This is a genomic window from Allobosea sp. Root670 (genome assembly GCF_001429415.1).
Classification (GTDB): domain Bacteria; phylum Pseudomonadota; class Alphaproteobacteria; order Rhizobiales; family Beijerinckiaceae; genus Allobosea; species Allobosea robiniae.
In genome coordinates, this window is the sequence record NZ_LMJU01000003.1 from 1 (window position 1) to 56,119 (window position 56,119).

Annotated in this window: 52 protein-coding genes and 1 pseudogene (1 of these 53 cut by a window edge); 18 read left to right on the plus strand and 35 right to left on the minus strand. The window is 66.1% G+C overall.

Annotation, left to right across the window (positions count from 1 at the left end):
* Positions 1-499 precede the first annotated feature (499 nt).
* The 11 genes from ASE61_RS06840 to ASE61_RS06890 all read right to left on the minus strand — a co-directional run bounded on the left by ASE61_RS06840 (position 500) and on the right by ASE61_RS06890 (position 12,567).
* Positions 500-1,891, minus strand: coding sequence for an aspartate aminotransferase family protein (locus ASE61_RS06840; protein WP_061966086.1), 1,392 nt, complete (start codon positions 1,889-1,891; stop codon positions 500-502).
* A gap of 35 nt (positions 1,892-1,926) precedes the next feature.
* Positions 1,927-3,444, minus strand: coding sequence for an NAD-dependent succinate-semialdehyde dehydrogenase (locus ASE61_RS06845; protein WP_061966271.1), 1,518 nt, complete (start codon positions 3,442-3,444; stop codon positions 1,927-1,929).
* Between the two features lie 126 nt (positions 3,445-3,570).
* Positions 3,571-4,350, minus strand: a complete 780-nt coding sequence (ehuA, locus tag ASE61_RS06850) for an ectoine/hydroxyectoine ABC transporter ATP-binding protein EhuA (RefSeq protein ID WP_061966088.1) — start codon at positions 4,348-4,350, stop codon at positions 3,571-3,573.
* Complete coding sequence (gene ehuD / locus ASE61_RS06855; protein WP_061966090.1) at positions 4,347-5,039, minus strand: ectoine/hydroxyectoine ABC transporter permease subunit EhuD; 693 nt, start codon at positions 5,037-5,039, stop codon at positions 4,347-4,349. Before ehuD ends, ehuA begins: the two co-directional genes overlap by 4 nt.
* 10 nt (positions 5,040-5,049) lie before the next feature.
* The gene (gene ehuC, locus ASE61_RS06860; RefSeq protein WP_061966092.1) at positions 5,050-5,715 is read right to left on the minus strand and encodes an ectoine/hydroxyectoine ABC transporter permease subunit EhuC; all 666 of its coding nucleotides are present in this window, start codon (positions 5,713-5,715) and stop codon (positions 5,050-5,052) included.
* Between the two features lie 80 nt (positions 5,716-5,795).
* Positions 5,796-6,647 carry an ectoine/hydroxyectoine ABC transporter substrate-binding protein EhuB gene (gene ehuB, locus ASE61_RS06865; protein WP_061966094.1) on the minus strand — a complete coding sequence of 284 codons (852 nt, stop codon included), beginning with the start codon at positions 6,645-6,647 and terminating at the stop codon, positions 5,796-5,798.
* A gap of 106 nt (positions 6,648-6,753) precedes the next feature.
* Complete coding sequence (doeB, locus tag ASE61_RS06870) at positions 6,754-7,767, minus strand: N(2)-acetyl-L-2,4-diaminobutanoate deacetylase DoeB (protein ID WP_061966096.1); 1,014 nt, start codon at positions 7,765-7,767, stop codon at positions 6,754-6,756.
* A gap of 4 nt (positions 7,768-7,771) precedes the next feature.
* Complete coding sequence (gene doeA, locus ASE61_RS06875; RefSeq protein ID WP_061966098.1) at positions 7,772-8,950, minus strand: ectoine hydrolase DoeA; 1,179 nt, start codon at positions 8,948-8,950, stop codon at positions 7,772-7,774.
* Positions 8,947-9,960 carry an ectoine utilization protein EutC gene (eutC, locus tag ASE61_RS06880; RefSeq protein WP_061966100.1) on the minus strand — a complete coding sequence of 338 codons (1,014 nt, stop codon included), beginning with the start codon at positions 9,958-9,960 and terminating at the stop codon, positions 8,947-8,949. The genes doeA and eutC overlap by 4 nt, the downstream gene beginning before the upstream one ends.
* On the minus strand, positions 9,957-10,985 hold the full coding sequence (gene eutB / locus ASE61_RS06885; protein WP_061966102.1) for a hydroxyectoine utilization dehydratase EutB: 1,029 nt from the start codon (positions 10,983-10,985) through the stop codon (positions 9,957-9,959). Before eutB ends, eutC begins: the two co-directional genes overlap by 4 nt.
* 127 nt (positions 10,986-11,112) lie before the next feature.
* Positions 11,113-12,567, minus strand: a complete 1,455-nt coding sequence (locus ASE61_RS06890; RefSeq protein WP_061966272.1) for a PLP-dependent aminotransferase family protein — start codon at positions 12,565-12,567, stop codon at positions 11,113-11,115.
* Positions 12,568-12,627: 60 nt separating this feature from the next.
* Between ASE61_RS06890 and ASE61_RS06895 the strand changes: the two genes are divergently transcribed.
* Positions 12,628-13,101, plus strand: a complete 474-nt coding sequence (locus ASE61_RS06895) for an Lrp/AsnC family transcriptional regulator (protein ID WP_061966104.1) — start codon at positions 12,628-12,630, stop codon at positions 13,099-13,101.
* Positions 13,102-13,170: 69 nt separating this feature from the next.
* Here ASE61_RS06895 and ASE61_RS06900 read toward each other — a convergent pair whose 3' ends face one another.
* From ASE61_RS06900 to ASE61_RS06910, 3 genes are read right to left on the minus strand one after another with little or no spacing between them, the layout of a single operon-like run.
* The gene (locus tag ASE61_RS06900) at positions 13,171-13,416 is read right to left on the minus strand and encodes a hypothetical protein (protein ID WP_061966106.1); all 246 of its coding nucleotides are present in this window, start codon (positions 13,414-13,416) and stop codon (positions 13,171-13,173) included.
* A 28-nt stretch (positions 13,417-13,444) separates the two neighbouring features.
* Positions 13,445-14,419: a quinone oxidoreductase family protein gene (locus tag ASE61_RS06905; RefSeq protein WP_061966108.1), complete on the minus strand. Its 975-nt coding sequence runs from the start codon at positions 14,417-14,419 to the stop codon at positions 13,445-13,447.
* A gap of 45 nt (positions 14,420-14,464) precedes the next feature.
* Positions 14,465-15,316 (minus strand): Bug family tripartite tricarboxylate transporter substrate binding protein, encoded by an 852-nt coding sequence (locus ASE61_RS06910; protein WP_162260076.1) that lies wholly within the window; start codon positions 15,314-15,316, stop codon positions 14,465-14,467.
* Positions 15,317-15,794: 478 nt separating this feature from the next.
* On the opposite strand from ASE61_RS06910, the gene ASE61_RS06915 reads away from it, so the two are divergent.
* Positions 15,795-16,532 carry a GntR family transcriptional regulator gene (locus ASE61_RS06915; protein ID WP_061966112.1) on the plus strand — a complete coding sequence of 246 codons (738 nt, stop codon included), beginning with the start codon at positions 15,795-15,797 and terminating at the stop codon, positions 16,530-16,532.
* A gap of 18 nt (positions 16,533-16,550) precedes the next feature.
* Here the strand turns inward: ASE61_RS06915 and ASE61_RS06920 are convergent, their stop codons facing one another.
* Positions 16,551-17,309 carry an enoyl-CoA hydratase/isomerase family protein gene (locus ASE61_RS06920; RefSeq protein ID WP_061966114.1) on the minus strand — a complete coding sequence of 253 codons (759 nt, stop codon included), beginning with the start codon at positions 17,307-17,309 and terminating at the stop codon, positions 16,551-16,553.
* A gap of 103 nt (positions 17,310-17,412) precedes the next feature.
* Here ASE61_RS06920 and ASE61_RS06925 point away from each other — a divergent pair, with 103 nt between their 5' ends.
* Positions 17,413-18,294 (plus strand): SDR family oxidoreductase, encoded by an 882-nt coding sequence (locus ASE61_RS06925; RefSeq protein WP_061966116.1) that lies wholly within the window; start codon positions 17,413-17,415, stop codon positions 18,292-18,294.
* A 75-nt stretch (positions 18,295-18,369) separates the two neighbouring features.
* On the opposite strand, the gene ASE61_RS06930 is transcribed toward ASE61_RS06925, so the two are convergent.
* The 8 genes from ASE61_RS06930 to ASE61_RS06965 form a co-directional block, all read right to left on the minus strand.
* The gene (locus ASE61_RS06930; RefSeq protein WP_244492747.1) at positions 18,370-19,299 is read right to left on the minus strand and encodes a hydroxymethylglutaryl-CoA lyase; all 930 of its coding nucleotides are present in this window, start codon (positions 19,297-19,299) and stop codon (positions 18,370-18,372) included.
* Between the two features lie 4 nt (positions 19,300-19,303).
* Positions 19,304-20,113, minus strand: a complete 810-nt coding sequence (locus ASE61_RS06935; RefSeq protein WP_061966118.1) for an enoyl-CoA hydratase/isomerase family protein — start codon at positions 20,111-20,113, stop codon at positions 19,304-19,306.
* Positions 20,110-21,516 (minus strand): MmgE/PrpD family protein, encoded by a 1,407-nt coding sequence (locus tag ASE61_RS06940; protein ID WP_162260077.1) that lies wholly within the window; start codon positions 21,514-21,516, stop codon positions 20,110-20,112. The genes ASE61_RS06935 and ASE61_RS06940 overlap by 4 nt, the downstream gene beginning before the upstream one ends.
* A 26-nt stretch (positions 21,517-21,542) precedes the next feature.
* Complete coding sequence (locus ASE61_RS06945) at positions 21,543-22,706, minus strand: acyl-CoA dehydrogenase family protein (RefSeq protein ID WP_061966122.1); 1,164 nt, start codon at positions 22,704-22,706, stop codon at positions 21,543-21,545.
* Between the two features lie 26 nt (positions 22,707-22,732).
* Positions 22,733-23,923, minus strand: coding sequence for a CaiB/BaiF CoA transferase family protein (locus ASE61_RS06950; RefSeq protein WP_061966124.1), 1,191 nt, complete (start codon positions 23,921-23,923; stop codon positions 22,733-22,735).
* 110 nt (positions 23,924-24,033) lie between these two features.
* Positions 24,034-25,635 (minus strand): AMP-binding protein, encoded by a 1,602-nt coding sequence (locus ASE61_RS06955; RefSeq protein ID WP_082617268.1) that lies wholly within the window; start codon positions 25,633-25,635, stop codon positions 24,034-24,036.
* Between the two features lie 7 nt (positions 25,636-25,642).
* Positions 25,643-26,863, minus strand: a complete 1,221-nt coding sequence (locus tag ASE61_RS06960) for an ABC transporter substrate-binding protein (protein ID WP_200959608.1) — start codon at positions 26,861-26,863, stop codon at positions 25,643-25,645.
* A gap of 66 nt (positions 26,864-26,929) precedes the next feature.
* Entirely contained in the window at positions 26,930-27,808 is an 879-nt protein-coding gene (locus ASE61_RS06965; protein WP_244492748.1) for a MaoC family dehydratase, read from the minus strand.
* Between the two features lie 185 nt (positions 27,809-27,993).
* Between ASE61_RS06965 and ASE61_RS06970 the strand changes: the two genes are divergently transcribed.
* On the plus strand, positions 27,994-28,908 hold the full coding sequence (locus ASE61_RS06970) for an SDR family NAD(P)-dependent oxidoreductase (protein WP_061966129.1): 915 nt from the start codon (positions 27,994-27,996) through the stop codon (positions 28,906-28,908).
* A 49-nt stretch (positions 28,909-28,957) separates the two neighbouring features.
* Here ASE61_RS06970 and ASE61_RS06975 read toward each other — a convergent pair whose 3' ends face one another.
* Both ASE61_RS06975 and ASE61_RS06980 read right to left on the minus strand, forming a co-directional pair.
* Positions 28,958-30,112, minus strand: coding sequence for an acyl-CoA dehydrogenase family protein (locus ASE61_RS06975; protein ID WP_061966131.1), 1,155 nt, complete (start codon positions 30,110-30,112; stop codon positions 28,958-28,960).
* 27 nt (positions 30,113-30,139) lie between these two features.
* Positions 30,140-31,294: a CaiB/BaiF CoA transferase family protein gene (locus ASE61_RS06980; RefSeq protein WP_061966133.1), complete on the minus strand. Its 1,155-nt coding sequence runs from the start codon at positions 31,292-31,294 to the stop codon at positions 30,140-30,142.
* A gap of 166 nt (positions 31,295-31,460) precedes the next feature.
* Here ASE61_RS06980 and ASE61_RS06985 point away from each other — a divergent pair, with 166 nt between their 5' ends.
* From ASE61_RS06985 to ASE61_RS07020, 8 genes are all read left to right on the plus strand, one after another.
* Positions 31,461-32,558: a CaiB/BaiF CoA transferase family protein gene (locus ASE61_RS06985; RefSeq protein WP_061966135.1), complete on the plus strand. Its 1,098-nt coding sequence runs from the start codon at positions 31,461-31,463 to the stop codon at positions 32,556-32,558.
* Between the two features lie 74 nt (positions 32,559-32,632).
* Positions 32,633-33,052, plus strand: coding sequence for a Zn-ribbon domain-containing OB-fold protein (locus ASE61_RS06990; RefSeq protein WP_061966137.1), 420 nt, complete (start codon positions 32,633-32,635; stop codon positions 33,050-33,052).
* Positions 33,049-34,191 carry a thiolase C-terminal domain-containing protein gene (locus ASE61_RS06995; protein WP_061966139.1) on the plus strand — a complete coding sequence of 381 codons (1,143 nt, stop codon included), beginning with the start codon at positions 33,049-33,051 and terminating at the stop codon, positions 34,189-34,191. Before ASE61_RS06990 ends, ASE61_RS06995 begins: the two co-directional genes overlap by 4 nt.
* Positions 34,192-34,249: 58 nt before the next feature.
* The gene (locus tag ASE61_RS07000; RefSeq protein WP_082617269.1) at positions 34,250-35,821 is read left to right on the plus strand and encodes an ABC transporter substrate-binding protein; all 1,572 of its coding nucleotides are present in this window, start codon (positions 34,250-34,252) and stop codon (positions 35,819-35,821) included.
* Positions 35,822-35,854: 33 nt separating this feature from the next.
* Entirely contained in the window at positions 35,855-36,811 is a 957-nt protein-coding gene (locus tag ASE61_RS07005) for an ABC transporter permease (protein WP_061966143.1), read from the plus strand.
* Positions 36,808-37,698 (plus strand): ABC transporter permease, encoded by an 891-nt coding sequence (locus ASE61_RS07010; RefSeq protein ID WP_061966275.1) that lies wholly within the window; start codon positions 36,808-36,810, stop codon positions 37,696-37,698. Before ASE61_RS07005 ends, ASE61_RS07010 begins: the two co-directional genes overlap by 4 nt.
* Before the next feature lie 20 nt (positions 37,699-37,718).
* Positions 37,719-38,510 (plus strand): enoyl-CoA hydratase/isomerase family protein, encoded by a 792-nt coding sequence (locus ASE61_RS07015; protein ID WP_061966145.1) that lies wholly within the window; start codon positions 37,719-37,721, stop codon positions 38,508-38,510.
* 296 nt (positions 38,511-38,806) lie between these two features.
* On the plus strand, positions 38,807-39,535 hold the full coding sequence (locus ASE61_RS07020; protein WP_200959609.1) for an MBL fold metallo-hydrolase: 729 nt from the start codon (positions 38,807-38,809) through the stop codon (positions 39,533-39,535).
* On the opposite strand, the gene ASE61_RS07025 is transcribed toward ASE61_RS07020, so the two are convergent.
* Genes ASE61_RS07025 through ASE61_RS07040 form a run of 4 tightly spaced genes read right to left on the minus strand, consistent with a single transcriptional unit; the run spans position 39,536 to position 43,645 of the window.
* On the minus strand, positions 39,536-40,786 hold the full coding sequence (locus ASE61_RS07025) for a M20 family metallo-hydrolase (protein ID WP_061966149.1): 1,251 nt from the start codon (positions 40,784-40,786) through the stop codon (positions 39,536-39,538).
* A 2-nt stretch (positions 40,787-40,788) separates the two neighbouring features.
* Positions 40,789-41,670: an alpha/beta fold hydrolase gene (locus ASE61_RS07030; protein ID WP_061966151.1), complete on the minus strand. Its 882-nt coding sequence runs from the start codon at positions 41,668-41,670 to the stop codon at positions 40,789-40,791.
* A 13-nt stretch (positions 41,671-41,683) separates the two neighbouring features.
* The gene (locus tag ASE61_RS07035; RefSeq protein ID WP_061966153.1) at positions 41,684-42,466 is read right to left on the minus strand and encodes an SDR family oxidoreductase; all 783 of its coding nucleotides are present in this window, start codon (positions 42,464-42,466) and stop codon (positions 41,684-41,686) included.
* A 45-nt stretch (positions 42,467-42,511) separates the two neighbouring features.
* Positions 42,512-43,645: a pyridoxal phosphate-dependent aminotransferase gene (locus ASE61_RS07040; RefSeq protein ID WP_061966155.1), complete on the minus strand. Its 1,134-nt coding sequence runs from the start codon at positions 43,643-43,645 to the stop codon at positions 42,512-42,514.
* Between the two features lie 236 nt (positions 43,646-43,881).
* Between ASE61_RS07040 and ASE61_RS07045 the strand changes: the two genes are divergently transcribed.
* The 4 genes from ASE61_RS07045 to ASE61_RS07060 are packed head-to-tail and all read left to right on the plus strand — an operon-like array spanning position 43,882 to position 47,445.
* Positions 43,882-44,976: an ABC transporter substrate-binding protein gene (locus tag ASE61_RS07045; RefSeq protein WP_061966157.1), complete on the plus strand. Its 1,095-nt coding sequence runs from the start codon at positions 43,882-43,884 to the stop codon at positions 44,974-44,976.
* A gap of 28 nt (positions 44,977-45,004) precedes the next feature.
* The gene (locus ASE61_RS07050; RefSeq protein WP_082617283.1) at positions 45,005-45,880 is read left to right on the plus strand and encodes an ABC transporter ATP-binding protein; all 876 of its coding nucleotides are present in this window, start codon (positions 45,005-45,007) and stop codon (positions 45,878-45,880) included.
* 8 nt (positions 45,881-45,888) lie between these two features.
* Positions 45,889-46,719, plus strand: coding sequence for an ABC transporter permease (locus ASE61_RS07055; RefSeq protein WP_061966159.1), 831 nt, complete (start codon positions 45,889-45,891; stop codon positions 46,717-46,719).
* A gap of 33 nt (positions 46,720-46,752) precedes the next feature.
* Entirely contained in the window at positions 46,753-47,445 is a 693-nt protein-coding gene (locus ASE61_RS07060; protein WP_162260078.1) for a GntR family transcriptional regulator, read from the plus strand.
* A 32-nt stretch (positions 47,446-47,477) separates the two neighbouring features.
* Here the strand turns inward: ASE61_RS07060 and ASE61_RS07065 are convergent, their stop codons facing one another.
* Positions 47,478-48,134, minus strand: a complete 657-nt coding sequence (locus ASE61_RS07065; RefSeq protein ID WP_061966164.1) for a TetR/AcrR family transcriptional regulator — start codon at positions 48,132-48,134, stop codon at positions 47,478-47,480.
* A 143-nt stretch (positions 48,135-48,277) separates the two neighbouring features.
* Between ASE61_RS07065 and ASE61_RS07070 the strand changes: the two genes are divergently transcribed.
* Positions 48,278-48,916: an isochorismatase family protein gene (locus tag ASE61_RS07070; RefSeq protein WP_061966166.1), complete on the plus strand. Its 639-nt coding sequence runs from the start codon at positions 48,278-48,280 to the stop codon at positions 48,914-48,916.
* 59 nt (positions 48,917-48,975) lie between these two features.
* Here the strand turns inward: ASE61_RS07070 and ASE61_RS07075 are convergent, their stop codons facing one another.
* From ASE61_RS07075 to ASE61_RS07095, 5 genes and pseudogenes are all read right to left on the minus strand, one after another.
* Complete coding sequence (locus ASE61_RS07075; protein WP_061966168.1) at positions 48,976-51,894, minus strand: FAD-binding and (Fe-S)-binding domain-containing protein; 2,919 nt, start codon at positions 51,892-51,894, stop codon at positions 48,976-48,978.
* Positions 51,891-53,426 (minus strand): tripartite tricarboxylate transporter permease, encoded by a 1,536-nt coding sequence (locus ASE61_RS07080; protein WP_061966170.1) that lies wholly within the window; start codon positions 53,424-53,426, stop codon positions 51,891-51,893. Before ASE61_RS07080 ends, ASE61_RS07075 begins: the two co-directional genes overlap by 4 nt.
* Positions 53,427-53,436: 10 nt before the next feature.
* Positions 53,437-53,937: a tripartite tricarboxylate transporter TctB family protein gene (locus tag ASE61_RS07085; RefSeq protein ID WP_061966172.1), complete on the minus strand. Its 501-nt coding sequence runs from the start codon at positions 53,935-53,937 to the stop codon at positions 53,437-53,439.
* A gap of 178 nt (positions 53,938-54,115) precedes the next feature.
* A complete protein-coding gene (locus tag ASE61_RS07090; protein ID WP_061966174.1) occupies positions 54,116-55,096 on the minus strand; it encodes a Bug family tripartite tricarboxylate transporter substrate binding protein in 981 nt (326 codons plus the stop codon).
* Positions 55,097-55,267: 171 nt separating this feature from the next.
* Positions 55,268-55,897: pseudogene (locus ASE61_RS07095) on the minus strand (GntR family transcriptional regulator); the annotation flags it as partial.
* Between the two features lie 219 nt (positions 55,898-56,116).
* On the opposite strand from ASE61_RS07095, the gene ASE61_RS07100 reads away from it, so the two are divergent.
* Positions 56,117-56,119: the 5' portion of a pyridoxal-phosphate-dependent aminotransferase family protein gene (locus tag ASE61_RS07100; RefSeq protein WP_061966178.1), read on the plus strand. Its footprint extends 1,191 nt past the window's final position; 3 of the gene's 1,194 nt are visible here — the first part of the coding sequence; the start codon lies at positions 56,117-56,119; the stop codon falls past the right edge of the window.

Consider the following 56,119-nt stretch of genomic DNA (forward strand, 5'->3'; position numbering starts at 1 on the left):
CAATAATCTGCTCTTCCGTGAATCGTGAGCGCCGCATCGTCCGTCTCCGTGAGTGACGGACTCTACTCAAATCTGGAGGAAGATCAGGGGCTCAGGTCACCCGGCGGCGGCCCCTTCCGGAAACACTTCATCACCAATACGCGAACGACACCGTTATCGACCTCGAGGCGGTCGATAACGACGTGTCGCCGGGGTGATGTTTTCGCGCTTGGTCGACCGAAGCTTTCGCTACCGACGTGATCGAAAGCTGGGGCGGAGCAGTCTCAAGTCCAATCCAGCGCGCCGACGATCTTGATACCATCGACGATGCACGCGCTGCTCCTTTTGAGCGAGACATCGCTTCTGGCATCGTCCTCCAGTAGCTGTTCCTCTCATGATACTTGAGGCCGAACGATCGGAGATCGTTCGGCCTCCATCATTCCGAGAGACGGCCACCCGACATGGCCGATCGCCAAGCACCGGCCCGTTACGGCATCCAGGTCAGGTTTTGCGCGTAGCGCTACAGCGCTTTGACCACCGCTTCCACGGCTCGCTGCGTTGCATCGACAACCTGATCGGCCTCCTGCTTCGTCAGGCAGAGCGGCGGTGCGAAGCCGAGGATGTCGCCCTGCGGCATGGCGCGGGCGATGACGCCTTGCTCCAGCAAAGCGGCGGCGATGCGTGGACCGACCTTCTGCGAGGCGTCGAAGAAGACGCGATCATCCCGGTCGCGGACGAACTCGACCGCCGCCAGCAGGCCCTCGCCGCGAACCTCCCCGACGTGGGCGTGGCTGCCGACGGCCTCCTTCAGCGCCGCGTTGAAATAGGCACCGACCTCGCCGGCATTGCGCACGAGGTCGAGCTCATCGACCAGCTCGAGATTGGCGACGCCGGCGGCCGCGCAGAGCGGATGCGAGGAATAGGTCCAGCCATGGCCGATCGGGCCGTATTCGTCCGAGCCCTGTTCCAGCGCGCGCCACATCTTCTCCGAGACGATGACGCCCGAGAGCGGCGCATAGGCCGAGGTCAACCCTTTCGCGATGGTGATGAGATCGGGCTCGATGCCGTAATGGTCGGAGCCGAACATGCTGCCGAGACGCCCGAAGCCGGTGACGACCTCGTCCGCGATCAGCAGGATATCGTGCTTCTTGAGCACCGCCTGGATCTTCGCCCAGTAGCCGGCGGGCGGCGGCACGATGCCGCCGGTGCCGAGCACCGGCTCGCCGATGAAGGCGGCGATCGTCTCAGGTCCCTCGGCCTGGATCAGCTCCTCCAGCTTGTCGGCGCAATGCTGCGAGAACTGCTCCTCGCTCATGCTGCGATCCTCGCGGCGGTAGTAGTACGGCGCCTCGGTGTGCAGGACCGGCGCCTTGGGCAGGTCGAAGAGGTTGTGGAAGGCTGCAAGCCCGGTGAGGCTGCCGGTCATCACGCCCGAGCCGTGATAGCCGCGCCAGCGCGAGATGATCTTCTTCTTCTCCGGCCGCTTCAGCACGTTGTTGTAGTACCAGACCAGCTTGAGGTTGGTCTCGTTGGCGTCCGAGCCCGAGAGGCCGAAGAAGACCCGGCTCATGCCCTTGGGCGCGCGTTCGACCACCATCTTGGCGAGCCGGATCGAGGGTTCCGAGCCATGGCCGACATAGGCGTGGTAATAGGGCAGCTTCGCCGCCTGCTCGGCGATCGCGTCGGTGATCGATTTGCGGCCATAGCCGACATTGACGCAATAGAGCCCGGCGAACGCATCGAGGCTCCGCTTGCCCTCGCGATCGACGATGTAGACGCCCTCGCCACCGGCGATGATGCGGTTCGGCGTCTCGCCACGGGCATGCTGGCCCATATGCGTCGAGGGATGAAAGAAGTGGTCGCGGTCCCAGGCGTCCAGTTCGTTGTCGGTGCGGGCGGGTTGGTCGAGCATGACGATAATCCTTCGCGAAAGCGGGAAACGACGCCTCAGTTCAGATCGAAGCAGACATATTTGAGGTCGGTGAAGGCCTCGAGGCCGTGGCGCGAGCCTTCGCGGCCGAGGCCGGATTGCTTCATCCCGCCGAAGGGGATCGGCGCGCCGGTGATCTTGACGCGGTTGACCGCGACCATGCCGTAGTCGAGCGCCCTGGCGAGGCGCGCAGCTCGCGCACCGTCGCGGGTCACGACATAGGCGACGAGGCCGTATTCGGTGTCGTTGGCGCGGGCGATCACCTCGTTCTCGCCATCGAAGGGAGCAATGCCGGCGACCGGCGCGAAGGTTTCCTCGCGCATGATCAATGCCTCGTCCGGCACATCGGCGAGCACCGTCGGCGCCAGGAAGAGTGGGCCCGGCATGATGCGCTCCGGCGTCAATCGCCTTGCGCCGTGCGCCAGCGCATCGACGATCTGGGCTTCCGCCTTGCGCTTGGCGGCTGCGTGCATCAGCGGCCCGATCTCGACGCCATCCTCTAGGCCGGCGCCGACGCGCAGCGCCGCGACCTTTGCGGCGAAGGCGGTGCAGAAGTGCTCGTAGAGGCCGCGCTGCACATAGATCCGGTTGGCGGCGAGGCAATCCTGGCCCGAGGTCGCGAACTTGGCGTCGATGGCGATCGCGACGGCACGGTCGAGGTCGGCGTCGTCGAAGACGATCAGCGGAGCATGGCCGCCGAGTTCCATCACCACGCGCTTGACGGTCGCAGCGGCGTTGCGAGCGACGATCCGTCCGATCTCGGTCGAGCCGGTGAAGCTGACGGCACGCACCCTTGTGTCAGCGCAATAGGTCTCGGCGATCGGCGCGGCCTCGCCGGTCACGATGTTGAAGACCCCGGCCGGAAATCCGACACGGTCGGCGAGCTCGGCCAGCGCCAGCGCCGAGAGCGGCGTATGCGACGAAGGGTGGGCGACCACGGTGCAGCCGGCAGCGAGCGCAGCCGCGGCTTTGCGCGTCAGCATGGCGGAGGGGAAGTTCCAGGGCGTGAGCAGAGCTGCGACGCCGACCGGCTCACGCGACAGCGACATCTGCGCGCCCGGCAGATGGCTGGTCACGCCCTCGGCGTTCACCCGCAGCGCTTCCTCGGCGTAGTAGGCGATGAAATCGGCGGCGTAGGCGATCTCGCCGCGCGATTCCGCCAGCGGCTTGCCCTGTTCCAGCGTCATCAGCAGGGCAAGGTCCTCGGCCGTCGCCAGCATCGCGGCATGCCAGCGGCGCAGCAGCGCGGCGCGCTCCTGCGGCAGCAGCCCTTTCCAGGCTGGGAAAGCCGCCTGCGCGGCATCGATCGCCTGCGTCGCCTCAACGGCGCCGAGCGCTGCGACCTGCGCGACAAGGGCGCCGGTCGCGGGATCGGTCACGGGGAAAGTCTCGCCGTCTCGCGCCGCCGTCCAGCGCCCGCCGATATAGGATAGCTGCCGCAGCAGGCGGCGATCAGCGAGACCGGACAGGCCGGGATGCCCAACCGGCTTGGCGATCGCGGTTTCTCGTCTTGCCGTGCTCGTCATGGCGTTCATGACCATCCTCCCTCGATTGATGACGAGGCTAGGCGGAAGAGTGGCGAGACTGTCTTCGAAGTGCCGGCTACACGCCGAGACAGTCTCGGAAGTTGACGGCGGCGCCGATAGATTGTCGGCGCGACTTCAGCCCAGCACCGAGGCCAGGAATTCGCGGGTACGCGGCTGCTCCGGCGCACTGAAAATGCGTTCCGGCTCGCCCTGCTCGCAGATCCGGCCTTTGTCGAAGAAACACACCCGGTCGGAGACCTCGCGGGCGAAGCGCATCTCGTGGGTGACGAGCAGCATGGTGAGGTCGTGCTCGCTGGCAAGGCCGCGGATGACCGAGAGCACCTCGCCGACGAGCTGCGGATCGAGCGCCGAGGTCGGCTCGTCGAAGAGCAGCACGCGCGGGCGCATGGCGAGCGCCCGCGCGATGGCGACGCGCTGCTGCTGGCCGCCGGAGAGCTGAGCCGGGTAATGGTCCTTCTTGTCGGCGAGGCCGACCATGGCGAGTAGGTCGACGGCCCGGCATTCGGCCTCGCCTCGCGGCAGGCCGAGCACGCGCAGCGGTGCCTCGACGACATTGCGCAGCACGGTCATGTGCGGGAACAGGTTGAAGCTCTGGAAGACCATGCCGACATGGCTGCGGATCTGGCGCAGATGCCCGTCCGAAGCCTTGAACGGTCCGCCGGAATTCGGCTCGTGATAGGGCATGCCGGCGAGCGTCAGCCGGCCCTCCTGGAACGGCTCCAGCGTCATCAGGATGCGCAGCACCGTCGACTTGCCCGAGCCCGACGGGCCGATCAGCGTGACCTTCTCGCCGCGGGCGACGCTGAAGTTGAAATCGTCGAGCACGGTCAGCGCGCCGAAGCGCTTGGTCACGCCGGCGAACTCGATGATGGGCGCCTGTGTGTTCTCGGTCATCGCAGCGGGATCCCTGCTTTCGGCAGCGCCTTCTGCAGCCGGTGCAGGCCGGCCGAGCAGATCAGCGTGAGGAGGAGGAAGATCAGACCGACCAGCGTCAGCGGTACCAGATATTCGAAGGTGCGCTCGCCGATCATGTTGGCGAGCCCCATCATCTCGAGCACCGTGACGACGGAGAGCACCGGCGTCTCCTTGATCATGGCGACGAGGTAGTTACCCATCGCCGGCAGGATACGCGGAACGATCTGCGGCACGACGATGTCGCGATAGGTCTGCATCCGGGAGAGGTTCAGCGCGGTCGCCGCCTCCCACTGCCCGCGCGGCACCGCCTCGATGCCGCCGCGATAGACCTCGGAGGTGTAGGCCGAATATTGCAGCCCGAGCGCGATCGCCCCGGTCAGGAAAGCCGGCAGTGTTATCCCGTAGTCCGGGAGCACGTAGTAGAGGAAGAAGAGCTGCACCAGCAGGGGTGTATCGCGCAGGAACTCGACGACGACAGCCGTCGTCCAGGACACGGACGTGAACCGGCTGCGGCGCAGCAGCGCGAAGACGAGGCCGAGCACCAGCGCGATCGCAAAGCCGGCGGCAGCGGCTTGCAATGTCACGGTGAGACCGATGAGGATGATCGGCAGGATCGAGGACGCGTAGGTCAGCGGCGTCGTCGTATCCCATTCGAAGCCGTACATCATGCGCGGCTCCTCACGAATGCGCCGCGCGCGGGAAGGCCGCACCACGTCGGACGAGCCGCTCGATCAGCCGCATGAGCAGCATCAGCACCAGCGACATCGCGAAATAGCCGACAAGCGTCAGGCTGTAGATGCCGGCACTGTCGAGGGTGAGGTTGCGGATCGACTGCGCCCGGAAGGTCAGGTCGGCGATCGAGATCAGCGAGACCAGCGAGGACAGCTTCAGCGTCTCGATGGCGAGGTTCCCGAAGGCCGGCATCATCTCGACCAGGGCCTGCGGCAACGTGATGTGGATCAGCGTCTGGGTCCGGCCGAAATTCAGCGCCCGCGCCGCCTCGTGCTGCTGGACGGAGACCGATTGCAGCGCACCGCGAACGATCTCGGAGCCGTAGGCACCGACATGGAGCGAGAGCACCAGGATGCCGGTGGCGACCGGCTCGAAGCTGATTCCGACCAGCGGCAGGGCGTAATAGAACCAGAACAGCTGGACGAGCAGCGACGTCCCGCGGAAGAGCTCGGTGTAGCAGAGCGCGACCATCGACAGCACGCGCCCGCCCTCGACGCGGGCAATCCCGGCCGCGAAGGCCGCGACCGCGCCGATCGCGATCGCCGACACGGTGATCCCGGCAGTGATCAGGGCCCCGCGCGACAATGCAGGCAGATAGGACAACCATTCCATCCGGCAGGCTCCGCGACGACGTTGAACAGGCGTGGAGTTCCGCCCGCCATCGGGCGGGCGGAATGATGTCGGCTAACGCCTCACTTGCCGGCGCAGAGGTCCGCGACCTTGCGATCCGCCGCCGCCTTGATGCTGGCTTCCGACAGTCCGTAGGTGCCCAGGATCTTCTTGTAGTCGTCGGTCTTGCGGAACTCGACCAGCGCGGCGTTGAAGGCGTCGCGCAGCTCCTTGTCTTCTGGCCGGAAGGCGAAGCCGCCGAAATTGCGGACAGGCTTGCCGTTCACCACCGGGTCGGTGAAGGGCGCGACCTGCTCGACATTGGCCTGGCCCTTGGCGAGCGAGGCGACAGTGAGCTCGGTCGCAGCATAGGCGTCGGCGCGGCTCTGGACGGTGGCGAGCGCGTCGGCATTGGCCGTGATGAAGATCACCTGGCTGTCCTTGACGCCGACGGCGCGCAGGAAGTCGATATTGTTGGCGCCGGAGACGACCGCGACCTTCAGCGAGGGATCCTTGGCGAGGTCGGCATAGGTCGTCAGCTTCTTCGGGTTGCCCTTCTTCACCAGCAGGCCCTCGCCATAGGACGAGTTCGGTTCGGTGAAGGAGACCTGCTTGCAGCGCTCGGGCGAGATGTTCTGCTCGGCCGCGACGAAGTCGAAGCGCTTGGCCTTGAGGCCGGGGATCAGCGTGCCGAACGGCGTGACCGACCAGTTGGCCTCGGCGATGCCGAGCTTCTTCAACACGGCATTGGCGACGTCCGGGCCGATGCCGGCGGAAGTGCCGTCATCCTTCATGTAGGAATAGGGCACCTCGTTGGCGGTCGCGACGCGGATATAGCCCTGGTCCTTGACGTCCTTGAGCGTGGTGGCGCCGGCGGCGGCAAGGCCGGTGGCGAGAGCAATGGCGGAGAGACCCGCGATTTTCAGAAACGGCATGTGCAATTCTCCTCTGGTTGATGTTTCTCCGCGTGCCGATTGCTTCGGCTTGGCTGGCGTCTTCGCGCCGGCGGATTGGCTTGGACCGGTCGCCCGGCCGAATGAGTCAGGGCGCCTCCGTCAACACGGCGAGCACCGAGAGGCAGTCGCCGGCCTTGATCAGCCCGGGGACGTGGCGGGCGGCGAGCACGCCGTCCATGGCAGCGCAGTACTCGGCCGGGGCGAGCCCGGTCTTTCCGACGGGATAGACCCGGGCGATCGTTTCGCCGGCGCGCACGGGTTCGCCGAGGTCGCGCTCAAAGACGATCAAACCGTCGTCCTGAGCGAAGGAGAAGCAATCCGCCGAAGGCATGTCGAGCCAGCGGGTCGGCGCCGTCTCGGGCGTTCCGGCAAGGATGCCAGCGTGCCTGAGCAGGTTGCCCGCGCCGCGCCGTGCGACGCCGATGCTCGTCGCGCTCGCCGTCCCGGCGCCGCCGAGCTCGGTCGTGACGAAGACCTTGCCCATCTCCTCGACGGTGGTGTCGAGCATGCCGACGGCGTCGATCTCCAGCATCTTCATCGAGTAGGGCGCGGAGAAGGCCGCGACCGCCGCAAAGCAGCGCGCCTCCTGCGCCTTGTCCGGCAGCTCGTGCGCGGCAGCATAAGGCAGGAAGTCGAGCGTCTTTCCGCCAGAGTGGAAGTCGAGGACGATATCGGCGAGCGGCACGAGATGGCGCGTGACGTAGTCCGCGATCTTCTCGGTGACATTGCCATCCGGGCGACCCGGAAAGCTGCGATTCATATTGCCCTTGTCGATCGGCGAGGTCCGCGTGCCCGCGCGGAAGGCCGGGTAGTTCAACGCCGGCAGGATAATCACCCGGCCCGAGACCTCGGCTGGGTCGAGCGAGCGTGCCAGCTCGAACAGCGCTGCCGGCCCCTCATATTCGTCACCGTGGTTCGCGCCGGTCAGCAGCGCGGTTGGCCCCTCCCCGTTCGCGACGACGCAGATCGGGATCATCACCGAGCCCCAGGCGCTGTCGTCGCGGCTATAGGGCAGGCGCAAGTGGCCGTGCTGGACGCCTCGCGCCGAGAGGTCGATCGTCGGCGTCACCGGCGAGGGGCGGGGCGAAGCGGTCAACATCGCATCAATCCTTGACGAAGAGCTGGCGCGGCACGTTCGACAGGCATTCGACGCCGGTCTCAGTGATCGCGATGCTCTCGGTGATCTCGAGGCCCATATCCTCGAGCCAGAGGCCCGTCATGAAATGAAAGGTCATGCCGGGTTTGAGCTCGGTCCGGTCGCCGGGCCTCAGGCTCATGGTGCGCTCGCCCCAATCCGGAGGATAAGACAGGCCGATCGGATAGCCGGTGCGGTTGTCCTTGATGATCCCGTAACGCTTCAGCACGGCGAAGAAGGCGTTGGCGATGTCCTCGCAGGTATTGCCGGGCTTTGCCGCGGCGAGGCCGGCTTCCATGCCTTCGAGCGTCGCCTTCTCGGCGTCGAGAAAGGCCTGCGTGGGCTTGCCCAGGAAGACGGTGCGCGAGAGCGGGCAGTGGTAACGTTTGTAGGCGCCTGCGATCTCGAAGAAGGTGCCCTCCCCCAAGCGCATCGGCTTGTCGTCCCAGGTCAGATGCGGGGCGGAGGCGTCGGCGCCCGAGGGCAGCAGCGGCACGATCGCCGGATAGTCGCCGCCGAATTCGGCCGTGCCGCGAATGCCTGCATCGTAGATCTCGGCAACGAGATCGCATTTGCGCATGCCGGGTTCGACGACCTCGACGATACGCTGGTGCATCAGCTCAACGATGCGGCCGGCCTTGCGCATGTAGTCGAGCTCGGTCGCGCTCTTGACCGCACGCTGCCAGTTCACCAGCCCGCCGGCATCCTTGAAGCGGGCGTTCGGCAAGTGCTTCTGCAGCGAGGCGAAGGCCGCTGCCGAGAAGTAGTAATTGTCCATCTCGACCGCGACCCGGAGCCTGCCCCAGCCACGCTCGGCGATGATCTGCGCGAGCAGGTCCATCGGGTGGCGCTCGGTCGACTGCACATAGTGGTCGGGATAGCCGATGATGCTGTCATGGCCGATATAGGCGGTGCGCTTGGCGCCGTTCGCATCCTGCTTGCGGCCATACCAGATCGGCTCGCCCGTCGGCGGCACCAGCACGCATTGATGGACGTAGAACGACCAGCCGTCATAGCCGGAGAGCCAATGCATGTTGGAGGGGTCGGTAACGACCATCAGCTCGACCCCGGCGCGCTCCATGGCGGCGCGGGTCTTGGCGAGGCGCTCGGCGTATTCCTCGCGGGTGAAGTTCAGGGTCACGGTCACGCGGCGTCTCCCGCTTCGGCTTTGGTGTCGATGATCTGCCCGGCACCGGCAGTGCGGGCACGAAGGGCGGCGAGATTGGCGATCGCAGTGTCCTGCACGCCGGTGCCGGTCAGGTCCGCCAGGGTGATTTCGTCGGTGCGTGTCCGGCCGGGGCGTTGGCCGGCGATGATCTCGCCGAGCTCGGCAAAAGCCTGGTCGACGCTGGCGGAACCGGCGCGGATCGCATGGGCAAGCTCGCCGAGCCGCCGGGTCTGGTCGAGTCGGTCGGCGACATAGGTGGCGCGGGCGAGAACGGCGGGGTCGATCTCGTTCTTGTGCTCGCTGTCGGAGCCCATCGCGGTGATGTGCTGGCCGGGCTCGAGCCAGTCCACCATCAGGATCGGCCGTTCGGCCGGCGTCGTGGTGACGATGACATCGGCGCCTTTAACGGCGGCCTGCGGATCGGCGATGGCGGTGACGGCAAAGCCGAGCTTCCGGGAGAGCCCGGCCGCGGCCTCGTACGCCTTCTGCGGATCGCGCGCCCAGATCCGGGCCTCGCGGATCGGCCGCACCAGCGCCAAAGCTTGGAGTTGGAGTCTCGCCTGCATTCCGGCACCGAAGATGGCTGCGACCGCGGCGTCCGGCCGGGCGAGATGGCGCGCCGCAACGGCTCCGGCCGCAGCCGTCCTGACATCGGTGAGATAGCCATTGTCCAGAAGGAGCGCCTCGACCAGCCCGGTGCGGGCGCTGAACAGGATCATCAGCCCGTTGAGGCTGGGCAGGCCGAGGCTCGGGTTGTCGAAGAAGCCGGGGCTGACCTTGATCGCGAAGCCGTCGAGGCCCGGCACATAGGCCGTCTTCACATCGACCTCGCCGCGGTGCTCGGGAATGTCGAGCCGCAGGATCGGCGGCATCGCGACGGGCTTGGTCGCGAGCGCCGCGAAGGCCGCCTCGACACAGTCGACGGTGCTCGGATCGAGCCCGACAATGCGGCGCAGCTCCGCTTCGGTGAGGACGAGCATACGGCTCATGCGGCGGCTCCGGAGACGATGCGCCGATGCACGGCCTCGTCGATGTTGCGGCCGGAGACGATGAGCGCCGTCGGCCCCTGCGGTTTGACCTTGTCGGCGAGCAAAGCGGCGATGCCGACCGCGCCCGCGCCCTCGACGATCTCGCCCTCCACGAGAGCGGCATGGCGGATGCCGGCGGCGATCTCGGCCTCGCTCAGCAGCACGACCTCGTCGATGAGGTCACGGCACAAGGCGAAGGTGACGCGGTTGGACAGGCCGATGCCGCCCCCGAGCGAATCCGCCAGCGTTGCCTCTTCGACGACCGGGACGGGCCGGCCGGCCGCAATCGCCGTAGCCATCGCGGCGCCACGCACCATCGAGATGCCGACGATCCTGACGGAAGGCTGCAACGCCTTGACCGCGACGGCGATGCCAGCCGCCAGCCCGCCGCCCGAGAGCGGGATCAGCACGCAGGCGAGCTCCGGCAGGTCCTCGATCAGTTCGAGCCCAATCGTGCCCTGCCCGGCGACGACGTCAGGATGGTCGAAGGGCGGGATCTGGGTGAGCCCGTGCTCGGCGACCAGCCGCTCGACCTCGGCCTGCGCATCGTCCTGCGAGCGGCCGACGATACGGATTTCGGCGCCCAGCGAGCGGATCGCCTCGATCTTGTTCGCGGGCACGAGCGCCGACATGCAGATCGTGGCGGCAAGGCCAAGTTCGCGGGCGGTATAGGCGACGGCGCGGCCATGATTGCCGGTCGACGCGGTCACCAGCCCGCGCTGGCGCTGGTCTTCGGTCAGCGCCAGCACTGCATTCATCGCACCGCGCAGCTTGAAGGCGCCGATCGGCTGGCGGGTTTCGAGCTTGAGATGGACGGGCTGGCCGCAGAGACGACTGAGGGAAGGCGAAGTTACAAGCGGTGTGCGCTCGACCCGGCCAGCGATCCGCGCCATGGCGTCTTCGACCTCGGGCAGCGCGACAGCGGCCGGCGGCGTGGCCGGTCGATCCGCCTCGGCAGTGAAAAGACGCGGTTTTGTCACCGGCATGTCTCCCTCGCTTGTCATGCTGCGAGGGAGAGAATTTCATGTCAATTATTATATTGTCATGATTCAATTACGCCGGACCTGCTCCGCAGGCGGCAATGACATGGACAAAGCGGCCCGCTCGCTGCTTTCAGCCGATCGCGCCGATATCGAAAACGGGTGGCAGCTGCTCGAAGGTCTGGCGAACCGTCGTCAACGTCCGGGCCAGCAGCTCATGGCTCATCCGCCCTCCCAGGCAGATGCGGATGCCGCCGCCATGGCCTGCCCCGGCCACGAAGGGATCGGACGGCGTCACGGCGATGCGCCGATCGGCGAGCGAGCGCACCAGGCTGTCCTCGGTCCAGTGCGCGGGAACCTTGAGCCAGGAGCAGAGCGAGAGCGGATGGCTCGAGGCGACATGGCTTCCAAGCGTCTCCGCGACGATGCGCTGGCGTGCCGTCGCCTCCTCGCGCTGGACGGTGAGCAGCCTTTGCGCGGTACCGTCCTGGACCCAGCGCGTCGCGATCTCAGCCGGCAGATAGGTGCCGCTCCAGCTGGTCACGCGCAGGATCGAGGCGGCGCGGATCGAGTATTGAGGCGGCACGACCAGGTAGCCGACGCGCAGTCCGGTCAGCACCGTCTTGGTAAAGCTGGTGAGGAAGAAGCCGAGATCCGGCAACATCGCGGTGATCGACGGCAGCGGCTCGGCGATCAGCGGCTTGTAGACCTCGTCCTCGACGACGAAGACGCCATGGCGCTGCGCGATTTCAGCGATGGCACGGCGTCGCTCGGGGCCGGCAACATGGCTGGTCGGATTGTTGAGCGTCGGGATGAGCACGAGCGCCCGCACACCGCCAGCGCGGCACGCCGCCTCGAACGCATCGGGGCGGATGCCTTCCTCGTCGGTCGGCAGGCCCTTGAGGCTGAAGCCGAGGACGTTGGCGAGGCCGATGACACCGTGATCGGTCAGGTTCTCGGTCAGCACCAGGTCGCCGGCACGGACCACACAGGCGAGCGCGAGGAAGAGCGCATGGGCGGCGCCATTGGTGATCAGGATGCGCTCGACCGAGGTCTCGACGCCGAGCGGCCCGAGCCAGAGACGCGCCGCTTCACGATGGTGGTCGAGACCGGCGATCGGCCGGCACGGCCGCATGAAGGCGCTGCTGTCGCCCTCGGCCAAGGCTGACAGCGCCTGGCGCGAGGCCAGCTCATGGGCATCGAGATAGACCCCGCGTACGATCGAGAGGTCGACGACCTCGGTGGGGCTGCGGTCGAGCATCAGCCGGCCCGCCTGTTCGGTGACGCGGCTCTTGACGAAGGTTCCGCGCCCGACCTCGCCGCTGAGATAGCCGAGGCGCTCGGCCTCCTTGTAGCTGAGGCTGACGGTCTGGACGGAGATGCCGAGTTCATGGGCGAGGTCGCGATGCGTCGGCATCCGGTCCATCGGCTTCAGGATGCCGGCGTCGATATCGGCGATGATGCGCTCGGTCAGCGCAGCATGCTTGGTCGCGCCCTTCTGCTTCGTCAGGACCGGGCGCCATTCGACGGCCTTCTCGACGATGGGAGAAAGCCTGTTGCCGGAAGGCCGTTCGGCTTGACGGAACATCATATTGTCTCGTTCTTATAAAGAGGCATTCATGACATTATGCACCCGCGGTCCCAGAAGATGAAGCTCGATCCCATCGATCTCAAGATCGTTGCGGCCCTGCAGCGCGACGGCCGCATGACCAAGCTCAAGCTCGCCGAAACGGTGGCGTTGTCGCCGGCTGCCTGCTGGGAACGGCTGCGCCGGATGGAGGAAGCCGGCGTGATCAAGGGCTATTCCGCGATCGTCGACCTGAAGCCCGATGCCCCGCGCACCACGGTGATCGTCGAGATCAGCCTGAAGAGCCATCAGCAGGCGGATTTCCGCCGCTTCGAGGAGGCCGTGGCGAGGGAACCGGCCATCGTCGCCTGCGACGCGACCGGCGGCGGTATCGACTACATCATGCGGGTGGTCACGCCTGATATCGACGCCTATCAGCGCCTGATCGACCGGCTGCTCGAGCCGGCGATCGGCATCGAGCGCTATTACACATATGTCGTGACCAAGAGCGTCCCCCTGGCCGAACTGCACGCGATCCCGAGAGATCAGCCTTGAGCCGCGCAATAAAAAACAGGCACAAATCCCGGCTTGTGGGTGAGAGCGTCCAAAAAAGCCCAGGACTGTTCAGCCGGAAGCCCATCGCGCCTGCACGGCCGCGACCGTTGGATGCCGCGCCAGGCGGTCTTCGATATGAGCCAGCTGGATATCCGAAGGGGCCGACACAGCCAGCTTGAACTCGGCAGTGTCTGCCGACGAAGCGGAAGCCGCAATCTCGTTCAACGCCCAGCCGAAGCGCTGAACGTCCGCGAGCACGCGGCTTACGGAATCTCCGAGATCCGACGTCACGACGTTGATGACGACGCGGTTCAATGAAAATCCAGGCACGGTGCGACGGGACCTACGGCAACAGGATGGTGGAGCCGACCGTGCGCCGACCCTCCAGCCTGGCATGCGCCTCGGCGGCTTCCGCCAGTGGGAGGCGCAAGCCGATATCCGCCTTGAGAATGCCTTCGCCGATCAGCGCAAAGACTTCGGCCGCCATCTCCCTCAACGCGGATGGGTTGCGCAGGTGATGAAAGATGATCGGCCGGGATAGTGAATTCGAGCGCGCGGCGAGTTGCGAAACCTCGAACGGCGGCACCGGGCCGGAACTCTGCCCGAAATTCACCAGCTTCCCGAAATACGACAGCGCGGACAGCGAGGACTGGAAACTGTCGCGCCCGACCGAGTCGTAGGCCACGGCGACGCCCTCGCCCTTGGTGATGTCCATCACCTTGCCGACCAGCTCCTGATCGGAGCTCGAGAACACATGCGCAGCCCCCGCCGCACGCGCGACCGCTTCCTTGCGCGGATCTCCGACCGTTCCGATGACGACGGCACCAAGGTGATCGGCCCAGCGGCAAAGCAGCTGGCCAACGCCCCCGGCAGCAGCATGCACGAGAATATGATCCCCCGGACCGACCGCATACTCCCTGCGAAGCAACATGCAGGCGGTCAGCCCCTTCAGGATCGTCGCGGCAGCGATCTCATCATCGATGGTGTCAGGCAGCTTGAGCGCAAGGTTCTCGGGCAGGTTTCGATGCGCGGCATAAGCTCCGTAACTGCCCGTGACATAGCAAATCCTGTCGCCTGGACGAAAACCCCGGACCCCTGAGCCGGTTTTTTCGACGATGCCGCTGGCCTCGATGCCCGGAATGCCGGGTAGCGCGAGCGTGCGATACAGACCCGAGCGAACATACACGTCGTGAAAATTGACGCCTATGGCGCTCTGTCTGATCCGCAATTCGCCAGGGCCGGGGTCCGGCAGATCGACCTGCTCCAGCTTCAGCTGGTCCGGCCCTCCATGGCTTCTGAGGATGATTGCCGGCGTCATCGTGAAGTTCCGGTGAGGGCTCGATCAAAGTGCATGTGCCGCGCTTCAGGTGACGATCTTCAAGCCGGTGCGCTGGCTGATCGAGCGAAACCTTGCATTTTCCGCCATGACGATCTCGCGGGTGCTTTCGGGAGTGTTGGGGCCGTCCCACGCCTGCATCCCGGCTTTGAGGAACCGTTCCCGCGTGACCGGCTGGTTCAGCGAGGCGGCTCCAGCCTTGTTCAGCTTGGCCAGCACCTCGGCCGGCAGGCGCGCCGGCCCCTGGATCAGGTAGTAGATGTTCAACTCCATCTCCGGCATCCCGAGCTCCCTGAAAGTCGGGATGTCCGGGAACAGCGGAAACCGGTTGGGGCTCGTCACGGCAAGCCCCCTCAGGGCACCGCCGTTCAGAAGTCCCGTCGCCGACCCCAGCGAGGCCACGCCCCAGGCCGTCTCGCCGGTCGACACGCTCAGCACCGCCGGCGCACCACCACGATACGGTACATGGCGCGACTGGTTGGCGGGGCCGGCAAGGGTTCGCAGCAATTCGGCGCCGATATGAGGGATCGAGCCGACGCCCGAGCTGGAATAATTCAGCTCCGCGGATGCCGGCGTACGGAGAAGCTCGATGGCCTCTTTCACTGTCTTCGCCGGAAAGTTCGGCGAAACGATCAGGACCATGGGAGCCGTACAGACGGTCGCAATCCAGTCGAAATCCTGGACCGGATCATATTTGACGCCGGTCTCATGCATCGCCGGCCAGATCGCGAACGAGGATGATTCCGACAGAAGCAGGCTATAGCCGTCCGGCTGCTGGCGCGTCAGCCACGTCGCCGCGACGGTTCCGCTGGCGCCCGGCCGGTTTTCGACGACCATTCGATATCCGTCCAGCTCCTTTGCCATACCCTCGATGATCAATCGCGAGGCGACATCCGTCGAGCCGCCGGCAGGATAGCCATTGGACAGGATCGGGGACCGGGTCGGAAACGTGCTCCCGAAGGCTTGCGTCGCGGAGAGGCCGACGGCGGCAAGCCCGATGATGCATTCGCGACGATCCATCGCATTCTCCTCCCCGAATTTCTCAGGCGTCATCGCCATTCATTATTTTATTCGAATGATAGTGCGGAGCTTCCGGACGTCAACCCGAAAGCGGCGAAACCGCAACGATTTCCCGACGGCGGCCAGAGGAAGCGCACGGGCATCTCCGGGCACCTGGAATGCCTTCGACTTTCGATCGGCGCTGCCTTGCCGTGGCCGGCTGCGCGGCCGGCCGGCATAGCCCCGGCCATTTCATTCGAAGAACAGTGTGCAGTTCGTTCCGGGGACTATGATTCGGCGCCGGAGCAAGCTATTTCACGGAGCGAGCGGGGATTTTGCGTGCGAGAAGAAGCGGGACATGTCTGAGGGCACCAGGACCACCGGCGGACATGCGGTCCTTGCGGATCTGCTGCGCGACGAAATCGGCGGGGGGACCTACCCTGTAGGCAGCCGCTTCCCGACGGAGCCCGAACTGCAGGAGCGGTTCGGCGTGGGTCGCCACACCATCCGTGAAGCTCTGAAGCTGCTCGCTGAGCAGGGCATCCTCGGGCGCCGGCGCAAGACGGGCACGACGGTGCTAGCCCAACGGCCGGTCGCGCCCTATGTGCATTCGCTGCGCGACCTCAAAGGGCTGTTCGATTTCGCCCAGAGCACCCAGCTGGACGTGCGCCATTACGGCTTCGCCTCCAGCGTGGCGAAATCGTTCGAATCCTTCTCCGGACTTCGGGAAGGCAGATGGTTGCGGGTTGCGGGCGTGCGATCGACACGCAACGACCAGCAGCCCCTATGCTGGTCGGAGGTTTTCGTGCCCGAGAAGCTGGCCCCGGCCCTCGAAACCATCCAGCAGGGAGACAGGGCGATCTACGAAGTCATCATGGATGAGCAGGGCCTCAAGCTCGACTATGTCGAGCAGGAGGTATCGGCGACGACCATGCCGGCGGCGATGGCCGATCTGTTGCACGCCGGTACCGAAACTGCGGCGCTGGCCGTGAAGCGGCGCTACGTCGCCAATAACGGGCAGACATTCGAATTGTCCTACAATCTCTATCCGGCGACGCGCTACTCGGTCAGGAGCGTCATCCGCCAGCGGATCTGAAAACGGTTCGGCGCGGTCTCATCGACCGGTAAAATTCGGTTTTCGTCTTTCAAGGAAAGCGGTTCGCCCTTCCGCGTGGTCGGCCGTTTGCAGCAAGGCCGCCTGGGTGTCGCGCTCCCAGTCCAGCACCTGGTCGAGCCCCCGGGCCAGGGCGGCCCGGGTCTGCGCTGTCGCCAGGGGAGCCAGTTGGCTGAAACGGCCGGCAAGCGCCAACGCCCGTTCGAGCAGCTCGCCCGAAGCCACCGTTTCGTCGGTCAATCCGATGCGGCCGGCGCGCTCGGCATCGACCACCTCGTCATACAGCAGGAACTGGCGCGCCCTTGCGGGCCCGATGCGGGCCGGCAGGGTATGCAGCAGGCCGAAATCCGCGATCAGTCCGATCTGCGGAAACCCCGCCCGGAAACGTGCGCCCGGCGTGGCGATCACCGTGTCCGCCGCGAGCGCGAGACCCAGCCCGGCCCCGACCGCCCAGCCCTCCACCGCTGCAATCACCGGCTTCGAGCCCCGGATCATCAGCCGCGTCAGCTCGTGCACGCCGCGAAAGCGCTCGCGACCGGCGGCCAGATCCGTCGATTGATTCATCGAGTTGATGTCTCCGCCCGAGCAGAAATTCCCGCCAGCGCCGATGATGACCGCCGCACGCAGATCGCGATCCCTCTCGAGCCTGAGAAAAGCTTCCAGCAGTCCTTCCCTCAGCGGTGCGGAGAGGGCGTTTCGCCTTGCGGGGTTGTTCAGGGTCAGGACCATGGTCGTGCCGTCGCGGGCAGTTTCCAACATCAGCCTCTTCCTTTTGATAATAAGTTCGAATTTAATAGCGAGCGAGATGGCCCCCGGCTAGAGGCCGCGCGACGATGTGCTCGAATCGAGATGGGAGAGGCGAATGTTCAGGGACGACGTCTTGAAGGGCCAGCACATCCTCGTGACGGGAGGCGGTACCGGACTCGGCCGGGAAATGGCGCATCGCTTCGCCGGCTACGGCGCGCGCGTGGCGATCTGCGGGCGCAGGGAGGCGGTCGTCCGGGAGACGGCCGAGACGATAGCCCGCGAGACCGGCGCTGCGGTCGATGCCTATGAGTGCGATATCCGCTCGCCTGAATCCGTGCGGGCGATGGTCGACCGGGCCTGGCTCGACCACGGTCCGCTGACCGGGCTGGTCAACAACGCGGCCGGCAACTTCATCAGCCGCACGGAGGATCTGACGGCGAACGGCTTCAACGCGATCTCCGATATCGTCCTGCGCGGCACCTTCTACGTCACCAATGCGATCGGGCAGCGCTGGATAGCCGAACAGCGAAAGGGCTCGGTGCTCTCGATCCTGGCGACGTTCACGCGGACCGGCGCACCCTTCGTCGTGCCCTCGGCCATGTCGAAGGCCGGCATCGAGGCGATGACGCGGTCGCTCGCCATCGAATGGGGGCGCTACGGCATCAGGCTCAATGCCATCTCGCCGGGTATCTTTCCGACGGAGGGCGCCTCGGCCCGCCTGCGTCCAACCGACAACCCGCATGACTATGAACGGTCAATCAATCCGATGGGCCGCCTTGGACAGAAGCCCGAGCTCACCACTCTGGCCACCTTCCTGATGGCGCCGGGCTGCGAGTGGCTCAGCGGCGAGACGATTGCCGTCGACGGTGCGCATGGCCTCGCGAACGGCGCCTATTTCACGAACTACCTCCCCTGGACCGACGCGCAATGGCAGCAGGCGCGCGAACGTATCCGGGGCCGTGACCGCAACGACAAGGCTGCGAGCGCCGCAGGCTGACAGGGGCATCCCAAGCCCCTTCGGTGGTGCGGGGGGCCATCGCCACGTGGAGCGCCTGATTGCGCTCCGCCAATGTCAGGCTGCGGGAGAAAAGCCTTTCGGCAGGCCGGCGCGGGCGAGCGCGCCGGTGAAGCGTTCTTCCGGAAGCCAGGTTTCGACGCGCTCCCGCAAGCGCAGCAACGCAGCCAGGTCGATGCCGGTGGCGAAGCCCATCGCCTCGAGCATGAAGGCGCAGTCTTCCGTGTTGATGTTGCCGGTCGCGCCGGGGGCGAAGGGGCAGCCGCCCAGCCCCCCGAGCGAGGCATCGAAGCGGCGGACCCCGGCCGAAAGCGCGGCGCCGACATTGGCCAGCCCGAGGCCGCGCGTGTCATGGAAATGCGCGGCGAGCGGCAGCGACCCGACAATGCCGGCGGCTCCCTCGAACAGGCGGCGGACGCGCGCAGGATCGCCATAGCCAACGGTATCCGCCAGCATGATCTCGTCGGCTCCGGCGCGCGCCAGTCGCCCGACGATCGCGAGCACGCGCGCCTCGGCGACTTCGCCTTGCAGCGTGCAGCCGAAACTGGTCGCCACGCCGCAGCCCAATGCGACCCGATCGGACAACCCTTGAGCCGCGCGCTCGGCGACGATGAGATCGAACTCATCCAGCGCCGCATCGGTCGAGCGGCGCGCATTGGCAAGGCTGTGGGCCTCGCTGGCGGAAACCACATAGTTGACCTTGGTCAGCCCGGCGGCGAAGGCGCGCCTTGCTCCCTTCAGGTTCACGACGAGGGCGGAGACGTGCGCGCCCCGGATCCCGGTAATCCCCGCTGCGACGGCATCGGCATCCGCGAACTGCGGGATGACATGCGCCGGCACGAAGGACGTGGCCTCAATCTCGGCCAGACCGGCCGCGGCTGCACTGCCGCACCAGTCGAGCTTCTTCTCCGTGTCGAGAACGGTCGAGACGAGTTGCAGCCCGTCGCGCAGCCCGACCTCCCTCAACAACACGCGTTCCGCCATCATCCACCTATTTCCCGATGAAGCGCGGCGGCCGCTTCTCGTTGAATGCCGTCACACCCTCGTGGCGGTCCTGCGTCGGGACCATCCGGGCATAGGCTTCGATCTCGAAGGTGAGGCCGTCGCGCAGGGCCATCTGCAGGCCGCGGTGGATCGACTGCTTCGCCTGCCGCACGGAGATCGGCGCGTTATTGGCGATGGTGGTCGCGGTCGCGAGCGCCGCCGGAAGGAGCTCGCCCTGGGGCAGGACTGCATTGACCAAGCCCCATTGCGCCGCTTCGCTCGCCGAGAAGGGCAGTCCTGTCAGGATGAGTTCCTTCGCCCGCCGCTCGCCGACGGCGCGGGCAATCGTCTGGGTTCCGCCGCCACCGGGCATGATGCCGAGCGTCACCTCGCTCTGGGCGAAACGGGCGTGTTCGGCGGCGTAGAGAAAGTCGCAGCAGGCGGCGATCTCGCAGCCGCCGCCATAGGCCGCCCCGTTGACCGCGCCGATCACGGGGACCGGGCAATCGAGCAGGGCACGCACCATCCGCTCGAACACGACATGCTGGCGCTGCCACGCCTCATCGCTCATGCCGCGCCGTTCCTTCAGGTCTCCACCGGCGCAGAAGGCGCGCTCCCCCTCGCCGGTCAGCACGATACAGCGCAACCCCGCGGCATCCAGCGCGACCGCCTCGAAGAAGGTCACCAGATCGCGCCCCATCTGCGTATTCAGCGCGTTCATGGCCTGCGGACGCGCAAGCGTCACCAGGGCGATATGCTCGGCCGGCGCGGAGATCCGGAGCGTCTCAAAGGCTGGAGACGCGAGTGAGGCGTTCATGCCGCGCTCCTGCCGAGCGCCAGGCGCAACCGCATGATCCAGGCGCCGACATCCGGCGACGTGCCGATAGCCAGCCCCTCCCCGAACAAGTTGAGCGTCGTATCGGCGCCGAGCCCCGGCTGCACGCGCCGCAAGCAATCCGTCCATTTGGCCGCGAGCTGCTGCTCCGTCATCGGGTCCTCCGGCGAACCCGGCGCGCGCGTCACCGTCCTCGCGACGGAACCGCCATCCTTCAGGGTCACGGTCACTGTGACGGGCGCGCTGCCGACCTCGCTGCCCCGGCTCGATTCGCCCGACGCCTCGACCAGCTGGATATCGGCGAGCCGTGCCTGCAGGTCCGGCCGAAGAACAGCCTCGTCGGTGAAGCTCGCCAGATCGATCCGGCCGTCGGCCAGGCTGGCGGCAACCGCATAGGGGCCGCTGAAGAGGGCATTCAGCCCGGTGCGGGGGAACGGGTGGATCAGGGGTTTGGTGCCGCCTGCCGGCATATCGACGCGAACATGCTTCACCGCCGCGAGATCGATGCCTGTGTCGCGACGCAGACCGAGCGTGCCCTCGATCATCCGGTGCAGCATGTAGCAGCATGGATAGCGCTTCTGTTCGAAGCCGGGCTCACTCAGTGCGAACGGCGCGCCAAGCACGACACCCGGCGGCCAGCGATCGGTCTCGCCGCCGGAGAAGGCCTTGAGATAGCCGTCGACCTCGAAGACCTCGGAAGCCGCATCGATGCCGCCCTGCGCGAGCCGTACGGCCTTGAGGCCATTCGAGGCCGCCAGCCCGACATGAAGCGACTTCACCATCGAGCCGAAGTTCTTTCGCAAGCCACAGGCCATGCTGGCCGCGATGGCCAGCGCCCGCCGGGTGGTGTCGAGATCGAGATGCAGGAGCCGCGCGACCGCGGCGGCGGCACCGACCGCTCCCAGCGTGCCCGTTGCGTGGAAGCCGAGCGCATAATGCCGAAAGCCCATGCTCTGCCCGAGACGGATCAGCACCTCGGTGCCGATCGCCACTGCGCCGAGCAGTTCCGCCCCCGTGACCTTGCGCTTGTCGAGGAGGGGCAGCAAGGCCGACAGCACGGGCGCCGTCGGATGGCAGACGCTCAGCATCGAGACGTCGTCATAATCGAGCACATGGCTCGCCATGCCGGTCAGAAGCGCGGCATCGTCGCTGCGGAAGGCTTCCGGTCCCCAGAAGCTGGGCACGGCGCCCGGCCAGGGCTCGAGAGAAGCGGCCAGCCGCCGCACCGGTTCCTCGGCGCCACCTGCCACGGTCACGGCAAGCGTATCGACGACCACGCGCGTGGCCTGGCTCAGGACCTCGTCCGGCACCCGGGCCTCGACGATGAACGCCGCCAGGCGTTCCGTGGGACCCGGAACCGGCGAAAGGCTTTTCAGAGGCTGCAAGGCTGTCATCCTGTCCTCGTTTCGGCTCAGTAGGAACGGGGCATGCCGAGCGCGTGCTGGGCGACCTGGGCAAGGATCAGATTGTTGGAGAGCGGCGCCGTGCGGAACAGCCGCGCCTCCTTCCATTTGCGCTCGACGTGATATTCGCTCGCGACGCCATAGCCGCCGAACGTCGTCATGCACGCCTCAGCCGCCTCCCAGGCGGCTTCGCTGGCGAGGAACTTGGCCATGCTCGTCTCGTTCGCGCAGGGCAGCTTGCGGTCGAACAGGGCGGCGGCCCGGTTGCGCATCAGCTCGGCCGCCTCGATGTTCATATGTGCCCGCGAGATCGGGAACTGGATACCCTGGTTCTGGCCGATCGGCCGATCGAAGACCTGCCGGTCGCTGGCGTATCGCGAGGCCTCGGCGGTGAACCAGCGGCCGTCCCCGATCGACTCGCTCGCGACCAGGAGGCGTTCGGAGTTCAGCGAGTCCACGAGATAATGGAAGCCGCGGCCTTCCTCGCCGATCCGGTCCTCCTCCCCCACCTCCAGATTGTCGATGAAGACCTCGTTGGTGTGGTGGTTCAGCATGGTTCGGATCGGCCGGGCGTGCAGGGCCTTGCCCGCCTTCTCGATGTCGATGAGGAAGAGCGAGAGGCCATCCGTCTTGCGGCTCACCTCCTCGAACGGCGTCGTCCGGACGATCAGCAGATACATGTGCGACTGCATGTAGCGCGAGGTCCAGATCTTCTGGCCGTTGATCACATAGCCGCCGCCCGGTCGGCGCTTCGCGAAGGTCTTGATCCTGAGCGTGTTGGAACCGGCATCCGGCTCGGTGACGCCGAAGGCCTGCAGCCGCAATGAACCGTCGGCGATGCGCGGGAGATAGCGGCGCTTCTGCTCCTCGCTGCCATGGTTCAGTACCGAGGCCATCGTGTACATCTGCGCGTGGCAGGCGGCGCCGTTGCCTCCCGAGCGATTGATTTCCTCGAGGATGATGCAGCCTTCCATCAGGCCGAGCCCGGAACCGCCATACTCCTCCGGGATCAGGGCCGAAAGCCAGCCTGCTCTGGTCATCGCCTGGACAAAGTCTTCCGGGTATTCGCCGGCCTCGTCGCATTTGCGCCAGTAATCGACGCCGAACTCGGCGCAGAGCTTGCGGACCGCCGCCCGGATCTGTTGCTGGGTTTCCGTATAGTCGAAATCCATGGTGCTCTGTCCTGGAAGTAGCTGATTCAGCCAACCGCCCCGGCGAGGCGAAGGCGGTCGATTTCGTCGGATGCGTAGCCAAGGCCCGAGAGCAGGGACGCCGTGTCGGCGCCAAGCGCGGGCGGCGGCTCGAGCCTGGCCGAGCGGCTTCCTGCCAGCTTGAGGGGCAAGGCGACGATGCGATGGCTCTCGCGCTCAGCCGCCGGCAGATCGGCGATGATCCCCGCCGCCTCGACCTGCGGATGCGCGAGCATCTGCGCCACCGAATTGAGCTCGCTGCATGGAGCCCCCGCTGCGCGCAGCCGCGAGACGATATCGGCTGCCGGCAATTGCTGCGTGACCGCGCTGATCGCGGCGACGAGCGCTTCGCGGTTTGCGACACGCGCGGTGTTGGTGGCGAAACGCCTATCCGCCACGAGCTCGCGGCAATCCAGCCCGCCGCAGACGCGCTCGAACAGCCCGTCGTTTCCGGCCGCGATGAACACATGGCCGTCGCGCGCCGGGAAGAGCTGATAGGGAGCGGCCATCGCCATGCCGGAGCCGAGCTTTTGCGGCAGCGTTCCGGTCGCGAGATAGGTCGCGACGAATACGCTCATCCAGCCGATGCCGGTGTCGAGCAGGCTCGCTTCCACGAGCATCCCGCGCCCGCTCCGGCCGCGCTCGATGACGCCGGCCAGAACACCCAGCGCGGCCCACATCCCGGTGCCGAGATCGATCAGCGAGACGGCCACGCGCACCGGCGCGTCGCCCTCGTTTCCGGTCGTGCTCATGATGCCCGTGAAAGCTTGCATCAGCGGATCATAACCCGGCAGGGCAGCCAGCGGCCCGGCTTGTCCGAAGGCGCTGATGGCACAGTAGATCAGGCGCGGATTGCCTGCAGCGAGATCGGCATGGCCCAATCCGCGGCTTTCGGCGCTGCCGGGCTTCATCGAGTGGATGATGACGTCGGCATCGGCAGCGAGGCGCTTGAGCACGGCCAACCCCTCGGGGTGGTCCAGATCCAGGCAGATGCTGCTCTTGTTCCGGTTAAGGGCGAGGAATGTCGCCGACTGGTCCCCATGTCGCGGCGGCCAGTCACGCGTGTCGTCGCCGCGTCCGGGACGCTCCACCTTGATCACCGTCGCGCCCATGTCGCCGAGCACCTGGGTGCAGAACGGCCCGGCCACATTTTGCGTGAGGTCGACGACCTTCAGCCCCGACAGAATTGCTCCAAGCATTCCCGCTTTCCAATTTTATTCATTCGATTGATATAGCGCACTCGCAAGCGAGGCAACTGCTCGCGCTGAGATTTCGATATAAAATTCGGATGAATAAATCCGGCGTCGTTTTATCCCTTCAGGGCAATCTCCGCCATCGCGCGCAGCACGTTGCGCTGGACCTTCGGCCCGTTCGGTCCGTCCGTCGCCGGAAACGTGTCTACGGCGAGGATGCGTGCAGGTTGCTTGAACTTGGCGAGTCGTCCCCGGCAATGCTCCTGCACCGCGGCTTCGGCAAAGCCGCCTTCCGCCGCAATGACGAAGGCGACCGCCCTGTATCCGTCCGGACCATGGGCTCCGACGACCTGGCACTCGCTCACCATCGGATGGGACGCGACCATCTCGGCGATCTCCGCCGGACTGACGAGGAACCCTCCCAGGCGCAGGGCATCGTTCATGCGCGCATGAAACTCGAAGCTCCCATCCGCGCGCAGGCAGCCGGCATCGCCCGTCCGCAGGAAGCCATCGTCGGTGAATGCGGCCGCGGTCGCCTCCGGGTCACCGAAATAGCCGAGCATCATGCTCGGAGCCGCGACCTCGAGCTCCCCGCTCTCGTCGACGGCGAGAAGGCGGCCGGTGTCCGGATCGCGGACGCGGACGATCGCCGCAGCGGAGACCGGATGGCCGCCGCCGCGCGCACGGCGCTCCGGCCCCGCCTCCCTGGGCTGAAGAGAGAACAGCCCCTGAAATTCGGACATCCCGTAGGCGCCCACCGCAAGCAGCCCGCGCTGATCGGCCGCTCGGACGAAGTCGTCGGGCGAATTGTTGAAGGAGCCGAATACGACGAAGCGTAATTCCGGAAAGGGCACGGCGTCGTCGCTCGTCTGGAGCAGGCGATAGAAGACATCGTCGACGCCGGCCATATTGGTGACGCCGCGCTGGCGGATCGCGGCCGCGGCGACCTCCGGATCGAAACTGCGCATCAGAACCGTGGGAGCGCCGCCGGCCAGCGCGCCGATCGTCTGGGTGAGGCCGAATGCGCCGCATAGCGGCATGATCGACATGCCGGCGCTGCCCGGTTCACCATAGAAGCCCGGCGCGGCGGCAACGTCGAAGGCATGCGTGACCAGGCCTTGCTGGGAGTGCAGCACGAATTTCGGTTTCTTCGTGGTGCCTGACGTGGTGAGGATCAAGCACCCTGTCGCTGGCGATATCGCCGGCCCGTCCCATTCACCGCATTCCAGCAGCGAGGCATAGCTGGCCTGGCGGCGGCCCTCCAGAACGGGCGCGGCCTCTTCCGTCAAGGTCACGATCGTCGTCACCGCGGCCAATTCTGCGGGCGGGACGTTCGCCAGGATCTCGCGATAGGCGATCGGCGCGAAGTCGGGAGACATGACGAGAGCACGCGCGCCCGAGCGGCCGAGGATGTCGCCGACCTCCGCCGCGCGGAAGCGGGTGTTGAGCGACACCACGATCGCCCCCAGGCGACCACAGCCGAGCAGGGTCTCGATCCAGGCCGAGCAGTTCGGCAGCCAGACCGCGACACGGTCTCCCTGCCCGATGCCGAGCCGGGCAAGACCGGCGGCGAGGCGCCGGCTGCGCCGCGCGAGCTGCGCGTAGGAAACCGGACGGTCCTCGTCGAACAGCGCCGGCGCTTCGCCATGCTGCAGCGCCAGATTGTCGATCCAGCCACCCAGCGCCACCGGGCGTATGCCCTTCCGCTCCACCGCCATCGCGCGGTTACTTCTTGACTAGCGGGCAGCGCGAGCGGGACAGCGGCTGGAAGGCTTCGTCGCCGGGAATCGTAGCCAGGACGTTGTAGAGGTCCCATGGCTCCTTCACCTCGGACGGCTTCTTGACCTCGACCAGATACATGTCGTGGACCATCCGGCCGTCCTCGCGGATCCTGCCGTTGGTGGCGAAGATGTCGTTGATCGGCCGCTCGCGCATCTGCTTCATCACAGCACCTGTTTCGTCGGTGCCAGCCTGTTTGACCGCGCCGAGATAATGCAGCACCGTCGAATACACCGCCGCCTGCTCGGCATTCGGCATCCGCTTCATCGTCTCGTAGAATCGGCGCGACCAGGCGCGGGTCTGCTCGTTGCGGTTCCAGTAGAACGCCTCGGTGAAGATCAGCCCCTGCGCGCCCTCGACACCGATCGCGTTGATGTCGTTGATCAGCGTGTAGAGCGACGCCATCCGCTGCTTGCCGCCAACACCGATGCCGAACTCGCGCGCCGTCTTCAGCGCGTTGGCCGTGTCATTTCCGGCATTGGCGAGCGCGATGACCTTCGCGCCTGAGCTTTGCGCAGCGACCAGGAAAGACGAGAAATCGGTCGTCGCCAGCGGGTGGCGCGTCGTGCCCACGAGCTTTCCGCCGGTATCCGCGAGAGCCGCCCCGGCATCCTGGATCAGGTCCGCGCCGAAGACGCTGTCGAGGGCGAGGATATGCCAGCTGTCGAGGCCCCGCTCCGTCAGCGCCTTCACGGTCGCACGGGTCAGGGCATAGCTGTCCAGCGCGTAGTGGATCGAGATCGGCGAGCAGCTCTCGTTGGTGAGCCGCACCGCGCCCGGCCCGCTGAAGGCGACGATCTTGTTCTTCTGCTTGGCGATTTCCAGCACCGCCAGCGCCGGGCCGGTCGCGACGGTCTCAAGGATCGCATCGACCTTCCCGTTGTCGAACCATTCGCGCGCGCGGCTCGACGCGATGTCGGGTTTGTTCAGATGATCCGCTGCCAGCACCTCGATCGGCTTGCCGAGGACGGTGCCGCCGAAATCAGAGACCGCCATCCGTGCCGCTGTCGCGGCGCCTTCGCCGGAATAGTCCGAATACGGCCCCGACATGTCGAGGAGGAGGCCAATCCGGACGACATCATCGGAAATAGTGGCCTGGGCTGCAGCGCGCTGGCAGAGATGTGCTCCCATCAGCAGCCCGACGATCAGAGCAAGCGTCCAACGCATGTTCATCACTCCCCTGTTCGGAGAGGTTCACCCTCCCCACCTTGTTGTTGGAAACGTCCTGCCGGCTCATCCGGCGGCGAATTCGAATATCCCGTTATTGAGGATCACGATGTCCCGCTCGACCGCGCGGCAGCGGAAAGCGGCCGAACCCGGCTTCACGGACCAAATCTCGGTCCTGATCGTCTCGCCGGGATAGACCGGGGCGGAGAAGCGGCAGTCGAAACGCTGGAACCGCGCTGGCGATCCCCCGCACAGGGTGCGCAGCAACGCATAGGCTGCGATGCCCCAGGTTGCCGCTCCATGCAGGATCGGGCGCGGGAAGCCCGCGGCGCGAGCCACCGCGGGATCGGCGTGAAGCGGATTGTAGTCGCCCGACAGCCGGTAGATCAGCGCCGCCTGCGGGATCGTCGGGTGGTCGACGATGTGGTCGGGCTGCGTCTCCGGCGGCGGCGGAAGAACCCGGATGCCGGACGTGGCAGGGCCGCCGAAGCCGCCATCTCCCCGCGCGAAGATGGAGTTCGTGACCGTCGCGATGAGATCGCCCGTCCCGGCGTCTACCACGTCGCGTACGGTGTAGATGACGGCACCCTTATCGGCGCCCTTATCGACGACCTCCTCGATCCGCGTACGCCCGATGACACGTCCCTCCGCAGGAAGCGGCCGGTGCAGGAGCAGTCCCTGCTCGCCGTTCAGGATGCGCTTCCAGTCGATCCCGGTCGCAGGGTCCTGCAACCAGAAGCCGGGGTAACCGAGAACGCCCGCGAAGCTGGGCAAGGCCTGCAGCCCGCGCTCGTAGACGAAGCTCAGATCCTCGGACCGACTCTCGTCGCCGCCCAGGCCGAGGCCGAGCGCGTAAAGCATGGCGTCGCGCGCGGTGAAGCTGTGGTCCTTCGGCTCGATCCGCCAGGATTTGATGGCATCGTAGTCGATCGGCATCAGCGTCATCCGGATTATCGTGAGTGGGGAGCGCGCTCCTGCCTTATCATTCAATATTCATTCGACTGAAATGACAACGCCCCTTCCTATTAAAGTCGAATTTTTTCTTGCGCGCGCGCCGGCCGGGTGGGAGAAGGCTAGCGCCTTCGTGCGTCCGCGCGAGAGGCGCGAGAGGACAGCGACGGGGATCGACAATGAGTGATTCTTTGCAGGGTAAGGTCGTCCTGGTCACAGGCGCCGGCCGCGGGATCGGCCGCGAGATCGCCCTTTTGGCGGCGGCGGAAGGGGCCGCGGTCGTGGTCAACGATCTGGGCGGGGACGCGGAAGGCGGAGGACGCAGCGCCGGCCCTGCAGAGGACGTCGTCGCCGAGATCAAGGCGGCCGGCGGTCGTGCCGTCGCGAACGGGGACAGCATCACCGACCCGGCAGCAGCAGAACGCATGGTCCAGCAGGCGGTCGACAGCTTCGGCAGGATCGATGCCGTGATCAACAATGCCGGCATCCTGCGCGACCGCATCTTCCACCGCATGTCGCATGACGATTGGTCGTCAGTGATCAACGTGCATCTCAACGGCTATTTCAACGTCTCGAAGGCGGCCTGCCCCTTCTTCAAGGAGCAGCAGAGCGGCGCCTTCGTGCACTTCACCTCGACATCGGGCCTCGTCGGCAATCTCGGTCAGGCGAACTACATGGCCGCCAAGCTCGGCGTCATCGGCCTCTCAAAGGCGATCGCCCTGGACATGCAGCGCTTCAACGTGCGCTCCAACTGCGTCTCGCCTTTCGCCTGGAGCCGGCTCGTCGGCACGATCCCGACCGAAACGGAGGCCGAGAAGCTGCGCGTCGAGCGGATCAAGGCGATGACCGCGGCTAAGATCGCGCCGCTCACCGTGTTTCTCGCCAGTGATCTCGCCAAGGACGTCAACGGGCAGATCTTCGGCTCGCGCAAGAACGAGCTGTTCCTGTTCAGCCAGCCACGGCCGATCAGGGCGGCGCAGCGGAGCGACGGCTGGACGCCGCAGACGATCGCCGAGCACATGCTGCCGGCCTTCAAATTGTCCTTCTATCCGCTCGAGCGCTCGGCGGACGTCTTCTCCTGGGACCCGATCTGAGACGGGCCATATGCCGGCCGCAGGCGATGCCTGCGGCCGGCAGCGGCGTTCACGTCCGGGCGGGCCGCAGCAAGTCGCGGCCGATGATCAGCTTCAGGATATGGTTGCTCCCCGCCGAGATCCGGTCGACGCGGGCATCCGCATAGGCCCGCGCGATCGGGTATTCCCACATATAGCCCCAGCCGCCGAAGAGCTGCAGGCACTGGTCGATCACCCGGCCTTCCAGCTCGCTGGCCCTCAGCTTGGCCGCTGCGGCATCGACCGCTGACAATTCGCCGCGCAGATGCCGCGCGATGCAGTCGTCGACGAAGACCCGGTGCACCATGGTTTCCGACCAGAGATCCGCCAGCAGGAACTGGGTGTTCTGGAAATCGGCGATCTTGCGGCCGAACGCCTCGCGCTCGCTGACATAGTCCACCGTCGATTGCAGGGCACGCTCCGTCGCGGCCATCGCCCGCACGGCCGAGCTCAGCCGCTCCTGCGCGAGCAGGTTCATCATCATCCCGAATCCGGCGCCCTCCTGGCCGAGCAGGTTGGAGACCGGGACCCGCAAGTCCGCGAAGAACAATTCCGAGGTATCCTGCGCCTTGCGGCCGATCTTTTCGAGCATCCGCCCGCGTGTGAAGCCAGGCCGGTCCGTCTCGACCAGGACCATGCTGATGCCCTTGCCGCGTGCGGTCGGGTCGGTCTTGCAGGCCAGCAGCAGCAGATGCGCCTGATGGCCGTTGCTGATAAAGACCTTCTGGCCGTTGATGACGTAATCGTCGCCATCGCGGACCGCGCTCGTCCGCATCGCCTGCAGGTCGCTCCCGGCCGACGGCTCTGTCATGCCGATCGCGGTGATCACCTCGCCGCGCGCCATCGCAGGCAGCCAGCGCTCCTTCTGCTTAGGCGTCCCGTAGACGCTGAGATAGGGCACGACGATATCGGAATGGCCGCTGAAGGCCGGGCCGGATCCGCCCGCAGCAGTCATCTCCTCGTTGACGATGACGTTGTGGAGGAAGTCCCCGCCGCCACCGCCATGCTCGATGGGCTGGTCGCAGCAGAGCAGGCCGGCCTCACCCGCCTTGCGCCACACCTCCGGCGGCACCGTCCCCGCCTTCTCCCACGCGACCCGGTGGGGCAGGATCTCGGCCTCGACGAAGCGGCGCACGGTGCGCCGGAACTGGTCGTGTTCTTCCTGAAAGATCGATCGTTTCGACATGCGTCTCTCCCTATTGTTCAGATGGCGTCAGGCGAGGCCCAGCTCCGCCAGGATGGCCCTGCGATCCTGATCGAGATCCGGCGCGACGCGGCGCGTCGGGGGATCCTCGAAAGTCGAGAATTTGAGCGGCGTCCCCGCGATCCGAACCGGCCCTAGCACCGGGTCGGTGACCGAGATCAGCATGTTGCGTGCCGCCACTTGGGGGTGGCTCAGCGCCTCGTCGATGGAATTGATCGGCCCCGCGGGAACACCGGCAGCGTCGAAATGCGCGAGCCAGTTCGCCGTGCTGTCTCCCCGCAGGCGCTCCTCGATCAGCTCATGGAGGATTTCCCGGTTCGCGACGCGCAGCTCGTTGCGGCGGAAGCGTTCGTCCTCGATCAGCTCCGGCAGGCCGAGCGCCCGGGCGAGCAGCCCGAACATCTTGTCATTGCCGCAGGCCAGCACGATGTGCCCATCCGCCGTTGCGAAGGCCTCGAACGGCATGATCGCCGGGTGGCGGGAGCCCATGCGTCCGCCGACCTCGCCAGCCATGGTGTAGCGCGAGATCGTGCTTTCCAGCATCGCCAGCAGGCAGTCATACATCGCGATATCGACGCGCGAGGCCTCGCCGGTGCGCTCGCGATGCAGCAGCGCGGCGTTGACGGCGGCAGCGGTGAAGATGCCCGAGCCGACATCCGCGATCGAGATACCGACGCGGCAGGGCTCGCCCCCGCTCGGGCCGGTCACGCTCATCATCCCGGACATGCCCTGGATGACCATGTCGTAGGATGGGCGGTCGCGCGCCGGGCCGGCATGGCCGAACCCGGATGTGGACGCATAGATCAGGCGTGGATAGCGCTCGTGAAGATGCTCCCAGCCATAGCCCAGCCTTTCGAGCACGCCGGGCCGGAAATTCTCGGTCAGGATATCGGCGCGCTCCAGCAACTTCTCGAACACCGCCCGGTCCGCCTCGGACTTGAGATCGAGCGCGATCGATTCCTTGCCGCGGTTGACCGAGCCGAAATAGCAGGGCCGGCCCTGGATGAAGGGCCCGAACTGACGTGAATCGTCCCCGAGCCCCGGCGGTTCGACCTTGATCACCCGAGCGCCCATGTCGGCGAGCATCATCGTGCAGTATGGCCCGGCCAGGACGCGGGTCAGATCAACGACGGTTATGCCCGAAAGGGGCCCCTTTGCGGTCATCGCGCATTTCCTCCGGTCTTATGCGTCGGCGGCGGCATCGAGGCCGCGCGCTCCGCCCCTTCAAAACACAGATTTTTAGGATGGACAATATTTGTTCGTATTAATAGACAAGTCGCCGGCGCGGCGATGCCGCGCCCCGTGCGTCGACAGGTGACGGGAGGCACGATTGGGACCGCTGTCCGGGATTAAAGTCGTAGAATTCGCCGGGATCGGGCCAGGGCCCATGTGTGCCATGCTGCTCGCCGATCTGGGGGCGGACATCGTCCGCATCGAGCGGCAGGGCAGCGAACTCGGCGTGCCGAAATCACCGGCCCATGACGTGCTGCGCCGCAATCGGCAATGCGTGACGCTGGACCTCAAGACTGAAGCCGGCCTCATGGCCGCCCGGACGCTGGTCGCCCGCGCCGACGCCCTGATCGAGGGCTCGCGCCCCGGCGTCATGGAACGCCTCGGCCTCGGGCCTGAAGCCTGCCTGGCCGCCAATCCTCGCCTGGTCTACGGCCGGATGACGGGCTGGGGCCAGGACGGGCCGCTCGCCCAGGCTGCAGGCCATGACCTCAACTACATCGCGATCACGGGCGCCCTCCATGCGATGGGCCGGCAGGGCCAGCCGCCGACACCGCCGCTCAATCTCGTCGGCGATTTCGGCGGTGGCGCGCTCTATCTGGCATTCGGTCTGGCCTGCGCGCTTCTCGAGGCGCAGCGTTCCGGCGCAGGGCAGGTCGTCGATGCGGCCATGACCGAAGGCGCGAGTTCGATGATGGCCGTGTTCCACGGCCTTTACGCCGCCGGGCGCTGGGAGCTCGATCGCGGTGCCAACATTCTCGATTCCGGCGCCTTCTTCTACGATTGCTACGAATGCAGCGACGGCAAATGGGTCAGCGTCGCCGCGCTCGAACCGAAATTCTACGCGCTCCTGATCGATGCGCTGGAGATCGAGGCCGAGACGCTACCGCCCCAGCATGACAAGGCGCGCTGGCCGGAAGGGCGCGCAATCCTGGCGGCGCGCTTCGCCGAAAAGACCCAGGCCGAATGGTGCGCGCTTCTCGAAGGCACCGACGCCTGCTTCGCGCCGGTGCTGTCGCTCGCCGAAGCCCCGCACCACCCTCACATGCAGGCCCGCGGTGCCTTCGTCGCCGTCGACGGCATCACGCAGCCGGCGCCGGCGCCGCGCTTCAGCCGGACCAGCCCAACGGCCCCGCTACCGCCCGTCGTGCTGGACGACGTCTCGACCGTTCTGTCGCGATGGGAGAGGCGTGCCTGACCCGGCCTACGCGACTGGACATTCATTCGAATAAATGCCATCGATCATAAATTCGCACGAATGAGCATCCCGACATGGCGACACCATCCGAACGACCGCGGCCGAAGCCGACCCCCGAGACCCGGCACTTCTGGGAGGGGACGCGCGAAGGAGAACTCCGGCTGCAGCGCTGCAACGCCTGCGAGCGCTCCTATTTTCCGCCGCGCCCGTTCTGTCCGCATTGCAACGCCGATGACGTCACGGTCTATGCGGCCTCCGGGCGGGGCACGCTCTACAGCTACGTCATCAGCCATCGCCCGGCGCCGGGCTTCACACCACCCTATGCGATCGCCGTGGTGGAGACGCAGGAAGGGCCGCGGCTGATGTCCAACATCGTCGACTGCCCGCAGACGCCCGAGGCGCTGCAGCTCGACATGGCCGTTGAGGTTGTTTTCCAGAAGCTGGACGACGAGATCACGCTGCCGCTCTTCCGCCCGGTGGGGGCGCGCGGATGAGACCCGGATCGATCGCCATCGTCGGCGCCGCCGAGACGACGCGGATGGGACATATCCCCGACGCCTCGCAGATCCAGCTCCATGCCGATGCCGCGCGCAACGCCATACGCGATGCCGGGCTGAAGCCCTCCGACATCGACGGCTATGCCTGTGCCGGGGAAATCCCGACCAATGTGGCGCATTATCTCGGCCTGACGCCCAAATGGGTGGACGGCACCTATGTCGGCGGCTGCTCCTTCATGCTGCATGTGCGCCATGCCGCGGCGGCGATCACGGCCGGGCTGTGCTCGACGGTGCTGATCACCCATGGCGAGAGCGGGCGTTCCCGGATCGGACTGGTGCGGCCGACGACGCAGCCCGAGAGCTATGCCGGGCAGTTCGAACTGCCCTATGGCCCCAGCGGGCCGCCGACGCTCTTCACCATTCCCGTACTGCGCTACATGAAGAGATACGGCCTGACGCATGAGCAACTGGCGATGGTCGCGGTCGTGCAGCGCGAATGGGCCGCCCGCAACCCGCGCGCCAGCTTCAGGGACCCGATCACCGTCGACGACGTCCTGAACTCGAAGATGATTGCCTACCCGTTCCGGATCCTGCAGTGCTGCCTGGTCACCGATGGCGGCGGCGCCCTGATCCTGACTTCGGCCGATCGCGCGAAGGACTTCCCGCAGAAGCCCGTCTACATCCTCGGAACCGGCGAAAGCACGGAAACGCCGATGATCAGCCAGATGGCCGACTTCACCTCGTCGCGCGCCTTCCGTGTCGCCGGCGCCACCGCCTTCGCCGAGGCCGGCATCACCCATGCGGATGTCGACCATGCCATGTTCTACGACGCCTTCGCGCATCTTCCGATCTTCGGCCTGGAAGATCTCGGCTTCGTGCCCCGCGGCGAGGCAGCGCGCTTCATCTGGGAGCGGAACACGGCGCCCGGCGGCAAGCTGCCCGTCAACACCAATGGCGGCGGCCTCAGCTACATGCATTCCGGCATGTACGGCATGTACGCGCTGCAGGAGAGCGTCCGGCAGATGCGCGGCATCGCCCCTGCACAGGTCGAGGGTGCGAAGGTCTCGGTCTGCCACGGCGTCGGCGGCATGTTCGCGGCCAGTGGAACGGTGATCATGTCGAACCAGCAGCCTTAGGGACCGTCCCCCGAGAAGCATCAAAGATGCCCGGGGTCTTACGCACAGGGAGGAAACAATGCGTGGACTTACAGCAGCGGCAGCCATTGTGCTGGCGCTATTCAGCCAATCCGCCACCGCGCAGGAACCGGTCCGGGGCGGCACGCTGCGCCAGGCCGTCCTTGCCGAGCCCTATACGCTCGATTGCCATGCCGCGACGACGGTCTATGTGACCAGCGCGCTCGCGCCGCACTATTCCACTCTGGTGCGCTACGACCCGCAGAATTACCCGAAGGTGATCGGCGACCTGGCCGAGAACTGGACCGTCTCGGAAGACGGCCTGACCTATACCTTCAAGCTGGTCCCCGGCGTGAAATTCCATGACGGCTCGCCGCTCACGGCACGGGACGTCGCGGTTTCGCTGGAGCGAATCCGCAAGCCGCCGAAGGGCATCGTCTCGGCACGGGGACCGCTCTTCCAGCGCATCGCCTCGATCGATGCGGTCGACGACCTGACGGTGGTCCTGCGCCTCTCGCAGCCGGAAGTGGCGCTGCTCGAGCTCCTGGCCAACCCGCTGAACTGCGTCTACAGCGCCGCCAAGCTGGAGACGGACCCGCACTTTCCCGAGAAGCAGGTTCTCGGCTCGGGCCCCTTCAAGTTCAAGGAGCGCGTCTCCGGCTCGACCTGGGAAGGGGAGCGCTACGCGGATTTCCATCGCAAGGGACAGCCCTATCTCGACGGCTTCAAGCTGTTCTTCATGAGCGGCCCGGCGATCCTCAACGCCCTGCAATCGGACCAGGTCGACACCGAGTTCCGCTCCCTGACGCCGCAGCAGCGCGATCGGCTGGTGGCCGCCCGCAAGGATACCGTCTCCGTGCAGAGCGGCACGATGACGACCATGATCAAGATCGCCTTCAACACGCAGCGCAAGCCGTTCGACGATGTGCGGGTGCGCCGCGCGCTCAACCTCGCGATCGACCGGACCGGCGGCTCCGAGGTGATTTCGCGCGTCACCTTCATGGGCGGCGTCGGCGCCCTGCAGCGCCCCGGCTACGATCTGGCCGAGACCCCCGCCGAACTGGCGAAGCTCCCGGGCTACGGCGGCGACATCGAAGCGCGGCGGGCCGAGGCGCGGCGGCTCCTGAAGGAAGCCGGCGTGCCCAACCTCTCCTTCGCCTTCGGCAACCGCAATGTCGGCGAGCCCTATGTGACCATCGGCACCTGGGTGATCGACCAGTGGCGGCGCATCGGCGTCAATGCGCGCCAGGACATGCTGGAAAACCCGGTCTGGGTCGCTTCGCGGGCCAACGGCCAGTTCGACGTGCTGATGGACGCGATCGCCGAGGCGACCGACGAGCCGACGGTGATCTTCTCCAAGTATCAGTCACGCGACAAGACGCCGTTCAATACGGCGAAATATGAGGATCGCGAGATCGACGCGCTCTACGAGAAGCAGCGCGCCGAGCTCGACCCGGCGAAGCGCAAGGAAATCCTCGCCCAGATCTCCCGCCGCGTCCTGGATCAGGCCTATTACGCGCCGCTCTTCTGGGCGAACCGCATCATCGTCAGCAACGCCAAGCTCAAGAACTGGAAGCTCGCGCCAAGCCAGTTCCTGAACCTGGATCTGGCCGACATCTGGCTCGACAAATAGGGGCCGGATGGGGATCGGGACGAGAGACGCGCGATGACGGGTTTTCTTTTGCGGCGGATCGCCCTGATGATCCCCACCTTGCTGGGCGTTGCCGTCCTGATCTTTCTGATGCTGCGCGTCCTGCCGGGGGATATCGTCGAGGCGAAGCTGCGCGGCGACGGCGCGGCGGTGAGCGCGGAACTCATCGCCACCGAGCGCGCACGGCTCGGGCTCGACCGCTCCCTCCCGATCCAGTTCGTCGAATGGGTCTCTCGCGCCGCAAGGGGCGATCTCGGCGTCTCGATGTGGACCGGGCAGCCGGTGACCAGCGAGATCGGATTGAGGATCGGTCTGTCGTTGCAGGTCGCAGTGATGGCGGCGCTGATCGCCACGCTGATCGCGCTGCCGCTCGGCACGCTCTCCGCGATCTATCCGGGAACGCCGCTAGACTACTGCATCCGTCTCGTCGCGGCCTCGGGCATGGCCGTCCCGTCCTTCTGGTTCGGCATGATGCTCATCCTCATGCTGCTCTACCTGTTCAACTGGGCGCCACCGATCACCTACACGCCGTTCTGGCAGGACCCGCTCGCCAACCTCAACCAGCTGATCTGGCCGGCTCTGGCAGTGGGCTACCGCTATGCGGCGGTCGCGGCCCGCATGGTCCGCTCCTCGCTGCTCGAAGTCCTGCAGGAGGACTATATCCGCACCGCGCGGGCGAAGGGGACGCCGGAGCGCGACCTGATCTGGCGTCATGCCATCCGCAACGGATTGCTGCCGACCATCACCATCGTCGGGCTCGAATTCGCGTTCCTGGTGGGCGGCCTCGTCGTGACCGAACAGGTCTTCAATCTCAACGGCATCGGCAAGCTTCTGGTGCAATCCGTCGCCCATTACGACTACGTCATGATCCAGGGCATCGTGATGGTGCTCGCTTTGGTCTTCGTGCTGACCAATCTGGTGCTCGATATTCTCTATGTCTGGCTCGACCCGCGCATCGAGTGGTCGCGATGAGCGGGGGCGACGAGCTTTCGATCCCGCCGCAGCGCCGGGGCGCGGTGCGGCGCTTCCTGGCCTCGCAGCCGGTCGGCACGATCGGCCTGTGCGTAGTCGTCCTGATGGCTGCCGCGGCTGCCTTCGCGGATTGGCTGGCGCCTTACGATCCGCTCGCCCTGGGGTTCGACACAGCGCTTCAGCCGCCGTCCATGGAGCATCTCTTCGGCACGGATTCGCTGGGGCGAGACATCTTCTCCCGCGTGATCTTCGGCGCCCGGACGGCGTTGACGATCGGCGTTTCCGCCTCGTTGGTCGGCTGCTCGATCGGCGCGCTGATCGGCATCGCATCCGCCTATTACGGCGGGCTGGTCGATCTGATCATCCAGCGCCTGACCGATCTCATGCTGGCTCTGCCCATCATCGTGCTGGCGATCGTCATCGTCGCCATTTTCGGTCGCAGCACCAGCGAAGGCATCGATCTAAACGTCATCTTCGCGATCGCCATCGCGATCATCCCGAACGCCGCGCGCGTGATCCGCTCCTCGGCGCTCACCATCGTGACGATGCCCTATGTCGAGGCTGCGCGCGCCTCCGGGCTGCGCAGTGCCCGGATCATTCTTCGCCATATCGCGCCCAACGTCGCCGCACCCTTCCTGATCCTCGTCAGCGCCTATATCGCGCAGTCGATCCTGCTCGAGGCGGCCCTCTCCTTTTTGGGACTGGGCGTAACGGAACCCCAGCCCTCATGGGGGCTGATGCTGTCCGGGAATACCTCGGACTTCTATCGCGAGGCGCCCTGGATGATCGTTTTCCCGGGGCTTTCGATCACGGTCACCGTGCTCGCCTTCAGCCTCGTCGGCGACAGCCTGCGGGATTGGTTCGATCCGAAATTCCGAGTGCGGTGAAAGGCGGGAGGAGTTCCGGCATGTCAGAGAAGGTCGCGATACCCACCGATGAAGCGCCCCCGGTCCTGCATGATCTCCAGGATGGCGTCGGCATCATCACCCTGAACCGTCCCCGCGTGCACAATGCCCTCAACGACGCGGCACGCGCTGCGCTGAAGGAAGCGCTGATCTGGGCGCGGGATAACGACGCGGTGCGCGCCGTGCTGCTGCAGGGCGCCGGGCGTTCCTTCTGTTCCGGACGGGACCGCAATGGCTTTCTCGAAACCGGGAAGCATGCCTCGCATCGCGAGCTTATCCTTGCGGCACAGGAACTGCGGCTGTTGCAGTGCGAGCTGGGAAAGCCCTCGATCTGCGCGCTGCACGGCCATGCGATCGGCGCCGGGGCGGAGCTGGCGCTGGGATGCGACTTCCGCATCGCCGGTGCCGACCTGAAATACAGCTTTCCCGAAGTCGGCTTCGGCGTCGTCTCCGACACCGGATCATCCGCGCTACTGACGCGGCTCCTGGGCCCCGCCCGCGCAAAATGGCTCCTGGCAAGCGGCGATGTCATGGACGCGCGGCAGGCCGCGGATTGGCGCCTCGTCGAGTGGGTCGTCGAAACCACCGAGCTCGCCGACGCTGCGTTCGAGAAAGCTGCCAGATTGGCGCGCCGGCCGCCGGCAGCGCTCCGGAAGCAATCTGAGCTGATCGACGCAGCCGCGCCCGCCCTGCTCCGCCAGGCGCTCAGCCGGGAGATGGAAGCCCAACTGGAGCTGTTCGCCGGTTCGGAATTCGCTCTCATCCGCGAGCAGGGCTTCCAGGCTCATGGATAGGCAGGATATGTTCCTCGCCATATCCGGGCATCCGCTCCGGCGGCATGCTGATAGCGGCTCTTGACCGATCTGTCGGCCCGACTTCATCAGCGTGATCGACAAGATCGTCCGGCCGCGAGATTTCAATGCGCGTCCTGAAGCCGGCAGCTCGGAGCGCGTTGCGTCGGGCTGGAGCCCTGAACATGACCCGGAAGGACTGAAGATTGGCTTTTCTCGAGGAACCGGAGCCTCAGCGGGGCGTCGCCCTGCCCGTTCTGCCAGGCGTCAGGCGCATCGTCGCGAATAATCCGAGCCTGATGACCTATCACGGCACGAACACGTACCTGATCGATTCGGATGAGGGCTTCATCGTGCTCGACCCCGGGCCGGAGGATGCCGGCCACCTCGACGACATCATCGCGGCAACGGGGGGCAAGGTCTGCGCCATCCTCCTCAGCCACACCCATTCGGATCATCTGGGCGCCACCTCTTCCCTCAAGGCCAGGACGGGAGCGCCGACCTTCGCCTTTCATCGGGTGGCCGATCCATCCTTCGAGCCTGATGTCCTCGTCCACGATCGCGACATGGTGGCCGGCATGCTCGCGATCCACACGCCGGGGCACGCCAGCGACCATCTCTGCTTCGCAGCCCGGGACGGGATCGTCTTCAGCGCCGATCACGTGATGTCGTGGTCGAGCAGCATCGTCTCCCCGCCCGACGGCAACATGGCCGCTTACTGCGCGAGCCTTCGCCTGATGCTGTCACGCAAAGACAGTCTTTACCTGCCGGGCCACGGCCCTCCGCTGCCGGATCCGGCGCCCTATGTCGCGGACCTGCTCAATCGGCGGGTCGAGCGGGAGGAGGCGATTTTCGAAGCGTTGCGCTCCGGGTCATCCAACGCCTGGGACCTGATGGATCGGCTCTACTCCAAGACCGATCCCTGGCTTCGGCGGGCGGCTGAACGCAATGTGATAGCCCATCTTGAGAAACTGCATGCGGAGGGGCGTGTCGCACAGGCCGGCGAGATCTGGAGCGTGCAGCGCTGATCAGGCTGAATTGGCGAGGTGCCAGACGACGTCTGCAAGGACCTGCGCGCCCGCTGTCAGATGCTCCGGTTCAGCCCATTCGTCGGGGTTGTGGGACACCCCTCCCCGGCATGGCACGAAGATCATCCCGGCGGGGCAGACATAGTGCAGTTGGCGCGCGTCATGGCCGGCTGCCGAATAGACATCCATCGCAGGAATGCCCCGCGCCGCAGCCGCTTCGGCAATGGCGCTGCGAATCGCGGGCGCGAAGTTCAACGAGGGCGAATGCTGGATCTGCTTCAGCTCGACGCTGCAATTCCCCTTCATCTCCTCGACAATGCGGCGGATCGCGGCATCGACCCGGTCGACCACGGCATTGTCCGGGTGCCGGAGATCGATGGAGAAGAAGACCTCCGCCGGCACGACGGACGGGGCGTTCGGCGTCACCTGCAACATGCCGACCGTCAGCAGCGTATCGGCCGGCTCCATGGCGGCTTCGTCGATGGCGCGGATCATGCGGATAGCCGCCATCAGCGCATCGCGCCGATCCTTGCGCAAGGCGGTGCCGGCATGGGCGGCCTCGCCCATCACGCGGATCCGATAACGCCGCGTCCCCTGAATCCCTGTCACGACGCCGATCGGGATCCCCGCCTCTTCGAGCACGGAGGCCTGTTCGATATGGGGCTCGACATAGGCGGCGATCGGCAGGCCGAACGCCCGCAGCGGTACCTTGTCGTCGGCCGCCAGGATCGATGCCACCGCTTCGCCGATGCTGATGCCGTCCGCGTCGCGGATGGGCAGCACGGCCTCGAGAGCCTTGGTTCCGGTGAAGAGGTCGGAGCCCGTCATGCCCGGCGCGAAACGCGAGCCTTCCTCGTTGGTCCAGGCCACGATCTCGAACGGGCGAAGCGGCCGCTCGCCGCGCGCCACGATCGCCGCTGCGGTTTCCAGGGCCGCGAGCACACCGAAAACCCCATCGAACTTGCCACCGGTCGGCTGCGAGTCGATATGCGATCCCGCCACGACCGGCGCGAGCGAAGGATCGCGTCCCTCGAGGCGCAGGAACAGGTTCGCCGCCTTGTCGGTGAAGGGCTCCAGGCCGATCGCACGCCCCCAGGCGATCACCTGCGCGCGGGCCTGCGCCTCCTGCGGCGACAGGGTCGGGCGATCGACGCCACCATCGGCGCGGGCGCCGAACGCGGCCAGCGCCATGTGGCGGGCCCAGAGACGCTCGCTATCGACGAAATCGGAGAGGCGCTGCGGGGCTGCCATGCTCAATCGACCCGCATGATCTGCGCCGGGTTGGCGCGGGGGTCGCGCTCGCCCCAGCGCCCGGCCTCCACCTGTGCGATGAACTCGGCGAGCAGGCGATTGAAGAGCTCGGGCTCCTCGAGATTCAGCGTATGGCCGGATTTCGGAAAGACGGCGAAGCCGCAGCGCGGCACCACCCGCTTCAGATAGAGCCCCGGCTCGATGCAATGGTCGTCCTCGTCGCCGGTCATGACCAGCAGAGGCGCCTGCATGGCGCGGAACCCCGCCTCGAGATCATAGAGCGAGGGCCGGCGCATCTGCACGCCGCGCATGGTGTTCGCCGCGCCAAGCGAATCGTGCTGGCCGAGCCGCTCCGCGAACAGCGCCCAGCCGCGCGGGTCCTTGTCCTGGAACTGCACGCGCGAGGCGCCCTCGGCATAGGTCGGCGCGAAGTCTTTGGCTCCGCGCTCCTGAAAATTCCGGGCCACCTGCTCGGAAATGCCCTTGAAATAGTCTTCATGGGCCTTCTCGGCGCCGTAGCCGACCCCGGCCGCAACGATCGACAGCACGCGGCCGGGATGGCGCAGCCCCGCATGCAGCGCCGCAAAGCCGCCCATCGAGAGCCCGACGACATGGGCCTTCTCGATGCCGGCCGCGCTCAGCACGTCGACGATGTCGTCGGCCGCGCGCGCCTGGGAATAGCTTTCCGGGCTCTCCGGCACGTCGGAGGGCCGGTAGCCCCGCGCCGCGAAGGTGATGCAGCGGTGCCGGCGCGCGAAGAAATTGAGCTGCGGCTCCCAGCTCCAGTGGCTGCCGCCGAACTCGTGCACGAAGATGATCGGCGTGCCGGTGCCAGCCTCCTCGTAGAACAGCTTCACGCCATCGCTGGCCGTGGCAAAAGCCATGTCGCGGCTCCCCTCAGATCACGGAACGGCGCGAGGCGATGCCGCCATCGACGGTGAAGATCGCGCCGGACGTGTAGCCGGACCGGTAGGAGGCGAGGAACACGATCAGGTCGGTGACCTCGTGGATATGGGCCGGGCGCTTCAGCGGATAGCGCTGCTGCAGCTCCTCGTAGCGGCCGGCATCGCCGAGCCAGTCGGCCGCGCGCTTCTTCAGCATGTTGTAGATGCGGTCCGTATCGACCGGCCCCGGGTTGACGCCCACCACCCGGATATTGTCGTCGAGCGAGTGGCCGCCGATGGCGCGGGTGAACGCCATGAGGCTGGCATTGCCGGTCGTGCCGGCGACATAGGCGGGGTCGAAAACCTCGCCGCCATTGCCGATATTGTTGATGATGACGCCGCCGCCGCGCGCCTTCATCAGCGGATAGAGCGCACGCGTGAGATTGATATAGCCGAAAACCTTGAGCTCCCAGCCGGCACGCCATTTCGCCTCGTCGACGTCCCACAATGTACCGCTGGGGATGACGCCGGCATTATTGACGAGAATATCGATATCGCCGACGGCCGCGACGAGGCGTTCCACCGCGCCCGCAATCGTCAGGTCGACCGCGTGCGCCGTCACCGTCACGCCATGGCCGGCCTCCAGCTCGCGCTTGAGCGCCTCGAGCCTGTCGCCGGAGCGCGCCACGACATGGAGATGGCAGCCCTCCTCGGCAAATGAGCGCGCCAGCCCCTCGCCGATGCCCTGGGACGCACCGGTGATCAGGACCGTCTTGCCCTTCAGCTTAAGATCCATTGTCGCTTTCTCCCTTTGATGAGCGCTGCGGCGCGGCAGACCGGCTCAGAACAGTTTGACGTCTTCGTTTTGGCCACGAACCTGCTCGACCATGGTCGGCAGCAGGTCGACGAACTCCTCGACCCAGGCGGTCGGGACCGTGGTGCTGATCTTGACGAACCGGTCGCCGAAATTGGGTGTGTGATAGGCGCCCTGGCGGATCATGATGTCGTGCTTCTGAAAGGCTGCGACGAGCGCCTCCGGCTTTACCCCGGCGCGCTCGCATTCGAGCACCACGAAATTGCCGTTCGACGGGAAGACCGGCAGGGACAGGCCTGGAATCCTGTCGGCAGCGTCCTTGATCAGTTTCTGGTTGGCGCGCTGCTGCGACAGGACGCCGGGAAACCACTCGGCTTTGATGCCGAGGCCGGCGAGCGCCGCGCGCTGGGACAGGATGTTCGAGCCGAGATTGTTCGGGGGCGCCGCCGAGAGCTTCTCGATGATATCGGGATGGGCGACGACCGCACCGACGCGCATGCCGGCCAGGCCGAGCCATTTCGAGAAGCTGTAGATGGTCAGCGTCCGCTCGGGATAGCGCGGCGCCGCCAGCGTGTGCTCATGCGCGAAATGGCGATAGGTGCAGTCGTGGATCAGGTAGGCACCGACCTCGCGCGCGGCTGCCACGATGCCGTCGATCTCGGCCGCCGTGCAGGCCGAGCCCAGCGGATTGTTCGGATCGACGATGTAGATCACCTTTGTCTTCGGCGTGATCGCCGCTTTCAGCCGCTCCGGTGCAAGGCGATAGCCATATTCCTCGCCATAGATCGGAATTTGCGTGACTTTCGCGCCGACGGCGCGCGCAAAGGCCATCGGCCAGTTCCAGGTCGGATCGGTGGTGATGAACTCGTCGCCCGGCCCGAGCAGGCTGTGGCAGACATGGTAGAGCGAGGCGACAGCCCCGTCGGAAACCAGCGCCGCCTGCCCCTCCAGGCCGAGATCGGCGACGATGCCGTGGCGCAGCTCCTCGAGCCCTGCCGGCGGCGCGTAGATGTGGAACTCCTCGTCGCGGATGCATTTCTCCATCGCCGCCAGCACGGCGGAATGCGGCGTCGCGTGATTGGTGTTCTGCCCCATCCAGCGCAGGCCGGCCGTGTTCACCAGCCGGTCGAAATGGGCATTGCGAACCTCGAAGGTTTTCATGACATCTCCGCAGCGTATCGCCATTTTGGTATAATGAAATCGACCTAAAGCTCTTTCTTGGGGAGTGTTTGCACAGAACCCGCATACCAAACAACCTAAAAACGCAGCTTGCCGGTAAAAAATTATGCAGGAATTTATTTTGTGCATAATGACACTTGCGCGCGGCGGAGATCACGGTGATGCTGGTGTCAGCGTCGCCACAGGCAGGCAGGCGACAATAAAAGGGGAGATATCGGATGCGTGTTTCACGTCGCACTGCTCTCAAGGGCTTCGGTGCCGCTGCAGCGGCAGCCGTGACGAGTGCCATCGCCATGCCCGCGCTCGCGCAGGGGCTGAAGAAGGTCTCGTTCACGACCTCCTGGATTCCCGAAGGACCGAACCTTTTCGCCTATGTCGCGCGCGACAAGGGCTTCTGGAAGCGCCATGGGCTCGACGTCTCTGTGGCGCGCGGTTCAGGCTCGGGAGCGGCGGCGCAAGCGGTCAGCGCCGGCACCTTCGATTTCGGCATGGCGGCCACCCCGACGGTGATCGTGCAGGCGGCGAAGAAGCTGCCGATCACCTGCATCGGCCAGATCAACTATGATGCGCTGATGGGCATCGGCGTCCTGTCGGGTTCGCCGATCAAGGGCCCCAAGGACCTCGAAGGCAAGAAGCTCGGCGCCAGCGTGACCTCCGGCGAGTATCCGTTCCTGCCGCTCTATGCCGAGAAGGTGGGCCTCGACCTCTCGAAGCTCCAGATCCTGCAGATCGACGGCAAGGTGCGCGAGCGCACGCTGGTCGAGAAACAGGTCGATGCGGTCTCGGCCTTCGCCACCAGCACGGTACCGTCCCTGGCGCCGCTCGGCACCGATGTCCGGTTCATGCTATTCTCCGCGGCCGGCATCGAGTTCTACGGCCAGTCCCTGACGACCCAGCCGGCCCGACTAAAACAGGACAAGGCGCTGTGCGAGGCTTTCGTCCAGGGGGCCATGGACGCGATCAAGTTCACGATGACGAATTTCGACGAGTCCGTGGACATCTTCCTGAAGGCCAATAGCGAGGTCGCCATTTCCTCGACCGGCAAGGAATACGCCCGGATCGGGCTCGGGCTGACGAACCTCACCAATCTCGTGCCTGAGGTTAAGCAGAACGGCTTTGGCTGGGCCGATCCGGCCAAGGTCGCCATGATGGCCGATCTCGTGATGAAATATGCAGCCGGCGAGGGAGCGGTGAAGCCGGATGTCGGCACGCTGTTCACCAATGACTTCATCGGCAAGCTCAAGCTGACGCCGGAAGAGCTCGCCGCAGCCGAAAAGAGCGCCGCGCCGTTCCGCAAATATGTCGGCTCCTGACCGGCCCATCGCACGAGGCGACAACCTGATGCTGAGTTTGGCACCCAAGGTGGAGCGTCCCGCGGCCGAGGCACCTCTCGTCTCGGCCACGGATGTCCAGAAGACCTATTTCACGCGGCAGTCGCCGATCCATGCAGTCGCCTCCGCGTCGCTCGACGTCGCCAGGGGCGAATTCGTGTCGCTGCTCGGCCCGTCGGGCTGCGGAAAGTCGACGCTGCTGATGATGATCGCCGGGCTGGAACGGCCGACATCGGGCACGATCACGTTGGCGGGCGAGCCCGTCGCATCGCCACGCCGCGACATCGGCATCATCTTCCAGGATGCGACGCTGCTGCCGTGGAAGAGCACGCTCGAGAACGTGCTCTTCCCGATCCGCATCCTGAAATTGCCGATGGAGACCTATCGCGACAGGGCCCATGGCCTGCTCAAGATGGTCGGCCTCGCCGGCTTCGAGCACAAGAAGCCGGGCGAGCTCTCGGGCGGCATGCGCCAGCGCGTCGCGATCTGCCGGGCGCTGATCCACGATCCGGAAATCCTGCTGATGGACGAGCCCTTCAGCGCGCTCGACGCCATCACCCGCGACCAGATGAATGTCGCCCTCTCGGAGATCCTCGAGACCTACCGCAAGACCGTGATCTTCGTGACGCATTCGATCCGCGAAGCCGCCTTCCTGTCCGATCGGGTGGTGGTGATGGGCGGGCGGCCCTCGACGATCATCCTGGACAAGAAGATGCCGTTCCCCCGGCCGCGCCGCTTCGAGATCGAGGAAACGCAGGAATTCGCCCAGGTCTGCCGGGAGCTGCGCCTGACCATCGAAGCCGCGCATGGACATGGGCAGGAAGGGCATGAGCAGGATGCGCCCAGGCCCGCTTCGATCCCGGCCGCCGTCAGCGTCATCGAGTGAGGTCCAGCATGGCAAAGCTCACCATCGGCACCGAGACCGGCGCCGTCCTTCCGGCGTCCGATACCGGCCGCTTCCGGGGTTCCGCCGGCATCAGCAGTGTCGTCCTGCCGCTCGGCCTGGCCTTTTTCGTGCTGGCGGCCTGGCAGCTCTACGTCACGATCTTCCAGGTCCCCTCGGTCATCCTGCCGTCACCGATCTCGATCGCGCGCTATATCGTCGACCGCTACGACATCCTGCTGATGCATGCGGTGCCGACCACTTTGGAATCCGCCGTCGGCTTTCTGCTCGCGGTCCTGCTCGGCGTCGCGATCGCCGTCCTCATCACCTATTCGGACATGGCGCGCGAGGCGCTTTACCCCAACCTGATCTTCTTCCAGCTCATCCCGAAGATCGCGCTTGCCCCGCTCTTCATCATCTGGCTCGGAGTCGGCTCGCAATCGCGCATCGCGTTCTCGATATTCATCGCCTTCTTCCCGATGGTCATCGCGACCACCGCCGGCTTCCTGAGCGTCGACCGCGGGATCCTGAGGCTGTGCCGCTCGCTGACGGCCACGGAATGGCAGATCTTCACCAGCGTGCGCTTTCCGACCGCGCTGCCGCATATCTTCAGCGGCATGAAGATCGCGATCACGCTGGCGATCATCGGCGTGATCATCGGCGAGTTCATCACGGCACAGGCCGGCCTCGGCTATCTCATCATCTTCGCGACGGCCCGCGCCGATACCGAGGTGTCGATGGCGGCCATCGTGGTGCTTTGCATCTGCGGCCTGCTCCTCTATGGGCTTGTGGCGCTCGCGGAGATGGTCGCGAACAGATTTTACTCGGCAGACAGCCGGTGAGGCGCTGACCTGATGGCGCGAATGAACGGATCGATGACGCCAGAAGAGCCTGAATCGCTGTCGGCCGGAGTGGTCAACCGCCTCGAGGAGGAAATCCTCAAGGGCATCCGGAGGCCGGGCGACAAACTGGACGAGCGCCAGCTCGCCGAGCAGTTCGGCATGTCGCGCACGCCCGTGCGCGAGGCGTTGCAGCGCCTCGCCGCCAGCGGTCTCGTGGTGTCGCGCGGCCGTCAGGGGCTGCAGGTCGCGCAGATGTCGCTCGCCGACCTCCTGGACGCGTTCGGGGTCGTCGCCGAGCTGGAGGCCTTCGCCTCTTCCCAGGCCGCGCGCCGCATCCAGCCGGAGCAGCGGGCGCTTCTCCAGGCGGCGCACCGCTCCTGTGCCGAAGCCGCGGCGGCCGAGGATGCCGAGGCCTTCTATGCGGCCAATCTCGTTTTCCACGAGCTGATCGCCGCCGCCAGCCATAACCGCATCCTGCAGGACGAGTTGCGGCGATTGACGCTGAAGATCTCACCCTATCGCCGCACCATCACCTATCAGCCCGGGAGGATGTATTCCTCGATCCCCGAGCACGAGCGCGTGATGGATGCGATCCTGCGGGGCGACGGCGTCCAGGCTGCGCAGATGATGCGCTCGCATGTGACCCTGCTGGGCGAGGGGCTGTCGGACCTGCTGCATTTCCTGCGTTCCTCCGGCGGGCACGGGCTGCTGGCGGAGATGTCCTAAGCCCGCGCTTCCGTTCGCCGCGCAGGCCGATTTCAGCGCTTCCGAAACGCCGGGCCGCCGAACATCGCATCCCCCGCTCCGCCCTCGACGATCTGCGGCAGCAGCGCTTTCCAGGCCTCGATCATATCGGCGAAATAGCCAGGGTCCTGGCGCAGCACGGTCTGCACGCCCATGCCGCGCACCAGGCAGACCGTCAGGTTGAGGATGATGCGAGCCTCCCGGGCCGTGCGCTTCTCCGGATTGCAGAACTCCACCCAGGTCGAATCGAGCGCCTCGTGGAAGCGCTTGACGACGGGAATCATCCGCTCGCGCAGATCGGCATCGTTGCGCGCCTCGGTGATCATCTCCAGCGAGAGATAGAAGAAGCGGCCGGAAAACAGCTCCCAGAGAAAGCCGACGAAACCTTCGAGCGACAATTCGCCGTTCTGGACACGCCGGGCAACGGCGCGGATCTCCGCGGTGCCGTCGTCGAGCAGTCGCTCCATCGCCGCCAGGATGATGTCGGCCCGCGCCGGGAAATGGTAGAGCAGCGCCCCACGGGACACTTGCGCCCGCTCGGCGATCTCCTGCGTCGTCGCCGCGTGGTAGCCGACATCGTGGATCACATCGAGCGTCGCCCCGATCAGTCGCTCATAAGTCGCGACGCTGCGCGCCTGCTGCTGGCGCTCGGAACGCGAAGCCTGCTTCATCTCTGCGCCCACCTGTCCGCTCCCCTCTGTGCTGCCTCGCCCGGCCGGCGCGTCGGCGCCATAAAAAACAATCTTGCCTGATTTTTTCAAGGGGATACCGTGCCCGGATCGCGACACGAATGCTCGCAGGGAGGGAAGAAGCCATGACGAGTGACGACTATCAGAACCGGAGCTACGGCGAGATTCCGGTCGGCTTCGGCAAGAAGCCGGGCATCGTTGTCGTCGATTTCCAGACAGGCTTCACCGACGCCCAATATCCGCTCGGCGGCGCCCCGCTCGTCATGCGCGCCGTGGAGAACACGGCCAGGCTGCTGGAGGTGGCGCGCCGCTACAACGTGCCGGTCGCGAACTGCAACACGGCCTATATGAACGAGCGCGAGATGCCCTACTGGAAGATCACCGCCGTGCGCGAGACCTTCCGGCACGACCATCCGAGCGCCGCCTTCGACCCCCGCATCCACGATCCCGCCTACGATCTCACGGTCTGCAAGAAGGCACCCTCGATCTTCTTCAACACCGGCGTCAGCGACTACTTCAACAAGGAGCGCGTCGATACGGTGATCGTCACCGGCTGCAACACCTCGGGCTGCATCCGCGCCACTTCGATCGACAGCTTCAGCTATCGCTACCGGACCATCGTCCCCGAGGATTGCGTCGGCGATATCGAGGAACAGCCCCATCGCGACAATCTCCGCGATCTCGGCCGCCGCTATGTCGATATCTCCGATCTCAAGACCGTGCTGGCCTATCTCGAAGACTGGCACAAACAGAACGCCGCCTGAAGCAGCTCAGCACGAGCGATGCCCGCCGGCTCAGGCTGATCGGCGGGCCACATCCTGCTCTACGACTGAAGCGCCGAGGCCAGCACCCGCACGACATGCACGGCCTCGCGCTGCGCGCCGTCATGGATCTGGTGGCGACAGCTCGTGCCGTCGGCGACCACGAGATCGTCAGCGCTGGCCTTGCGCACAGCCGGCAAGAGCGAAAGCTCGCCCATCGCCAGCGAGACATCGATCGTCGCCGCACCATAGCCGAAGGCGCCGGACATGCCGCAGCAGCTCGATTCGATCGGTCGCACATCGAGCCCCGGCACCGCCCGCAAGGTCTTCTCGACCGCTCCCATGGCGTCGAAGGCCTTCTGGTGGCAGTGCCCGTGCAGATGCGCGACGCGCCCGCCCTGATCGCTGAGCGGGAGCTTCGTCCTGCCCGCCGCCATGTCGGCCGCCAGCAATTCCTCGATCAACAGGGCGGCCTTCGCCAGGGGCTCGACCTCGGCCTTGGGCAGCAGCGCCGCGAATTCGTCGCGGAAGCTCATCAGGCAGGAGGGTTCGAGGCCGACAATGCGCGCGCCCTTCGCCACGAAGGGTGCAAGCGCATCGAGCGTCCGGCGCGCCTCGGCCCGTGCCTCCTCGACCAGCCCGGCCGACAGGAAGGTGCGCCCGCAGCAAAGCGGCCGGCCTCCGCCGGCGGCTTCGACGCGATGCAGCCGATAGCCGCCGACCTTGAGCACGCGCTCGGCCGCCTCCAGGTTCTCGCGCTCGAAATAGCGGTTGAAGGTGTCGCCGAAGAGCACGATGTCGCGGCCATCGCCTTTGACCGCCGAGGCATCCGATGCGGCAGCCGCCTCGCGCCAGGGCTTGCGCCAGACCGGGAGCGAGCGCCGCGCCGAGAAGCCGAGCCAGCGTTCGCTCAGCTTCGCCAGGAGCGGGATGCGATCACGCAGGTTCATCAAGGGCGCGAGCGCGGCAGCGACAGGCGCATAGCGCGGCAGGAAGGCGATCAGGCGCTCCTTCAGCGGCAGGCCGTGCTTCGCGTGGTAGTGATGCAGGAACTCGACCTTCATCCGGGCCATGTCCACACCGGTCGGGCAATCACGCTTGCAGCCCTTGCAGGAGACGCAGAGATCGAGCGTCTCCTTCATCTCCGGCGAGGTGAAGGCATCGGGGCCGAGCTGGCCGGAAATCGCGAGCCGGAGCGTGTTGGCCCGGCCGCGGGTGACATGCTGCTCGTCCTGCGTCGCGCGCCAGGACGGGCACATCGTGCCACCAGTCATCTTCCGGCAGGTGCCATTATTGTTGCACATCTCGACCGCGCCGCCGAGCCCACCCCAGTCGGACCAGTCGAGCGCCGTTTGTGCGGAAACCGGCGTGGCATAGCCCGGCGCGAAGCGCATCAGGTCGCGGTCGTCCATATGGTAGGGGCGGACGATCTTGCCGGGGTTCAGCTTGTTGTCGGGATCGAACCCGTCCTTCACCGCCTCGAAGGCGCGGGTCAGCGGCCCGCCGAACATCGGCTCGACGAAATCCGAGCGCGAGATGCCATCGCCATGCTCGCCGGAGAACGAGCCCTTGAAGCGGCGGACGAGCTCGCAGGCCTCCTCGGCGATGCCGCGCATCGCCTTCACGCCCGTTTCCGTCTTCATGTTCAGGATCGGGCGCACATGCAAGCAGCCGACCGAGGCATGCGCATACCAAGTGCCGCGCGTGCCGTGCTTCTCGAACAGGGCCGTCACCGCATCGGTATAATCGGCGAGATGCTCGAGGGGCACCGCGCAATCCTCGATGAAGGAGACCGGTTTCCCGTCGCCCTTCATCGACATCATGATGTTGAGGCAGGCCTCGCGCACGTCCCAGACCGGCTTCTGCCGGGCAGGCTCGACCACCTCCACCACCGCATCGGGGAAGCCGAAATCGGCCATGCACTGGTCGAGCCGCTTCAGGTCCCGCTTGAGATCGGCGAGATCGTCGCCGGCGAACTCGACCAGCAGCAGGCAGTTCGGCCGGCCCCTGGTGATGTCGGCAAGCGTGCGCACGAAGAGCGGGATGTCGGCGCCGAGCACCAGCACATTGTTGTCGACGAGCTCGACCGCGACCGGACCGAGCGCGACGATATGTTGCGTCGTCTCCATCGCCGCGCGGAAATTCGGGAAATGGCAGACGCCCATGACGCGATGCTGCGGCAGCGGCGAGAGTTTGAGCGTCGCTTCCGTGGTGATCGCGAGCGTGCCTTCCGAGCCCACGAGCAGATGCGACAGGTTCGGCCGCGGCACGATCAATTCGTCGAGATTATAGCCGCCGACACGGCGCTGCACCTTCGGGAAAATCGCCTCGATCGCCTCGCGATGCCGTCCGGCCAGCGCCAGCATCCCCGTCATCAGGTCGCGGGCCCGCGGCGAGGCATTGTCGCGCACAGCGCCCTCGCCGAGCGCGAAGGGCTCGCCGTCATGGAACATCGCCTTGAGCGCGATCACGTTGTCGACCATCTTGCCGTAGCGCAGCGAGCGCGCGCCCGACGAGTTGTTGCCGGCCATGCCGCCGATCGTGCAGCGGCTCGCCGTCGAGGGCTCGACCGGGAAGAACAGACCGTCCTTGCGCAGCCGCGTATTCAGCGCCTCTAGCACGAGGCCGGGCGCGACCGAGATCGTGCGCTGCTGCGGATCATAGTCGCGGATCGCGTTGAACTGCCGGCTCATGTCGAGGATCAGCGCATCGCCGATCGGCTGGCCGTTTTGCGAGGTGCCGCCGCCGCGCGCGATCACCGGCACGCCGTGCTCGGCCGCGATCGTCAGCGCCGCCGCGATATCGGCCTCGCTCTTCGGAAAGGCCACGCCCTGCGGCACGATCTGGTAGATCGAGGCATCGGTGGCGTAGCGCCCACGGGTGAAGGCGTCGAAGCGGACCTCCCCTTCCAGCGCCTGCGACAGTTTGCGTTCGAAGCCGAGATTGCGGCTATGCGGGCGCGGCAGCGCGGCCTGCGTCATCGTGTGGCCTCGGCGGTCTCGGGATCGGTTCGGCCGCGGCCGCGGCCGCGCAGCGCGGCGATGGCATCGCTGGCCGGCCCCCAGCAGAGCAGCAGCAAGGCGAGGATGACGAGCGTCGTGACCAGCCCGTTCGCCCAGAAGATGCCGAGCGAGCCACCCGAGCCGAGCAGCGCCTGACGGAAGGCGTCCTCGGCGCGATCACCCAGCACCAGTGCCAGGATCATCGGGGCGAGCGGATAGTCGAGCTTCTTGAAGAGATAGCCGACGATGCCGAAGATCAGCATCAGCCAGATGTCGAAGATCGAGTTCGAGATCGTGTAGGCGCCGATCGCACAGACGATCAGGATCACCGGCGCGACGAAGGAGAACGGAATCCGCATGATCGCGGCGAAGAGCGGCACCGTGGCGAGCACGATGACGAGTCCGGCGATATTGCCGAGATACATCGAGGCGATCAGGCCCCAGACGAACTCCTTCTGCTCGACGAACAGCATCGGCCCGGGCTGCAGCCCCCAGACCAGCAGGCCCCCGAGCAGGACGGCAGCCGTCGCCGAGCCGGGAATGCCGAGCGCCAGCATCGGCAGCAGCGCGCTGGTACCGGCGGCATGCGCGGCGGTCTCGGGGGCCAGCACGCCCTCGATCTCGCCCTTGCCGAAATTCTTGCCGCGCTTCGAGAAGCGCTTGGCCAGGCCATAGCCCATGAAGGAGGCGGCGATGGCGCCGCCCGGCGTCACGCCCATCCACATGCCGACGACCGCGGAGCGCAGCAGCGTCGCCCAATAGCGTGGCAGGCCGGCCCAGGTCCGCAGCACCACCATCAGGTCGATCTTGGCCTGCTTGCCCTTGAACACCAGCCCGTCCTCGACCGTCAGCAGGATCTCGCTGACGCCGAACAGGCCGATCACGACGATCAGGAAGTCGAAGCCACGCATCAGCTCGGTCGAGCCGAAGGTCATGCGCAGGTCGCCCGAGATCGAATCGAGGCCGACCGCCGCCAGCAGGAAGCCGATGCAGAGCGAGGCGATGATCTTGGCGCGGTTCTCCCGGCCCATGCCGATGAACGAGCAGAAGGTCAGAAGGAAGACAGCGAAGAACTCGGCCGGGCCGAATCTGAGCGCGAACTGGGCGACCAGCGGCGCGACGAAGGTGATCAGCACCACGCCGGAAAGCGCCCCGATGAACGAGGCGGTGAAGGCTGCCGTCAGCGCTTCCGCAGCCTTGCCCTGCACCGCCATCGGGTAGCCGTCGAAGGTGGTCGCGACCGACCAGGCCTCGCCCGGGATGTTGAACAGGATCGAGGTGATCGCCCCACCGAACAGAGCGCCCCAGTAGATCGACGACAAGAGGATGATCGCCGAGGTCGGGTCCATGCCGAAGGTCAGCGGCAAGAGGATCGCCACGCCGTTCGGTCCACCGAGGCCAGGCAGCACCCCGACGATGATGCCGAGGATGACGCCGACCGCCATGAAACCGATATTGTGCCAGGAGAGCGCGACCTGGAAGCCGGCGATGAGCGAGGAGAGATCGTCCATCGGTGACCCTTCAATAGCCGAGCATGGCTTCCAGCGGGCCCTTTGGTAGGGGCACGCGGAACTGCAGTTCGAAGATCCAGAAGCAGGCGATCGGTACGAGCAGCGCCGTCAGCCCGATCGACCACCAGCGCGACGTCCCGACCACCGCCATGAAGGTGACGATGAAGACAGCCGAGGCGACATAGATTCCAAGCGGCTGGATCAGCGCCACGAACAGGACGAGCGGTCCCAGCACCCTGACGACCTGGCGCAGCTGCCCATAGGTGACGAAGACCGCATCCGGCCGGCGGAAGGACTGCCAGAGGATGAAGAGCGAGGCGGCGAGGAAGATCCAGCCGACGCGGGCCGGGAAGAAGCCGTTCTGCGGGCCGCCATCCCAGCCGGCGCCACGGCCATGCGAGTCGTAGAGCACGATGCCGGCGAGGCCGATCAGCAGCAGCGCCGTGGCGATTTCGACCGGCCGGCGCGAGATGCCGGGTTCCTGGGCTTCAGCTTCAACTGGTTGCGTCATTCACCGTTCCTCGCGCGTCATCCCGGACAAGCCGCCCTCGGGTCCGACCTTCGGTCGGCCCAAGGACAGGCTCTTGCGGCGCCGATCCGGGATCCATTCCTGAAGCGTTCCGGAATGGATCCCGGGTCTTCCCTTTGCTCGCCCGGGATGACGAGGCACCCCGGCAACGGTCACCCGTTCACTTCGCCATGAAGCCGGCTTCGGTCATCAGCTTCTCGTGCTTCGCCTCATCCGCCTTCAGGAAGGAGACGAAGGCATCGCCATCGCGGTAATCCGCCGCCAGCGCGTTGCGGGCGAGGTATTCTTTCCATTCCGGCGTCTCGGAGACCTTCTTGAACATGTCGACATAGAAGGCCTGCTGTTCCTTCGTGACCTTGCCGGGCATGAACATGCCGCGCAGCATCTGGTAGCTGACATTCAGCCCCTGCGAGGCGCAGGTCGGGATGTCGGCCCAGGACTGCCCGTCCGCGACCTTCTCGCTATAGACCATCTTCTGCTCGGCGAAGACGCAGAGCGGGCGGGTGGCACCGCCGCGCCAGTTGGCGAGGTCCTCGGCCGGATTATTGGTGGTGGCTTCGACATGCCCGCCCGACAACTGCGTCGAGGCCTGGCCGCCGGAGGTGTAGGGGATATAGGCGAACTTGGTGCCGCCCTGCTTCTCCATGGCGAAGACGAGAAGGTTGTCCTCCCGCTTGGAGGAGGTACCGCCGATCTTCATCGGTGGGCTCGCCGCTTTGGCAGCCGCCATCAGGTCGCCGGCGTTCTTGTAGGGCGATTTGGCGTTGACCCAGAGCAGGAAGGAATCCTGCGCCAGCATCGCGACCGGAGTGTAGTCGGTCCAGTTCAGCGCCAGCTTGGTCGCCATCGGCGTCATGAAGATGCCGCTCGAAGTGGTGATCAGCTTGTGCGGGTCGCCGGCCGACTTCTGGATGTCGAGCATGCCTTCGGCGCCGCCGGCGGCCGGCTTGTTGACGACGATGATCGGCTGCTTGGTGAGCTGATGCTTCTGGATGATGCCCTGGATCGTCCGCGCCATCTGGTCGGAGGCGCCGCCTGCCGAGAACGGCACGACGATCTCGACCGGTTTCGTCGGCTCCCAGGCCAAGGCGGGCGCGATGGCGCCGAGCGACAGGGTAGCGGCGAGCCAATGCTGCTTCATGGTCTTTCTCTCCCTTCATCGCGCTCTGACGGCGCCATGGGAGCGACCCTAGACCAAAAAATTTTGCATTCAATCTAAAAGATGAAACCCGTGGAATTGAGAACGAAACATTCCCTGCCCTGCCGTCAGCCTCGCGATCGCAGACACCATCAATTCCGAGGTCGCCTGCGCTCAGGCCGCCGGCTGGGCCGCCTTCAGCTTGTTCCTGAGGTGCAGGAACAGGATGTCGCTCAACTCGCTGCCCGCGCGCCGGCGCAGCGCGTCCAGGATCGCCTCATGCTCGCGCATCGCCTCGCTCAGCCTGTCGCGGTCCTTCGCCAGGTTGGCGGCATAGCGGACGCGCCGGATGCGGCCGGCCAAGCCGGCATAGGTCGACGCCAGCAGCGTGTTGCCCGCGGCCGCCACGATCATCTGGTGGATGGCCTGGTTGCAGCGGAAATAGCCGTGCACGTCCCGGCGCAGGTAGAAATGGTACATTTCATGGTGAACCCGCTCGATCTCCGCGATTTCAGCGTCGGTTATGCGCTCGCAGGCCAGGCGCCCGGCCAGCGATTCCAGTCCGCCCATGACATCGAAAAGCTCGCGCAGATCGGCGGCGCTCAGCTCGCGCACGCGCGCGCCGCGGTTGGGAAGAAGCTCGATCAAGCCCTCCGCCGCGAGAACCTTCAGCGCCTCGCGCAATGGCGTCCGCGAGATGCTGAAGCGCTCGCACAGCGCGCGCTCGGGGATGCGCACACCGTCCTCCAGATGCCCCTCGACAATGAAGTCGCGCAGCGCCGCCAGCAACTCGCCATGGAGCGTCCCCGACGACCTGGCAGCCTCCACCGCCTCCCGACTCCGGCCCTCATCTGCATTCATGGATGTCTCGCTCATGATCTCCAGCTAAGCTGACGCAGACCCGCTGTCGAGCCCTGCTATCTGCCCATATGAATTACATGACAAGCTTGATCTTCCAAAGAATGAATGCAAAATGACGTGAGGTGACGGCGCACCGCGCGCCGAAGGGAGGATAACAACGTCATG

Excerpts from the sequence above, each read along its gene's own strand:
- ASE61_RS06840 (WP_061966086.1), bottom strand. The coding sequence starts at position 1,891 with ATGCTCGACCAACCCGCCCGCACCGACAACGAACTGGACGCCTGGGAC.
- ASE61_RS06845 (WP_061966271.1), bottom strand. The coding sequence starts at position 3,444 with ATGAACGCCATGACGAGCACGGCAAGACGAGAAACCGCGATCGCCAAG.
- ehuA (WP_061966088.1), bottom strand. The coding sequence starts at position 4,350 with ATGACCGAGAACACACAGGCGCCCATCATCGAGTTCGCCGGCGTGACC.
- ehuD (WP_061966090.1), bottom strand. The coding sequence starts at position 5,039 with ATGATGTACGGCTTCGAATGGGATACGACGACGCCGCTGACCTACGCG.
- ehuC (WP_061966092.1), bottom strand. The coding sequence starts at position 5,715 with ATGGAATGGTTGTCCTATCTGCCTGCATTGTCGCGCGGGGCCCTGATC.
- ehuB (WP_061966094.1), bottom strand. The coding sequence starts at position 6,647 with ATGCCGTTTCTGAAAATCGCGGGTCTCTCCGCCATTGCTCTCGCCACC.
- doeB (WP_061966096.1), bottom strand. The coding sequence starts at position 7,767 with ATGTTGACCGCTTCGCCCCGCCCCTCGCCGGTGACGCCGACGATCGAC.
- eutC (WP_061966100.1), bottom strand. The coding sequence starts at position 9,960 with ATGAGCCGTATGCTCGTCCTCACCGAAGCGGAGCTGCGCCGCATTGTC.
- eutB (WP_061966102.1), bottom strand. The coding sequence starts at position 10,985 with ATGCCGGTGACAAAACCGCGTCTTTTCACTGCCGAGGCGGATCGACCG.
- ASE61_RS06890 (WP_061966272.1), bottom strand. The coding sequence starts at position 12,567 with ATGTTCCGTCAAGCCGAACGGCCTTCCGGCAACAGGCTTTCTCCCATC.
- ASE61_RS06895 (WP_061966104.1), top strand. The coding sequence starts at position 12,628 with ATGAAGCTCGATCCCATCGATCTCAAGATCGTTGCGGCCCTGCAGCGC.
- ASE61_RS06905 (WP_061966108.1), bottom strand. The coding sequence starts at position 14,419 with ATGACGCCGGCAATCATCCTCAGAAGCCATGGAGGGCCGGACCAGCTG.
- ASE61_RS06915 (WP_061966112.1), top strand. The coding sequence starts at position 15,795 with ATGTCTGAGGGCACCAGGACCACCGGCGGACATGCGGTCCTTGCGGAT.
- ASE61_RS06920 (WP_061966114.1), bottom strand. The coding sequence starts at position 17,309 with ATGTTGGAAACTGCCCGCGACGGCACGACCATGGTCCTGACCCTGAAC.
- ASE61_RS06925 (WP_061966116.1), top strand. The coding sequence starts at position 17,413 with ATGTTCAGGGACGACGTCTTGAAGGGCCAGCACATCCTCGTGACGGGA.
- ASE61_RS06930 (WP_244492747.1), bottom strand. The coding sequence starts at position 19,299 with ATGATGGCGGAACGCGTGTTGTTGAGGGAGGTCGGGCTGCGCGACGGG.
- ASE61_RS06935 (WP_061966118.1), bottom strand. The coding sequence starts at position 20,113 with ATGAACGCCTCACTCGCGTCTCCAGCCTTTGAGACGCTCCGGATCTCC.
- ASE61_RS06945 (WP_061966122.1), bottom strand. The coding sequence starts at position 22,706 with ATGGATTTCGACTATACGGAAACCCAGCAACAGATCCGGGCGGCGGTC.
- ASE61_RS06950 (WP_061966124.1), bottom strand. The coding sequence starts at position 23,923 with ATGCTTGGAGCAATTCTGTCGGGGCTGAAGGTCGTCGACCTCACGCAA.
- ASE61_RS06955 (WP_082617268.1), bottom strand. The coding sequence starts at position 25,635 with ATGGCGGTGGAGCGGAAGGGCATACGCCCGGTGGCGCTGGGTGGCTGG.
- ASE61_RS06960 (WP_200959608.1), bottom strand. The coding sequence starts at position 26,863 with ATGCGTTGGACGCTTGCTCTGATCGTCGGGCTGCTGATGGGAGCACAT.
- ASE61_RS06965 (WP_244492748.1), bottom strand. The coding sequence starts at position 27,808 with ATGACGCTGATGCCGATCGACTACGATGCCATCAAATCCTGGCGGATC.
- ASE61_RS06970 (WP_061966129.1), top strand. The coding sequence starts at position 27,994 with ATGAGTGATTCTTTGCAGGGTAAGGTCGTCCTGGTCACAGGCGCCGGC.
- ASE61_RS06975 (WP_061966131.1), bottom strand. The coding sequence starts at position 30,112 with ATGTCGAAACGATCGATCTTTCAGGAAGAACACGACCAGTTCCGGCGC.
- ASE61_RS06980 (WP_061966133.1), bottom strand. The coding sequence starts at position 31,294 with ATGACCGCAAAGGGGCCCCTTTCGGGCATAACCGTCGTTGATCTGACC.
- ASE61_RS06990 (WP_061966137.1), top strand. The coding sequence starts at position 32,633 with ATGGCGACACCATCCGAACGACCGCGGCCGAAGCCGACCCCCGAGACC.
- ASE61_RS06995 (WP_061966139.1), top strand. The coding sequence starts at position 33,049 with ATGAGACCCGGATCGATCGCCATCGTCGGCGCCGCCGAGACGACGCGG.
- ASE61_RS07000 (WP_082617269.1), top strand. The coding sequence starts at position 34,250 with ATGCGTGGACTTACAGCAGCGGCAGCCATTGTGCTGGCGCTATTCAGC.
- ASE61_RS07005 (WP_061966143.1), top strand. The coding sequence starts at position 35,855 with ATGACGGGTTTTCTTTTGCGGCGGATCGCCCTGATGATCCCCACCTTG.
- ASE61_RS07010 (WP_061966275.1), top strand. The coding sequence starts at position 36,808 with ATGAGCGGGGGCGACGAGCTTTCGATCCCGCCGCAGCGCCGGGGCGCG.
- ASE61_RS07015 (WP_061966145.1), top strand. The coding sequence starts at position 37,719 with ATGTCAGAGAAGGTCGCGATACCCACCGATGAAGCGCCCCCGGTCCTG.
- ASE61_RS07020 (WP_200959609.1), top strand. The coding sequence starts at position 38,807 with ATGACCTATCACGGCACGAACACGTACCTGATCGATTCGGATGAGGGC.
- ASE61_RS07025 (WP_061966149.1), bottom strand. The coding sequence starts at position 40,786 with ATGGCAGCCCCGCAGCGCCTCTCCGATTTCGTCGATAGCGAGCGTCTC.
- ASE61_RS07030 (WP_061966151.1), bottom strand. The coding sequence starts at position 41,670 with ATGGCTTTTGCCACGGCCAGCGATGGCGTGAAGCTGTTCTACGAGGAG.
- ASE61_RS07035 (WP_061966153.1), bottom strand. The coding sequence starts at position 42,466 with ATGGATCTTAAGCTGAAGGGCAAGACGGTCCTGATCACCGGTGCGTCC.
- ASE61_RS07040 (WP_061966155.1), bottom strand. The coding sequence starts at position 43,645 with ATGAAAACCTTCGAGGTTCGCAATGCCCATTTCGACCGGCTGGTGAAC.
- ASE61_RS07045 (WP_061966157.1), top strand. The coding sequence starts at position 43,882 with ATGCGTGTTTCACGTCGCACTGCTCTCAAGGGCTTCGGTGCCGCTGCA.
- ASE61_RS07050 (WP_082617283.1), top strand. The coding sequence starts at position 45,005 with ATGCTGAGTTTGGCACCCAAGGTGGAGCGTCCCGCGGCCGAGGCACCT.
- ASE61_RS07055 (WP_061966159.1), top strand. The coding sequence starts at position 45,889 with ATGGCAAAGCTCACCATCGGCACCGAGACCGGCGCCGTCCTTCCGGCG.
- ASE61_RS07060 (WP_162260078.1), top strand. The coding sequence starts at position 46,753 with ATGACGCCAGAAGAGCCTGAATCGCTGTCGGCCGGAGTGGTCAACCGC.
- ASE61_RS07065 (WP_061966164.1), bottom strand. The coding sequence starts at position 48,134 with ATGAAGCAGGCTTCGCGTTCCGAGCGCCAGCAGCAGGCGCGCAGCGTC.
- ASE61_RS07070 (WP_061966166.1), top strand. The coding sequence starts at position 48,278 with ATGACGAGTGACGACTATCAGAACCGGAGCTACGGCGAGATTCCGGTC.
- ASE61_RS07075 (WP_061966168.1), bottom strand. The coding sequence starts at position 51,894 with ATGACGCAGGCCGCGCTGCCGCGCCCGCATAGCCGCAATCTCGGCTTC.
- ASE61_RS07080 (WP_061966170.1), bottom strand. The coding sequence starts at position 53,426 with ATGGACGATCTCTCCTCGCTCATCGCCGGCTTCCAGGTCGCGCTCTCC.
- ASE61_RS07085 (WP_061966172.1), bottom strand. The coding sequence starts at position 53,937 with ATGACGCAACCAGTTGAAGCTGAAGCCCAGGAACCCGGCATCTCGCGC.
- ASE61_RS07090 (WP_061966174.1), bottom strand. The coding sequence starts at position 55,096 with ATGAAGCAGCATTGGCTCGCCGCTACCCTGTCGCTCGGCGCCATCGCG.